General features: G+C 68.0%; 37 protein-coding genes and 6 pseudogenes. 21 read left to right on the top strand and 22 right to left on the bottom strand.

Translation table 11 applies throughout. From position 1 onward, the window contains the following. The 5 genes from G205_RS13860 to G205_RS13840 all read right to left on the bottom strand — a co-directional run. A partial coding sequence (locus G205_RS13860; protein ID WP_009358522.1) for a DUF4956 domain-containing protein occupies positions 1-639 on the bottom strand: 639 nt, incomplete at its 3' end. A 76-nt stretch (positions 640-715) separates the two neighbouring features. Then, positions 716-1,870, bottom strand: a complete 1,155-nt coding sequence (locus tag G205_RS13855) for a bifunctional glycosyltransferase family 2/GtrA family protein (RefSeq protein WP_009358521.1) — start codon at positions 1,868-1,870, stop codon at positions 716-718. A gap of 8 nt (positions 1,871-1,878) precedes the next feature. Then, entirely contained in the window at positions 1,879-2,853 is a 975-nt protein-coding gene (locus tag G205_RS13850) for a phosphodiester glycosidase family protein (protein ID WP_009358520.1), read from the bottom strand. A gap of 40 nt (positions 2,854-2,893) precedes the next feature. Then, on the bottom strand, positions 2,894-3,283 hold the full coding sequence (locus G205_RS13845) for a response regulator transcription factor (protein WP_009358519.1): 390 nt from the start codon (positions 3,281-3,283) through the stop codon (positions 2,894-2,896). Positions 3,284-3,347: 64 nt separating this feature from the next. Next, positions 3,348-4,091, bottom strand: coding sequence for a GAF and ANTAR domain-containing protein (locus tag G205_RS13840; protein WP_009358518.1), 744 nt, complete (start codon positions 4,089-4,091; stop codon positions 3,348-3,350). A gap of 290 nt (positions 4,092-4,381) precedes the next feature. Here G205_RS13840 and G205_RS13835 point away from each other — a divergent pair, with 290 nt between their 5' ends. The 3 genes from G205_RS13835 (at position 4,382) to G205_RS13825 (ending at position 7,902) form a co-directional block, all read left to right on the top strand. Beyond that, positions 4,382-4,969 (top strand): adenylate kinase, encoded by a 588-nt coding sequence (locus tag G205_RS13835; RefSeq protein ID WP_009358517.1) that lies wholly within the window; start codon positions 4,382-4,384, stop codon positions 4,967-4,969. A 34-nt stretch (positions 4,970-5,003) separates the two neighbouring features. Beyond that, positions 5,004-5,852: an NAD-dependent epimerase/dehydratase family protein gene (locus tag G205_RS13830; protein ID WP_009358516.1), complete on the top strand. Its 849-nt coding sequence runs from the start codon at positions 5,004-5,006 to the stop codon at positions 5,850-5,852. 238 nt (positions 5,853-6,090) lie between these two features. After that, positions 6,091-7,902: a S8 family serine peptidase gene (locus tag G205_RS13825; protein WP_009358515.1), complete on the top strand. Its 1,812-nt coding sequence runs from the start codon at positions 6,091-6,093 to the stop codon at positions 7,900-7,902. A gap of 22 nt (positions 7,903-7,924) precedes the next feature. Here the strand turns inward: G205_RS13825 and G205_RS22960 are convergent, their stop codons facing one another. Both G205_RS22960 and G205_RS23805 read right to left on the bottom strand, forming a co-directional pair. After that, positions 7,925-8,257 (bottom strand): hypothetical protein, encoded by a 333-nt coding sequence (locus tag G205_RS22960; RefSeq protein WP_235046921.1) that lies wholly within the window; start codon positions 8,255-8,257, stop codon positions 7,925-7,927. Positions 8,258-8,447: 190 nt separating this feature from the next. Continuing rightward, positions 8,448-8,693, bottom strand: a pseudogene (locus G205_RS23805) (DNA alkylation repair protein); the annotation flags it as partial. Between the two features lie 480 nt (positions 8,694-9,173). Here G205_RS23805 and G205_RS13815 point away from each other — a divergent pair. After that, entirely contained in the window at positions 9,174-9,977 is an 804-nt protein-coding gene (locus G205_RS13815) for a phosphatase PAP2 family protein (protein WP_009358513.1), read from the top strand. Positions 9,978-9,987: 10 nt separating this feature from the next. Here G205_RS13815 and G205_RS13810 read toward each other — a convergent pair whose 3' ends face one another. Further along, positions 9,988-10,305 carry a MerR family transcriptional regulator gene (locus G205_RS13810; protein WP_009358512.1) on the bottom strand — a complete coding sequence of 106 codons (318 nt, stop codon included), beginning with the start codon at positions 10,303-10,305 and terminating at the stop codon, positions 9,988-9,990. Positions 10,306-10,445: 140 nt separating this feature from the next. On the opposite strand from G205_RS13810, the gene G205_RS13805 reads away from it, so the two are divergent. The 4 genes from G205_RS13805 (at position 10,446) to G205_RS13790 (ending at position 13,384) form a co-directional block, all read left to right on the top strand. Continuing rightward, positions 10,446-10,871 carry an Hsp20/alpha crystallin family protein gene (locus G205_RS13805; protein ID WP_009358511.1) on the top strand — a complete coding sequence of 142 codons (426 nt, stop codon included), beginning with the start codon at positions 10,446-10,448 and terminating at the stop codon, positions 10,869-10,871. A gap of 8 nt (positions 10,872-10,879) precedes the next feature. After that, positions 10,880-11,302 carry a J domain-containing protein gene (locus G205_RS13800; RefSeq protein WP_009358510.1) on the top strand — a complete coding sequence of 141 codons (423 nt, stop codon included), beginning with the start codon at positions 10,880-10,882 and terminating at the stop codon, positions 11,300-11,302. 76 nt (positions 11,303-11,378) lie between these two features. Beyond that, positions 11,379-11,756, top strand: a complete 378-nt coding sequence (locus tag G205_RS13795; protein WP_009358509.1) for a hypothetical protein — start codon at positions 11,379-11,381, stop codon at positions 11,754-11,756. An 80-nt stretch (positions 11,757-11,836) separates the two neighbouring features. Next, positions 11,837-13,384 (top strand): glycoside hydrolase family 1 protein, encoded by a 1,548-nt coding sequence (locus tag G205_RS13790; protein WP_009358508.1) that lies wholly within the window; start codon positions 11,837-11,839, stop codon positions 13,382-13,384. Between the two features lie 13 nt (positions 13,385-13,397). Here the strand turns inward: G205_RS13790 and G205_RS24075 are convergent. Together G205_RS24075 and G205_RS13780 are read right to left on the bottom strand one after the other, a co-directional pair. Continuing rightward, positions 13,398-14,502: pseudogene (locus G205_RS24075) on the bottom strand (App1 family protein). An 80-nt stretch (positions 14,503-14,582) separates the two neighbouring features. Next, positions 14,583-15,314, bottom strand: coding sequence for a DUF72 domain-containing protein (locus G205_RS13780; protein ID WP_009358507.1), 732 nt, complete (start codon positions 15,312-15,314; stop codon positions 14,583-14,585). Between the two features lie 72 nt (positions 15,315-15,386). On the opposite strand from G205_RS13780, the gene G205_RS13775 reads away from it, so the two are divergent. From G205_RS13775 to G205_RS13765, 3 genes are all read left to right on the top strand, one after another. After that, the gene (locus tag G205_RS13775) at positions 15,387-17,240 is read left to right on the top strand and encodes a glycoside hydrolase family 15 protein (RefSeq protein WP_052014131.1); all 1,854 of its coding nucleotides are present in this window, start codon (positions 15,387-15,389) and stop codon (positions 17,238-17,240) included. Between the two features lie 72 nt (positions 17,241-17,312). Then, entirely contained in the window at positions 17,313-17,657 is a 345-nt protein-coding gene (locus G205_RS13770; protein WP_009358505.1) for a hypothetical protein, read from the top strand. Next, the gene (locus G205_RS13765) at positions 17,602-18,312 is read left to right on the top strand and encodes an HAD family hydrolase (protein WP_009358504.1); all 711 of its coding nucleotides are present in this window, start codon (positions 17,602-17,604) and stop codon (positions 18,310-18,312) included. Before G205_RS13770 ends, G205_RS13765 begins: the two co-directional genes overlap by 56 nt. 5 nt (positions 18,313-18,317) lie before the next feature. Here the strand turns inward: G205_RS13765 and G205_RS13760 are convergent, their stop codons facing one another. Next, positions 18,318-18,566 (bottom strand): hypothetical protein, encoded by a 249-nt coding sequence (locus G205_RS13760; protein WP_009358503.1) that lies wholly within the window; start codon positions 18,564-18,566, stop codon positions 18,318-18,320. 169 nt (positions 18,567-18,735) lie between these two features. On the opposite strand from G205_RS13760, the pseudogene G205_RS13755 reads away from it, so the two are divergent. Next, positions 18,736-19,916: pseudogene (locus G205_RS13755) on the top strand (zinc-dependent alcohol dehydrogenase). On the opposite strand, the gene G205_RS13750 reads toward G205_RS13755, so the two are convergent. The 6 genes from G205_RS13750 to G205_RS13730 are packed head-to-tail and all read right to left on the bottom strand — an operon-like array spanning position 19,913 to position 26,277. Then, a complete protein-coding gene (locus G205_RS13750; protein WP_235046920.1) occupies positions 19,913-20,740 on the bottom strand; it encodes a serine hydrolase domain-containing protein in 828 nt (275 codons plus the stop codon). The pseudogene G205_RS13755 and the gene G205_RS13750 sit on opposite strands and share 4 nt — an antisense overlap. Then, positions 20,659-21,060, bottom strand: coding sequence for a hypothetical protein (locus tag G205_RS22955; protein WP_235046919.1), 402 nt, complete (start codon positions 21,058-21,060; stop codon positions 20,659-20,661). The genes G205_RS13750 and G205_RS22955 overlap by 82 nt, the downstream gene beginning before the upstream one ends. A gap of 28 nt (positions 21,061-21,088) precedes the next feature. Then, positions 21,089-21,901 (bottom strand): bifunctional allantoicase/(S)-ureidoglycine aminohydrolase, encoded by an 813-nt coding sequence (locus tag G205_RS13745; RefSeq protein ID WP_009358502.1) that lies wholly within the window; start codon positions 21,899-21,901, stop codon positions 21,089-21,091. Positions 21,902-21,917: 16 nt separating this feature from the next. Continuing rightward, positions 21,918-23,195, bottom strand: a complete 1,278-nt coding sequence (locus G205_RS13740; protein WP_009358501.1) for a DUF6986 family protein — start codon at positions 23,193-23,195, stop codon at positions 21,918-21,920. 3 nt (positions 23,196-23,198) lie between these two features. Further along, the gene (gene aceB, locus G205_RS13735; protein WP_009358500.1) at positions 23,199-24,797 is read right to left on the bottom strand and encodes a malate synthase A; all 1,599 of its coding nucleotides are present in this window, start codon (positions 24,795-24,797) and stop codon (positions 23,199-23,201) included. Positions 24,798-24,831: 34 nt separating this feature from the next. Next, complete coding sequence (locus tag G205_RS13730) at positions 24,832-26,277, bottom strand: NAD-dependent malic enzyme (protein ID WP_009358499.1); 1,446 nt, start codon at positions 26,275-26,277, stop codon at positions 24,832-24,834. Positions 26,278-26,487: 210 nt separating this feature from the next. On the opposite strand from G205_RS13730, the gene G205_RS13725 reads away from it, so the two are divergent. Next, the gene (locus G205_RS13725; protein ID WP_009358498.1) at positions 26,488-27,243 is read left to right on the top strand and encodes an IclR family transcriptional regulator; all 756 of its coding nucleotides are present in this window, start codon (positions 26,488-26,490) and stop codon (positions 27,241-27,243) included. 130 nt (positions 27,244-27,373) lie between these two features. On the opposite strand, the gene G205_RS13720 is transcribed toward G205_RS13725, so the two are convergent. Next, positions 27,374-28,879, bottom strand: a complete 1,506-nt coding sequence (locus G205_RS13720) for a nucleobase:cation symporter-2 family protein (RefSeq protein WP_009358497.1) — start codon at positions 28,877-28,879, stop codon at positions 27,374-27,376. 152 nt (positions 28,880-29,031) lie between these two features. After that, positions 29,032-29,945, bottom strand: a pseudogene (gene pucL / locus G205_RS13715) (factor-independent urate hydroxylase). A gap of 343 nt (positions 29,946-30,288) precedes the next feature. On the opposite strand from pucL, the gene G205_RS13710 reads away from it, so the two are divergent. Then, positions 30,289-30,471 (top strand): hypothetical protein, encoded by a 183-nt coding sequence (locus tag G205_RS13710; protein WP_009358496.1) that lies wholly within the window; start codon positions 30,289-30,291, stop codon positions 30,469-30,471. 5 nt (positions 30,472-30,476) lie between these two features. On the opposite strand, the gene ligD is transcribed toward G205_RS13710, so the two are convergent. Both ligD and G205_RS13700 read right to left on the bottom strand, forming a co-directional pair. Beyond that, a complete protein-coding gene (gene ligD, locus G205_RS13705; protein ID WP_009358495.1) occupies positions 30,477-31,721 on the bottom strand; it encodes a non-homologous end-joining DNA ligase in 1,245 nt (414 codons plus the stop codon). Positions 31,722-31,837: 116 nt separating this feature from the next. Beyond that, positions 31,838-33,204 (bottom strand): annotated as a pseudogene (locus tag G205_RS13700) (8-oxoguanine deaminase). A 424-nt stretch (positions 33,205-33,628) separates the two neighbouring features. Between G205_RS13700 and G205_RS13695 the strand changes: the two are divergent. The 7 genes from G205_RS13695 (at position 33,629) to G205_RS13665 (ending at position 42,478) form a co-directional block, all read left to right on the top strand. Continuing rightward, the gene (locus tag G205_RS13695) at positions 33,629-34,123 is read left to right on the top strand and encodes a nucleoside deaminase (protein ID WP_009358494.1); all 495 of its coding nucleotides are present in this window, start codon (positions 33,629-33,631) and stop codon (positions 34,121-34,123) included. 15 nt (positions 34,124-34,138) lie between these two features. Beyond that, entirely contained in the window at positions 34,139-35,659 is a 1,521-nt protein-coding gene (locus G205_RS13690) for an NCS2 family permease (RefSeq protein ID WP_009358493.1), read from the top strand. Positions 35,660-35,809: 150 nt separating this feature from the next. Next, positions 35,810-37,018, top strand: a complete 1,209-nt coding sequence (locus G205_RS13685; protein WP_009358492.1) for an XdhC family protein — start codon at positions 35,810-35,812, stop codon at positions 37,016-37,018. After that, positions 37,009-37,941, top strand: a complete 933-nt coding sequence (locus G205_RS13680; protein ID WP_009358491.1) for an FAD binding domain-containing protein — start codon at positions 37,009-37,011, stop codon at positions 37,939-37,941. Before G205_RS13685 ends, G205_RS13680 begins: the two co-directional genes overlap by 10 nt. A gap of 2 nt (positions 37,942-37,943) precedes the next feature. After that, positions 37,944-40,766, top strand: coding sequence for a molybdopterin-dependent oxidoreductase (locus G205_RS13675; RefSeq protein ID WP_009358490.1), 2,823 nt, complete (start codon positions 37,944-37,946; stop codon positions 40,764-40,766). A gap of 79 nt (positions 40,767-40,845) precedes the next feature. Continuing rightward, a complete protein-coding gene (locus G205_RS13670) occupies positions 40,846-41,826 on the top strand; it encodes an aldo/keto reductase (RefSeq protein ID WP_009358489.1) in 981 nt (326 codons plus the stop codon). A gap of 10 nt (positions 41,827-41,836) precedes the next feature. Further along, positions 41,837-42,478, top strand: coding sequence for a uracil-DNA glycosylase (locus G205_RS13665; protein WP_009358488.1), 642 nt, complete (start codon positions 41,837-41,839; stop codon positions 42,476-42,478). Here G205_RS13665 and G205_RS13660 read toward each other — a convergent pair. Then, positions 42,467-42,688 (bottom strand): annotated as a pseudogene (locus G205_RS13660) (nucleotidyltransferase family protein); the annotation flags it as partial. The gene G205_RS13665 and the pseudogene G205_RS13660 overlap by 12 nt on opposite strands.

Below are 42,688 nucleotides of genomic sequence, written 5' to 3'. Positions count from 1 at the left end.
CGGTGCGTCGAATGACGGTGCGGGCGCCGCCGGGGCGGGCGCCGCCGTCGTGATGGCTGAAATGCTGGCCGGGACAGCCGGCGCCGGGAAGACGGCGGGGGAGTAGGCGTAGCGGACGTCCACGATGGTCTTGTCATTGACCAGGTCCAGTTCGGAGATGGTGGCCGAATGGACCTTGCCGTGCAGGACTTCCTCGAGCCGGGCGTACAATTCGCCGTCTTCGGCGATGGCGCGGTCCAGGACCACCGTCTGGTGGCGGTGGGCCGGCAGGACCCTGGGGTGGTCGCCGACGAACATCACCAGCAGGATCAGGGCCATCAGCGAGCCCGTCAGCCACAGCGGCTCGATGCCCAGCCCGGCGATCAGGCCGAGGGCCAGGGCCGAGAAGTAGTAGGCCACCTCATGCTGCGCCAGTTCGGTGGAGCGGAGCCGGATGATGGACAGGACCCCGAAGAGGCCGAGCCCCAGGCCGAGTCCTGCGGCGGAGCCGGACAGCGCCGTGGCAACGGCCAGGACGCCCACGTTCATGCCCAGGTAGGAGACCACAAGGTCGCGGCGGCGGTGCCGGCGCAGGTACAGGGCGAAGGTGAGGATGCTGATGGCGGCGAGGTCGGCAAGGATAAAAACAAGTGAATTCATGGGAGGTCTCCGGGGTGTTCTTGGTGGACTGGTAGTTACGATGCCCGCCCAAACTGTGCATGTGCTGTGACGGAACCTAGCCGGATATATGAGTGCCGGCCGGGGCTTCGCCCGAGGTCACGGGCACGGCCTTTGGGACTGGATTCCGGAGTGTTTTCCGGGAAAAGAGGTACCGCTGCTGGATGGTGAAACTGGCCGCCAAGAGCGCGATTTCCGCCAGGATCTTGGCGGGAAGGGCGGGCACGGCAACAGCCTCAAGCGCCCAGATAAGGCTGAAGCTGGCGGCCAGCAGCACTGCCGCCAGGCCGAAGTAGCGCAGCCCGGCGCTGGTGGCCGGCCTGTCCCGGCCGTGCTCAAATACCATGTTCCGGTTGACCAGGAAGTTCACCGCTGAGCTGACCGCCCGGGCGCCGAGCACGGCCAGCAGCAGGGAATCGACGATCACGGTCAGCAGCATGAACACCACCGTGTCCACCAGGAACGCAGTAAAGGACGAGGCCAGGAATTTGAGCAGCGGGGCGTAAATCCGGACGGAATCCACGACCGGCCGGAAATGCGAGCCGGAGTTGCGGTCCAGGTACACCGTGGTGATGTCCACGGATGAGATCGAATAGCCGGCCTGCGGTGCCTGCAGCAGCAGGTTGAGTTCGTACTCGTAGCGGTCGCCGCGGACCGAGCGCAGCCACGGCAGCATTGCCGCCGGGTAGCCGCGGAGCCCGGTCTGGGTGTCCGGGATGCGCTCGCCGGTGGCGAGGGTGAACAGCAGCCGGGTGGCGGTGTTGCCGATCCGGCTTCGTGGCGGGACATTCCCGGTGAATGCCCGGCTGCCCAGCACCATGGTGGCCGTGCCGCGGAAGTGCCGGCTGCCGTCCCCGCTGCCGTCCTCCGTGGGGTTCGCACGGGTGGTGTTCGCTTCGACGGCGGCGGCCACCTTAAGGATGTCCGACGGCGTGTGCTGCCCGTCGCTGTCAGCGCACACCACGTCCTGCCCGGGAACGTTGTCCTCGATGAAGCCGAACCCGGCCTTGAGCGCGAAGCCCTTGCCCCTGTTGCGGGCGTAACTGATGACGTGGCACCCCAGTGCGCGGACGCCGTCGAACACGTCCTTGTACGCCGGGCCGCTGCCGTCATCAACCACCACGACGGCGGCGCGCGGCTCGGCGGCGCGGAGGGCCCGGATGAGCTCCGGCAGCTGCTGGCCTGGCTGGTAGGCCGGGATCAGGATGATCATGGCCGGGCCTACCCTGCGATGTAGAGGATGTCGGAGGTGCCGCGCTCCTTGTTCTGGCCCAGCGGGTTGTTCACCAGCCCGCCGTTGAAGTACATGGTGGACGAGCCGCCGCCGTCGATGTTGTACGCGGTGGTGGCGCCCAGGTCCTGCATGATTTCCGCGAGTCCGGTCATGGTGACGCCGGCGCTGTAGCCCGGACTGCGGCCGTCCACCACCACGAACACCAGGTGGTTTTCGTCGATGACGCCCACCGCGGTGCGCGGCTGTTCGCCCTGGATGGAGTGGTTGCCGAAGTTGGTGTCCACCTCCACGTCCTCGATACCCTCGGCCACCTCGCCGTTGTCCAGCAGGGACGGGCCGAAGGAGAGGGTGTTCCAGACGCCGTCCGCCACCAGTTGCTCGGCGGTGGTGGTGGTTTCGTCGTAGACCTTGACCGTGCCGTCGCGGTAGAAGGCCAGTCCCTGGCGGGCGCCCTCATCGCGGAACACCACGCCGTTGCGGATCACGATGCCGGTATCGCGGAAACCGTAGTAGTCGCCGTTGATGGCGAAGATGGCGTTGTTTGCCTCGGCGATGGCGGAGGTGGTTTCGGTGATGTTTTCGCCGAAGCTGTCGTTGGCGAAGGCGGACTGGAGGGTGGTGGCGTCGCCCAGGACGACGTCGGCCACGTAGTAGGTGACGGTGCTGTCGCCGCTGCCGGTGGTCACCGTGGAGATGGTGATGTCCGAGGACTCGGAGGAGTAGGTGGTGTCCGTGGTGACGGCGGCGGAGGTGGAGGTTCCTGCCTGGACGGCGGACGTGGTGGTGCCGGACTGGCTTGCCTGGTACGCGGAGACGTCGGAGATTTCCACGTGCTGGATGACGAACCTGTCCAGTGCCCAGGCGGTGGCACCGCCGGCGGAGAGGGTGAGGGCCACCGCGCCTGCGATGACGGCGCGCCGGACGCGGCCGGGTTTACGGGAAGTTTTCTGCTGCTGGGTCATGCCCCATTTCTAGGCAGCCAAGTTAGCAGCAGGGTTTGCCCTATATGTGCGGGGCCTGTGAAACGGGGGCGGGGGACAGCTGCAGTGCCAGGTCCCGGAGCTCGGTGGGCCGGAAGGGTTTGGTGAGGTACGCCGCGGCACCGGAAGCCATCCCGGCCAGCAGGTCGTCGTTCTCGGACCGGGCCGTCAGGAACAGCAAAGGGGCCTTGCTGAGCTCGCGGATGGCGCGCGCCACCACGTGCCCGTCCATGTCCGGCAGGCCAACGTCCAGGGTGACCAGCGCAATGGCGGGATCCCCGGCCGCGGCGATTGCCTCTTCCCCGGTCGAGACCACCTGCACCTCGAATCCGGCGCGCGAGAGAATCACGGTGATCAGTCCACGGATGTCCTTGTCGTCTTCGACGACAAGGCAGACCCTTTTATTTTCCATCGCAGCCCCCCGGCAAAAGTTGGCCTAATTCTACCTGCGCCGGGGCGCTTTGCGGAGGCAATGACTAGCCGTCGTAATGTGTGCGCGCCGGGCCCTGGCCCAAAGCGTTGACGACGGCGGCCGCCACGTCGTGCAGCTTCGAGTTGCGGGTGCTGGACGCCGTCTTGAGGATCTCAAAGGCGTCATGCTGGCTGCAGCGGTTCTGCGCCATGATGATGCCCACGGCCATGTCGATCACGGTGCGGGATTCCAGCGTGGCGCGCAGGTTGGCTGCCGTTTCGCTGTAATGCGCGAAACGCACGGCCAGGCGCAGCGCGAGTGACGTCTGGCTAACGAAATCCTCGGCGAATTCGAGGACCCGGCCATCAAAGCGGTTGGGCCTGCGCGAATAGAGCAGCAGGGCAGCCTTGGTTTCGCCTTCCAGGTGGAACGGCAGCGCCACGACGGAACGGACCCCCTCCGCGGCCATGGCGGCGGAGTACTCGGGCCACCGCCCGTCCGCCCCGAGATCCGGAACGTGCACGGTCTCCCGGGTGGTGGAGGCAGTCAGGTTGGGAGCTTCTGCGAACTGGTGCTCAAGGAGGCCAAGGGCCTTTGCCTCCGGGCTGCTGCTGGCCACGGTGGCGGCCTTGCGCTGCCGGAGCAGGGTGATGGCGCACAGCATTTCGTCGCCTGGCTCGGAAAGATTGCGGGCAGACACCTGCGCCAGTTCGGTGAGGAAATCCTCGACGTCCGAGCTGTTCAGGACCAGCTCATGCAGGTGCTCTGTAATGGATGTATCGGTTTTTGCTGTTGACTCGCTGGCCACGGTTTTTCTGGTGCCATTCGCTCAGGTCAAACAACCCGGCAACACACACGGGCCGCTGGAGAGGCGGGGAACCGGTGGAGGTCGCTGGATAGATGAACTGTCCAACGGCCTGCTGCTAAACCGATATGTCCGAGTATATACATCCCGGCGTCAGGCCTGACGTCACATTCATCCGCGCCGGAACGCGCCACTCTGGCGCACTGCCGGTGTTCCCGGCAGAATGAAGCAGGTGCCGGCGCCCCGGCGGCAGGCCGGAGGCCCGCGCCAGCTTCCCTGGAAGGGACACGAACATGACCAGACTGCTCATCATCGGTCCGCCCGGCTCGGGCAAGGGAACCCAGGCCGAACACCTGGCCCGGCACTTCGGCGTCCCTGCGGTCTCCACCGGGGATATCTTCCGGAGCAACGTGAGCAGGGAGACGGACCTGGGCACCCAGGCGGCCAGATACCTCGACGGCGGCGACTTCGTCCCGGACCACCTCACCAACGCCCTGGTGAAGGACCGGCTGCTGGATAGCGACGTCCAGTCCGGCTTCCTGCTGGACGGCTACCCGCGCACCGCACCCCAGGTGGTGGAACTGGACAACCTGCTCGCCTCCCGGGGACTCGCCCTGGACGCCGTCATCGAGCTAAGGGCACCGGACGCCGAACTCGAGCAGCGGATGCGCCGGCGCGCTGAGGAACAGGGGCGCACGGATGACACCGTGGACGTGTTCCGCCGCCGGCTCGACCTCTACCACACCGAGACCCACGAGGTGGTCTCGGTCTATGCGGGCCGGGGGATCCTGGTGCCGGTGGACGGCAGCGGCGACCCGGCCGACATCACCGCGCTGGCGATCGCCGCCGTCGAAAAGTTCCTTGCCACACCCCGCGCCTGATTCCGGTGCGGACAACCAACCGAAGGACATCCTGATGAGAATTGCCGTTACCGGCGGAAGCGGAAAACTCGGCCGGCACGTGGTGCGCCGGCTCACCGATGACGGACACCAGGTCCTCAACCTGGACCGGGACGGGGCACGGAGCCCCGGGCTGCTGGTGGTGGACCTGCGCAACTACGGCCAGGTGGTGGATGCGCTGCTGGGCGTGGACGACAGGCACAGCGGCTTCGACGCCGTGGTCCACCTGGGTGCCATCCCGGCGCCGGGCATCCTTCCGGACGCGGCTACGTTCGAGAACAACATGCTCTCCACCTACAACGTCTTCCAGGCGGCCCGGCGCGCGGGCATCAAGAAAGTGGTGTACGCCTCCAGCGAGACGGTGCTGGGACTGCCATTCGACGTCGACCCGCCCTACATCCCGGTGGACGAGGAATACCCTGCCCGGCCGGAAAGCACCTACTCCCTGGTCAAGCACCTCGAGGAGCAGATGGCCGTGGAGCTGACGCGGTGGGATCCGGAACTGAGCATCGTGGGCCTGCGCTTCTCCAACGTCATGGACGTGGAGGACTATGCCCGGTTCCCGTCCTTCGACGCCGATGCAATGCTGCGGAAGTGGAACCTCTGGGGCTACATCGACGGCCGGGACGGGGCCCAGGCGGTGGCACGGGCCCTGGAGAACGGCAGGCCCGGGTTCGAGGCCTTCATCATCGCCAACGCGGACACGGTCATGGACCGGTCGAGTGCCAGCCTCGCCGCCGAGGTCTTCCCGGCGGTCAAGGTGACCAAGGAACTGGCCGAGCACGAAACCATGCTGTCCATCGACAAGGCCAGGCGGCTCCTGGGGTTCGAACCTGTTCACAGCTGGCGGGACCACCGGCCGTAGCCCGGCGGGCACGGTACCGGGAGGGGTCCAAGGCAGGGTCGAGGGCAGGGGCCGGCGGCGGAAAACCCGGCGCCCGCAGGAATGCGCGCGCAGGAATGTCCAAGGGTTCCCGCAGGATCCTGCAAAGACCCTCCGGCGGGCACATTTGCTCCTATTCTGGTGGTAACAGCGGTGGTTCCCCCGCCTCCGCACCCCCAACGCCACCACGAAGGACCCCAAAATTCGCACCCCATCTTTTGTGCTGCCCGCAGCCGCAGCACTGGTCTCAGCCGTCGCCCTGACCGCCACGTCCGTCCCTGCCGCAGCGGCACCGAAAGAGGACGCGGGCACTGCGGGCCGCTACATCGTCCAGTTCGCTGCGAATGCCGATGTGGAAGCCGAGGCGGCAAACCTGCGCGGGCAGGGGCTCGGCGTCGGCCGCACCTTCAAGAACGCGCTCCGCGGCGCAGTGATCACGGCCAACCCCGCCCAGGCCGAGGCGCTGGGCCGCTCCGGCCGCGTCCTGTCGGTGGAGGCGGACGCCCCCGTCAGCATCTCAGGCACCCAGCAGCCCTCGCCGTGGGGCCTTGACCGCGTGGACCAGCGCAGCCTGCCGCTGTCCGGCTCCTACTCGTGGACCGCTGCCGGGGCCGGTGTGACCGCCTACGTGGTGGACACCGGGGTCCTGGCCTCGCACGCCGACTTCGGCGGCCGGGTGGCGGCGGGCTGGACCGCGGTTGCTGACGGCCTGGGCTCCGGCGACTGCAACGGCCACGGCACACATGTGGCCGGGACCGTGGCCGGATCCACCTACGGCGTGGCCAAGGCGGCCACCGTGGTGCCCGTCCGGGTACTCGACTGCAAGGGTTCCGGCTACAACTCGGACGTGGTGGCCGGACTGGACTGGATCGCGGCCCACCATCCGGCAGGCGTGCCGGCGGTGGCCAACCTCAGCCTGGGCGGCGCTGCCAGCACGGCGGTGGACACGGCCATCCAGGCTGTGATGAACGACGGTGTCTCCGCAGTGGTTGCCGCCGGCAACTCCGCCGTGGACGCGTGCGGCAGTTCTCCCGCCCGGGTCCCCGCGGCCGTCACCGTGGCTGCCAGCGATTCGGCAGACCGGCAGGCGTCCTTCTCCAACTACGGCTCCTGCGTGGACCTGTACGCCCCCGGCGTGGGCATCACCTCCACGTACTACACCTCCGCCACGGCAACGGCCTCCATGTCCGGTACGTCCATGGCCGCGCCCCACGCCGCGGGCGCTGCCGCCGTGCTGCTCTCGCAGAACCCGGCCCTCACCCCGGCGCAGGTAGCCGGGTCACTCGTGTCCAACGCGACCGCCGGCGTCATCAGCGGTGCCACCAGCGGAACCCCCAACCGGCTGCTGTACGCCGGGGCCGTAGCTGCTGCACCCGCGCCCGCCCCGGCTCCTGCGCCCACCGTCACGGCCGTGGCTCCCGGCGCGAACGCCACCTCGGTGGGGACCGGCACCAACGTGACGGCCACCTTCAGCACTGCAGTGCAGGGCGTCTCCGCGGCCACCTTCGTGCTCAAGAACGCGGCCGGCAGCAGCGTTCCGGCCACCGTCACCTATAACGCGACCACCCGGACCGCCACCCTTGACCCCTCGGCCAGCCTCGCCGCCGATACCGTGTATACGGCGTCGCTGGTGGGCGGTTCGGCCGCCATCCGGGATGCAGCCGGAACCCCGCTGGCCTCCAGCAGCTGGACCTTCCTGACCGGGCCCGCCCCGGTGGTCACCGGCACCATCCCAACCAGCAACAAGCTGCTGGTGCGGCGCGGCAACAACATCAGCGTGAGCTTCAGTGAGGCGGTCCAGGGCGTCAACGGCACCACCTTCACGGTGAAGAACTCCGCCACCGGAGACGTGGTACCGGCCACCGTTTTCCGGAACGGCACCACCAACCAGTGGATCCTGGACCCGCAGCAGGCGCTGGCTGCCAAAACCAAGTACACCGTGACGGTCACCGGCGGCGGGACCGCGGTCCGCGACCTCGCCGGGAACCAGCTGGCCACCCGCACCTGGCAGTTCACCACCGGCTCCTTCTAAGCGGTTCGAGCCAGGGCAGCAGCTAAGGCAGCTCGACGAGGAACTCCGTCCTGCCCTGGGCCACGCCATTGACCTGCAGCTCCAGCGCATGGACACCCGGATAGTGCACCCTGGTGGTCATCTGCCGGAAGGCATGGCGCTTGGTCACGCTCCGGCTCTCCCCCGGGCCAAGGGTCACGGTGGAGATCTTGAAGACCTTGGCGGACTCGCGGCCGTTGGCTTTGCGGTAATGCACCCGGTAGTCCAGGGCGAGGCGCACGTCCCCGTTTCCGGTGTTGGTGACGGCGAACGTGAACGCCAGCTCGTCCGGCAGGGTGAGAACGTTCCGGTCCAGGCTCGGGCCGCTGACGTCCACCTGCGGGTGTGAAGCCGAGCAGTGCCAGCGCGTCAGGATGTCCCTTCTTGACCAGCGTCCGCAGGCCGTGCCGGACCAGCCGGGCCGTGTTGGCGTCCGGCGCGGTGAGCCAGCGCCGCGCCGTGTCCACTACCGGGTCCGGGGCATGCCGGGCGAGATCGTTCAGGTGGTTGGCCACCGAGCGGCGCACATACTCCGATGGGTCCCGGTAAAGGGCGTCGAGGATGGGGATGGTGGCCTGCGGCCGCTGGATAAGGGAGGGCACGCGGACAGCCCACGGCAGGTAGGGGCGGGTGCCCTCGCTCGCCAGGCGCCGGACGTGTTCATCCGCGCTGTCTGCCCACTCCCGGGCTGCTGCCAGGGCCCGTTCAGGGTCGCGTGCGAGGAGCCGGCGGACAGCGAACTCGCTGGTGAGCCTGGGCGTGAGTGCCGCCATGAGCGCCAGGCAGTCGTCGAAATCCCCCGCAGCTCCGGAGTCCAGGGCAAGAGTGACAGCCGCCTCGGACACCGGCCAGACGAACCAGCCGGTGAACTCCGGAACCTGCAGGGCCGCACGGAAGCTTCGCGCCGCCGTCGCATAGCCGGGGGAGGGGCTGCCGGCGATGTCAGCCACGAGGGCCCCGGCCAGCAGGTCGGTACGGGCGCGCAGGACCAGACGGTCCAGTCCCGACGCGGCAGCGGCTGTCCGGTCCCACCGGATCGCCGGGGCCGTTTGCCCCAGGATCCGGGTAAGGGTTCTTACGCTGCCGGCGTTGATCAGCTCGTTCATGGCACCCATGCAGTCAGGCTAGCGCGGGGGTACGACGATCCAGGACCCGCGCAACCCGGCCGGACGGAAGATTCCTCCGGAAGCGGCACCAATGTCCGGCAGGCGGGATAATCTTCACCCTAAGCAATTTCGCACCTAGGGACGGGTATGACAGTGGGGCAGCACGAATCATCGGGGTCGGGAACCGGGAAGCATGTGGGGAAGTGGCGGTACTTCCACGACAAGTTCGTGGTGGAGGAACGCTACCTCGACCCTGCCGACCGGCGGGGCCTCTACCGGGCGTCAGTCATCCTGGTGGTGGCCGGCGTGGCGCTCTTTGCGGCCACCCTCATCAGCGTGCTGCAGGCGGACGGGCTCTCCGCGGCGGACGGCCCCGTCCGTGACTGGCTGCTCGGCCTGAGGTCCAACACCCTCACCGCCATCATGATTTTCCTTGCCGTGGTTTTCGGCCCCATAGCGCTGCCCATCATCCTCCTGGTCGTGGTGGTGGCCTGGGGCTTCGCGGCCAAGCATGCCTGGCGGCCCATCCTGCTGGCCTCCGCGATGCTGACGGGCGTCATCATCTCGCAGATCATCCTCCAGATCGTGCGGCGCTCGCGGCCTCCCGTGGACCAGATGCTCTTCGGCATCGACCACACGTTCTCGTTCCCCTCCGGGCACGTCCTGGGGGCCTGCGACTTCCTGCTGGTGGGCGCCTTCCTGATCTTCTCCCGGCGGAAAAACACCCGCGCCGCGGTGTGGGGCTTTGTGGGGGCGGGCTTCGGCATTTTCCTTGCGGCGCTGAGCCGGCTGTACCTGGGCTACCACTGGCTCAGCGACGCGCTCGCCTCGGTCTCCCTCTCGCTCATCATCCTGGGCGGCGTGATTGCCGTGGACACCTGGCGGACCGCGCGGGTTCCGGGGGAGCGGATCACCGGGGAGCTGTCCAAGGCGGAGACGCCGCGGGACTAGCCTGCGTTTTTCACGCAGGCGGCCGGGACCTCGCCCGTTTCAGGGCGCGGTGCAGCTTCACGTTGGCCGCCTCCAGTTCCAGCACCTTGGCCACGCCTGCGAGGTTCAGCCCCTGTTCCAGGAGTTCGCCAATCCTTAGCAGCACGGCGATGTCGTCGTCGCTGTACTGGCGGGTGCCACCCGCCGTCCGGGACGGGGTCAGCAAGCCCTTGGTCTCATACAACCGGATGTTCTGCTGGCCCGTCCCCGCCAGCTTGGCTGCAACCGAAATGGCGTAGAGCGCGCGCCCGCTGGCTGGGCGCGGCGCCCGTCCTGCTCCGTCTGCCATCGTGCCTCCAAAAATCGTCGTCCGGCGGTATTGCCTCAGTTTCCCACGGGTGCTATAAAAAATCTATATCCACCACCATAGATCGGCGGATGGATACGGAACCGATCCAACACCTACAAGCTGAAGGAGTGGGAAAAATGATGTTGATGCGTACGGACCCGTTCCGCGAGCTGGACCGGCTCACGCAGCAGGTCTTTGGAACCGCCGCCCGCCCGGCTGCCATGCCCATGGACGCCTGGCAGGAAGCCGGTGAATTCGTGGTGGCATTTGACCTTCCGGGCGTCAATGTTGACTCGCTGGACCTCAATGTTGAACGCAACGTCCTCACCGTCCGGGCCGAGCGCAAGGACCCCACACAGCCGAACGTCGAACTGGTCGCTGCCGAGCGTCCGCGCGGTGTGTTCAGCCGCCAGCTGATCCTGGGCGACACGCTGAACACGGACAACATCAAGGCAAGCTACGACCAGGGTGTCCTGACCCTGCGGATACCCGTCGCCGAACAGGCAAAGCCGCGCAAGATCGAGATTGAGACGCAGCAGGGCCAGAAGCAGCAGATCTCAACCTAGCTCCCCGCATGGCAGGGCACGCGCACGGCGCCGCCCTGGCAGCGATGTTCCTGTCCGAACGGCGGCGCCGGCCTTCCGGCCCAGGCGCCGCCGGTGCGGAGGCCACGATGACTGACACCCCCGATTACTACGCCACCCTGCACGTCCGGCCGGAGGCCAGCCAGCAGGACATTTCCCGGGCCTACCGGGCCCTGATGCGCAGCCACCATCCCGACATGGAGGGCGCTACTGACCCGGAAGGTGAACTGCTGCGGATCATGCAGGCCTTCAGCGTCCTGCGCGATCCGCAGCGCCGCGCCGCCTACGACAAACAGCAGGCGGCCTCCCGTCCGAGGGTAATTCCCGTGCGGAAAGTGCCCGCCCGCGGCGGAGCCTCCGGACCGGCCATCAGGGTCACCCCCGTGCGCTGGGAAAGCGGGCCCTGGTCCTAGCAAACGGCGTGCAGCGAGTGTTTGGAGTATTCCCAATGAAAACAGCAAGGAAACCCGCAAGGAGGCGGAGATCTGCATGAGCGATTGGCGGCGCTACGATTCACACCTGATTCCGGCATTCCATGAACGCTTTGAGCAGCGGTGGGGTGTTGGGACGGCACCATTCCTCGACCCGGAAGCGCACGAGGAGCCCCTGCCCCGGGCGCAATGGATCAACCCGGCAACGGGTGCGGCACTTGCTGTGGTGCCGGTGTGGACGGGCGATGAAAAGCAGCAACGGTCCTTTGGCGTGTTCTACCTGCCGCCTTCCGGGGACATCTGGGTCCTGCGCCCGGGCTATACCGCCTACCTGGAACCCGCGGACGGTGAAACGGAGCACCTGGTGACCCTCCGCAACGACGCGTTCCGCAAGGCCGTGGCGCACGCCAAGGAGTTCCTGTTCGGCTCGCAGTGACCCACCATATCCCGGCTCGTCAGGGGACCTTGGCTGTGCCATCCTGAGACGTACTTATCCACTGTGACAAAGGCCCGCCCATGCATATCACCGCCAAGGAACTCGCAGCTCTCATCCCTCCCGGCTTCACCCTGGGTGTTGCCACCGCCGCCTTCCAGATCGAAGGGGCGCTGGACGAGGACGGCCGCGGGCCCGCCGGCTGGGATGTGTTTGCCGCGAAGCCGGGCGCCATCGTGGAGGGCCACAGCCCGGTCACGGCCTGCGACCACTACCACCGGATGCCCCAGGACGTGGCCCTGATGAAGCAGCTGGGCGTGGACTCCTACAGGTTCTCCTTCGCCTGGCCGCGGATCCAGCCCACCGGCAGCGGACCGGCCAACAAGGCGGGGCTGGCCTTCTACGACCGGCTTTTGGACGAGCTGCTGGCCAGCGGAATCTCGCCCATGGCCACCATCTACCACTGGGATACCCCGCTGGCATTGGACGAGGCGGGCGGATGGCTGAACCGGGACACCGCGTACCGGCTGGGGGAGTACGCCGGGATCCTGGCCGAGGCCTTCGGTGACCGGGTGGCCCGGTGGGTCACCATCAACGAGCCTGCCACCGTGAGCACCAACGGCTACTCCCTTGGCCTGCACTCGCCCGGCAAGGAGCTGCTCCTGGGGGCCTTCCCCACGGTCCACCACCAGCTGCTGGGGCACGGTCTGGCCGTGCAGGCACTGCGGGCCGCCAAGGTGCCGGGCGAAATCGGCATGACCAATGTCTACTCGCCCATGGTGCCGAACTCGATCAATCCGCTGGACCGCATCAGCGCCGGGCTGATGGACCTCGCCCAGAACCGGCTCTACGCGGACCCGGTGCTCACCGGCAAATACCCGGACCTGATCCGGGCGGCCAAGTTCTTCTCCTCCTTCGAGCACCCCGAGGAGGACATGGCGGTTATCTCCCAGCCGCTGGATTTCTACGGGCTCAACTACTACATGCCCACCAAGGTGGCGGTGGGCCCGGGTGGCGGCGCAGTGCCCGCGAGCATGGCCGAAGCCATGGGCAGTGACCTCAGCGCGGCCGGCAGCGGCGGTACCCCGTTCCACGTGGAGACCTGGCCGGAAGCGGACATCACGTCCTACGGCTGGCCGGTGAAGCCGGAGTACATGGCGGTGGCCCTGAAGGAGATGGCGGAGCGGTATCCCAACCTGCCGCCGGTGATCCTCACCGAGGGCGGTGCCAGCTTCGAGGACATCATTGTCCGGGACAAGTCCACCAATACCAGGTTCATCCCGGACGAGCGCCGGCTGAAGTATCTCTCGGACCACCTGGAGACGGCGCTGCGGGCAACCTCCCCGGGCGGCGAGGCGGAGTCGGTGGACCTGCGCGGATACTACGTCTGGTCGCTGCTGGACAACTTCGAGTGGTCCGCCGGGTACAACCAGCCGTTCGGGCTCCTGCACGTGGACTTCGAGACGCTGGAGCGGACGCCCAAGGCCTCGTACTTCTGGCTCCAGGAACTGATCGAGGAACGCGACTTGGCCGTGGCCGCAGGTGCCGCCATCGCGCAGGCTGTGGTGCCGGAGGAGTTTGAAACGGAAGCGCCCGACGACGGCGTGTCCCCGCTGGGTGCCAGCGCCTGAGCCTGCGCCGGGCTTAGAGCATTCCCAGCATGGTCAGCTGCTTGGCCATTCCGGCGCCGTCCGGGGAGTAGATCCAGGGGACCTTGGAGGCGGTGTGGTCGCCGTCCTCCGAGTGGCCGCCGGCAAACACGGACTCGCTGACGGAGAGCTGGCGGATGGCGATGGCCGCCACCTTGTCCGGGTTTTCGCTGGCGAAGCCCGAATAGATGGCTTCGTCATGCTGGCCGTTGTCGCCGATCAGGAGCCACCGCATGTCCGGGAACTCCTTGCTCAGCCGATCCAGGTTGCGGTGTTTGTGCTCCTGCCCGCTTCGGAACCAGCGGTCGTGGGTCAGCCCCCAGTCCGTCAGCAGCAGGGCACTTCGGGTACATGTTGCGGGTCAGGAACCGTGCCAGCGTGGGAGCGGCGTTCCACGGGCCGGTGGACAGGTAGATCACCGGGGCGTCGGGGTGTTCGATGGTCAGCCGGTCCAGGAGGACGGCCATGCCGGGGGTGGCCATGCGGGCGCGTTCGTTGAGCACGAAGGTATTCCACAGGGCCAGGAACGGACGTGGCAGGGCAGTGACCATGACGGTGTCGTCAATATCGGAAACGATGCCGAACTTCACGTCGGGGGCGATCACCTGGATGAGGGCCTCGGCGGGCTCGGTTCCTTCAGCGCGCAGCATGGCGGTGTGCCAGCCGGGGGTCAGCTGGACGCTGACCTCGGTGTCAATGAGCCCGCCCCGGTCCGCGCGGACGTGGGTGACAACATCGCCGATGGTGATTTCGACGTCGGTGAACTGCAGCGGCACCCCGGTGAACGCCCGCCAGCCGCGGATGTTCTGGTTGCCGTTCTTCGCCGCGGTTTCGGCCTTGCTGCCCGGCCGCGGCTTTTGCGTCATCAGGACCCGGCCCAGCACGCGGACCAGGGTGGTGGAGCCGTATCCCTGGTAGGCGATGGTCTGAGGCACGAAATCCCAGCGTTTGGCGAGCTTGATCCGGACGCCGTTGAAGGTGTCGGAGATCCTGTGGGCAAGGCGGAAAACCTGGTTGCCGGACAGCCCGGGCGCGGTGTCCACGGCCTGGCTGGAAGGGTTGGCGGGGTTCCGGTGCGAATCCTGCGGCGCGGTGTCCATGGCTCCACTCTGCCACAGGGCGCCGGCCGGCGAGGAGCCCGTGGTAACGTGACGCCGCTCCCTGGTGTTGCCCTCCCGCGTCAGCCCGTCCCAAGGATGCCGCGCAGGGTCTCCGCGTTCCGTACTGCGTTGCCGCCGCCGTCGTTATTGAAATAGGCGTAGACATCCAGGCCGTCAGCCGCCCAGCCTCGGATCCTGTCCGCCCACCAGTGCAGGTCGGCGTCCGAGTAGGAGCCTGCGTACAGGTGCTGGTGGTCCGGACCGTGCAGCCTGACGTAGGCGAACGGTGCCGTGGTGCGCAGGAGGCAGGGCAGATTGGCGCCGCTCATGATGCAGTAGGCGGCGTTGTGCCGTTCGAGCAGGCTGAACACCTCCGGGCTGTCCCACGTGGGGTGCCGGAATTCCACGGTGACCCGGATCCAGGGCGGAACTGCGGCCAGGAAGTAGTCCAGCCGGGCATCGTCGCGTTCCATTTGCGGCGGCAGCTGGACCAGCAGGACCGCACGCTTGTCTCCGAGTTCATGCCAGCAGCGTTCGATCCGCTCCAGCCACACCTCGGGGGAGTAGAGCTTCCTGGCATGGGTGAGGCCGCGGGGAGCCTTGACGGACATGCTGAACCCCGGGGGCAGGCGCCGGTTCCAGCCGGCGAAGGTGGTGTCCCTGGGCCAGCGGTAGAAGCTGGCATTGAGCTCAACGGTGTTGAAGCGCGCAACATAGTGCTGGAGCCGGTCCTTCACCGGCAGCCCGGGCGGGTAGAGGACGTTCTCCCAGTGGTCGTAGCTCCACCCTGACGTGCCGATATGGACTGCCACCCCTGCAGGCTACACCGAATTGTGCCTTCCGTCGGGCATCCCTCAGGGCACCTCTTATGGCAGTGTAAGGTCATGGCGCGAATAGAGGATTACGCGGTGGTGGGGGACCTGCAGACCGGTGCCCTGGTGAGCAACGAGGGCTCCATCGACTGGCTGTGCCTGCCCCGTTTCGATTCCCCCGCCTGCTTCAGCGCGCTGCTGGACACGCCCGACGCCGGCCGCTGGCTTCTGGCGCCGCGGGACGGCGGACCGTGCACGCGGCGGGGCTACCGCGACGGCACCCTGATCCTGGAGACGGAGTGGGAAACGCCCGAGGGAACGGTGCGGGTGATCGACTTCATGCCGCCCCGTGACGCGGTGGCGGACATCGTCCGCATTGTCGAAGGCGTCAGCGGCAGCGTGAAAATGCGCGGTGAACTGGTCATGCGCTTCGACTACGGGCACATCATTCCCTGGGTCCGCCGGGACAAGTACGGGCTGCACGCCATTGCAGGCCCGGATGCGGTCTATTTCGTCACGCCCGCGCCCCTCCAGAGCGAGAACATGCACACCATCAGCGAGTTCACCGTCAGTGCAGGCGAGCGGATACCGTTCGTGCTGACGTGGGCGCCCAGCCACGTGGGCCGGCCGCATACCGTGGACGCGGAGAAGGTCCTGGCCACCACGTATGCCTTCTGGCGCGGCTGGGCGTCGCAGTGCACCGTCAAAGGCGAATACCAGGAGGCCGTGCTGCGCTCCCTGGTCACGCTGAAGGCCCTGACCTACGCACCAACCGGGGGAATCGTGGCGGCCGTGACGACGTCCCTGCCGGAGCAGCTGGGCGGCCCGCGCAACTGGGACTACCGGTACTGCTGGCTGCGGGACGCCACCATGACGCTCCAGGCGCTCCTTGCCGCCGGATACAGCGCCGAAGCCGCCGCCTGGCGGGACTGGCTGCTGCGCGCCGTCGCCGGTGATCCCGCGGACCTGCAGATCATGTACGGGATCCACGGCGAACGGCGGCTGCCCGAGATGGAGCTGTCCTGGCTGAAGGGCTACGAGAACTCATCCCCGGTGCGGATCGGCAACGGTGCGGCGGAACAGCTGCAGCTGGACGTCTGGGGGGAGGTGCTGGACTGCCTGGCGCTGACCCGCAACTCGCTGCTCAAGCACACGGACGAGGCCTGGGACCTGCAGTGCGCCCTGATGGCGCACCTGGAGACCATCTGGGACCAGCCGGACAACGGACTGTGGGAGATGCGCGGCCCGCGCCGGCATTTCACCCACTCCAAGGTGATGGCATGGGTGGCCGCGGACCGGATGGTGAAGGGTGTCCGCGAGTCAGGGCTGCCGGGACCCGTGGAGCGCTGGGAGACACTCCGGGACACCATCCACCGCGACGTCATGGCCAACGGGTTCGACGCCGCCCGCAACACGTTCGTCCAGTCCTACGGGAGGCCTGAGCTGGACGCCAGCCTCCTGCTGATCCCGCGCGTCGGGTTCCTCCCGCCGGATGATCCGCGGGTCATCGGAACCATCGAGGCCATCCAGCGCGAGCTGACCGAGGACGGCTTCGTGCTGCGCTACCGCCCGGCCGAGAGCGACGACGGGCTGCCGGGTGACGAGGGCGTCTTCCTGGCCTGCTCCTACTGGCTGGTGGAAGCACTCCTGGGGGCGGGCAGGCACGAGGAGTCCAGGCAGCTTTTCGAACGCCTGCTGGAGCTGCGGAACGATGTGGGGCTGCTGAGCGAGGAGTGGGCGGTCAAGGCCGGCCGCCAGCTGGGGAATACTCCGCAGGCTTTCAGCCACTTCGCCCTTGTGACTAGCGCTTTGGAGCTGCATCAGGATACGGTTCGCCGGAGTGATACCCCCATTCCGCCGGAGTCGGCGGAACGGCGCAGAGGCGGCGCCGGCAGGGGTACGGCTTCTCCTTCGCAGAATAGATAAGTATACTTACTAACACCTCATGGAGTGCTCCCAAAAGCACAGTGCCGTGACTGACGGAGGAGTTGATTTTTTATGGCCGGGTATTTTGAGCTCGTGGACGCGCCCGACGGCGGTTACCGCGTCCGGATGCTGGACGGGGCCGGGAACCTGATGGCGATCTCGGTGACCTTTCCCACCAAGCGGGCTGCCGCGGCGGGTGTCGCGATGGCCCGCGAAATCGCCGGCACCGGCCTGATCAGGGACAAAAGCCACGATGGAGCCGGAACTGTGATCCGGGACCGGGTGCGGCCCGTCAGTACCCCCAAGGAATCCGCGGCCCGGCACAAGAAGGCGCCGGAGGCCAAGCGGGCAGCGGTGGCTGATGGTCCCGCCGCGCACCACACCCCCTGGCGGGCAGCGCCGGGGGGTTCTCTTTGACGTCGACGGGACGCTGATCGACTCGTCCTACATCCACACCATCTCCTGGTGGGGAGCCTTCCGCCAGCAGGGGTATGACATCCCCATGGCCTCCATCCACCACTTCGTGGGCATGGGCGGGGACCGCCTGGTGGACAACCTCCTGCCGCAGGACCGGGACCGGGAGGCGGACAGGGACGTGATGGCCAGCCACGGCGCGCTGTATGCCTCCCACTGGCCGGCGCTGCGGGCCTTCGACGGCGCCAGGGACCTGCTGGCCCGCTGCCATGAGGACGGGCTTGCTGTTGCGCTCGCCTCCTCGGCGCGGAAGAAGGACCTGCAGGTCATGAAGGGCATCCTGGCCGCCGACCCCTTCATTGACGGTGCCACCTGTGCCAACGACGCCGAAAACAGCAAGCCGTCCCCGGACATCCTGGTTGCGGCCCTCGAAACGATCGGCGTGGAGGCCCGGAACGCTGTCTTTGTGGGCGATGCCGTGTGGGACATGAAGGCCGCCGCGGCCCTCGGCATCCCTCCTGTGGGAGTCACCTGCGGCGGAATCAACGCCGCAGAACTGCGTGACGCCGGCGCTGTGGAGGTGTTCGAGGGCCCGCGGGACCTGCTGGAGAATCTTGGGTCAAGCGCTATCGGCCGCCTGCTGCGGCAGGACTCCTAGGGCGCTCAGACCGTCTGCCCGCCCGTGACCGTATCCTCGTCCCCGGCATCGGCCGGCTTTGCCCAGGACACGTTGACCTTTACTGAACCGTCGTCGTTGCGGTCAATGTCCGTAACGATATCGGCCGCGCTGGCGCCCATCTCCAGGATCCTGGTGCGGTAGCTGTCGACCAGCGCCCCGAGGCTCTCCTCCGTCCATTCGCCCGGCCGCATGCGGGTGGAGATCTCGACCGGTTCCGGCTGGTACAGCGACATAGTGTTCCTCTTTCACTCCACGGGCTTAGGGCTGGCCCTTCCTACGCTAGAAGCCCCCGGCCGGGACGACAAGTATTTGATCAGCCTGCTTACTTTTTTCGGTCCAAGCCGATAGCGTCGAAGGACGGGCGTTCCGCCCCTCGGGAACACCAGCAGCGAAAGGGAAACTGTGAAAGCACTGACCTGGCAAGGAAAACGCTCGGTAAGCGTCGAGGAAGTACCGGACCCGGTGATCCAGGAACCTACCGATGCGATCGTGCGCATCACCTCGACGGCGATCTGCGGCTCGGACCTGCACCTGTACGAGGTGCTGGGCCCCTACATGCACAAAGGCGATGTGATCGGCCACGAACCGATGGGCATCGTGGAAGAGGTGGGCAGCGCCGTCACCAATCTTCGCCCCGGGGACCGTGTGGTGGTGCCCTTCAATATCTCCTGCGGCCGCTGCTACATGTGCGAACAGGGCCTGCAGTCCCAGTGTGAAACCACCCAGGTGAAGGAGAAGGGCTCAGGAGCGGCCCTTTTCGGCTACTCGGAGCTGTACGGCTCGGTCCCCGGCGGGCAGGCCGAGTACCTGCGCGTCCCGCATGCGGACTACGGGCCGGTGAAGGTGGGAACAGAGCTTCCCGACGAGCGGTACCTGTTCCTTTCCGACATCCTTCCCACCGCCTGGCAGGCCGTGGAGTATGCGGACGTCCGGCCAGGCGGCACCCTCGCCGTCTTCGGCCTGGGGCCGGTGGGCCAGTTCGCCAGCCGGATCGGCGTGCACCACGGCTTCCGCGTGGTGGGTGTGGACCCCGTCCCGGAGCGCCGCGAGATGGCGGCGCGGCACGGGGTGGAGGTGTTCGACTACACGAAGACCATTTCGGACGAACTGCGGGAGATGACCTCCGGCCGCGGCCCTGACGCGGTGGTGGACGCCGTCGGCATGGAAGCCCATGGTTCGCCGGTGGCAGGCTTCGCCCACCAGGCGCTGGGTCTCCTGCCGGACAAGCTGGCCCAGAAGGCGATGGAGACCGCGGCGTGGACCGCCTGGCTGCCCTGCACACGTCCATCGACGCCGTGCGCCGCGGCGGGACCCTCTCCCTCAGTGGCGTGTACGGCGGGCAGGCGAGCCCCATGCCGATGCTGACCCTGTTCGACAAGCAGATCCAGGTCCGCATGGGCCAGTGCAACGTCCGGCGCTGGACCGACGACCTGCTGCCCCTCGTGGAGGACGACGCCGATCCGCTGGGCGTCATGGACCTGGTCACCCACCGCTCAGGCCTGGAAGGTGCCCCTGCCTTGTACGAAAAATTCCAGAAGAAGGAGGACGGCTGCATCAAGGTGGTCCTGAACCCGGGCGCCTAGCAGAGGCTGTTCATCGCCTCCTGCGCCACGTCCTGCATCTCGAACAGCACCGGGTTCACGCCGAGGGTAGGCGGCCCGGGCGGATAGGCCACGGTCATGGCCAGCTGCTTGCTGCCGTCCTCGCTGGTCATGGCGACCGTTCCGTAGCCGTCCACATCCCCGGGAAGCCCGTAGTAGAAGCGGTTGTTGCAGGTGTTGTTCCAGCGCCGCAGGGCAAAACCGTAGTACTGCGAGTAGCCGCCCTTCATGGCGGTGACGGTGTCAGGGTCCAGCAGCCTGCCCTGCAGCAGCGCGGCGTAGAACCTGTTCACTTCCTGCACGGTGGACACGGCTCCGTTGGAGGGAGCCTCGGCCAGCCAGGCGGGGGCGGCCGCGTCCTGGGGCGTGCCCTCGATAGTGACGTAACCGTGCACCATGCCGGCGGGCCGTGGGCCGCCAAGCGTGGTTGCCGTCAGTCCAAGGGGGCCGGCAATGTCGGCGGCCAGGACCCGCCCGATGTCCTGGCCGCGGAGCCGCTCGACAATCAGCGCAAGCGCCGCGTAGTTGGATCGGGAGTAGTCGAAGATCCGTGCCAGCCTGCCGTCCCACGGCCGGGTGGCAGCGAGGCCCAGCTGCTGTTCGAGGGACAGCGGCCGGCCCGCCAGCTCCTCCCAGCGTCCGGACGCCAGCAAGGGGAGGGAGAAGTCCGGAAGCCCGGATTCATGCGTCAGCAGCTGCCGGACACTGACCGGGCCGGGCGGCTTCAGGACGGCGCCGAACTCCGGCAGGTAGTCGCTGGCCTGGCCGTCCAGGTCAAGCCTGCCCTCCTCCACCAGCTTGAGCACGGAGACAGCACCATGGACTCGGTGATGGTGCCGACGTGGACGGGGTCGGCCACCGTTGCCGCCTCCCGCGCCGCCAGGTTCCGGACCCCGGCGGCGTGGGTCCAGGTGTCCCCGCCGCTGGTGACGGCGAAGAGGACTGCCGGGGCGCCGTCGTCGACCATCCTGGAACTGAAAGCCTCCAGCAGCGCGATGGCGGCGGGCTTGTCCGGGTCCGGCGGCTCCGGCGGGCCGATGCAGCCCGGGATGGTGGCCACGAGCACGGCGGCGCACAGTGCAGCGGCGGTGCGCTGCCACCCCCTGCCGCCCCGGCGCGTACCCATGCCACCAATTTTCCCCCAAAGCGGAGGACTAGGTGAGCTTTACCTGGCGGTTCATGTCCTTGTAGAGCAGGTACCGGAACTCGCCTGGGCCGCCGGCGTAGCAGGCCTGGGGGCAGAAGGCCCGGAGCCACATGAAGTCGCCTGCCTCCACCTCCACCCAGTCGTTGTTCAGCAGGTACATGGCCTTGCCCTCGAGGACGAACAGGCCGTGCTCCATGACGTGGGTTTCGGGGAACGGGATCACGCCGCCGGGCTGGAACGTCACGATGTTGACCTGCATGTCGTGCGCCAGGTCGTTGGAGTCGGTGAAGCGGGTGGTCTTCCAGACGTCGTTGGTGTCCGGCATCGACGTCGGCTCCACGTCCTTCTCGTTGGTGACGAAGGACTTGGCCTCATACCCTTCCAGGCGCTCGTAAGCCTTGCGGATCCAGTGGAAGGACACGACGTCGTCCGAGACATTCTCCAGTCCCCACTGCGCGCCCGCGGCCAGGTAGGCGTAGCCGCCCTCCTCAAGCTGGTGCAGCTCGCCGTCCAGCGTCAGGTTGAGCTTGCCCTTGGTGACAAAGACGACGCCCTCCACGCCTTCTTCGAACTCGGCCCGCGGTGCCCCGCCGCCCGGGCCGATCTCCACGATCAGCTGCGAGAAGGTGGTGGCGAACCCGGAGATGGGGCGGGCGATAATCCACGAACGGGTGTTGCTGAAGCCCGGCAGGTTGGAGGTGACGATGTCCGTCAGCACGCCCTTCGGGATCACCGTGTAGGCCTCCGTGACGATGGCGCGCTCGGTGGTGAGGTGGGTCTGCGGCGGCAGTCCGCCGGTGGGTGTGTAGTACTTGCCCATGGAGGGATTCCTTTGCTTAGGAGTTGGAGGTGGTGGCGAGCCTCGGGTGGGCCAGCGCGGTGAGCCGGGAAAGTCCGACGCCGGCCAGCGACTGGACCTCGTCGGCCCCCACGGCGCCGCACTGGACGCCGCGCAGGACGAAGGCGGCCAGTGCCCGGGCGGTGGCGGGTTCGTCCATGATCCCGCCCTCGGTCTGCTCCACATAGTTCCGCAGCCGGGCTGCCGCGGCGGGCAGGCCCTGCCGGTAGAAGGCGTACGTGGCGGCGAACCTGCTGGGCAGCTGGGCAGGGTGCAGGTCCCAGCCCTGGTAGTAGCCGCGTTCCAGGGACCGCCGGACCAGCCGGCCGTGCAGCTGCCAGGCGTTCTCCACGTTGTCGCCCACGGGGATGATGTTGGTGGAGCCGTCCGAAAGCCGGATGCCGGTGCCGGCCACCGCGAGCTGCATGACCTCCTTGGCGAAGTCCGCCACGGGATGCTCCATGGACTGGTACTCCGCGGAGATCTGCAGCGACGCCGAGTAGTCGTAGGTGCCGTAGTGCAGGCCGCTGATCCGGCCGGGCACGGCGTGCGGCAGCTGCGCCACCGGTGATGTGCCCTCGGGACCCAGGATGAGCTGGGGCGTTTCCACCTGGACCTCGAAGCGCAGCCGGCCGGCGGGCAGCGAGTGCACCTGCTCCAGCCGGGACACGGCATAGTCCATGGCCTGGACCTGCGCAACGGTGGTCACCTTGGGCAGGGTGAGGACCAGGCCCTCCGGCAGTTCGCCAGCGGCGGCCAGGTCGGAGACGAACAGGTCCAGGGTGCGCAGGCCGCGGCCCCGGGTGTGCGCTTCGAAGCACTTGAAGCGGATGCCGATGAACGGGGGCGCGGACCCGGCCGCGACTGCGGCGGCCACCGCGGAAGCCGCTGATACCGCGGCGGCGTCCTCGGCGTCGTCACCCCTGTCCCCGAACCCGTCCTCGAAGTCCAGCCGCAGGTCCTCGATGGGTTCGGACGCCAGCTTGGCCTCCACCCGTGCGGCGACGGCCTCTGCCAGGCCGGGCTCCTGGCCCAGCAGGGTCCCCAGCTTCCCGAAGCCGCCGTGGGCCTCAACGGCCGCCTTCGCTTCGGCCCCCCATTCGGCAGCGAGCGACGGCGTGAAGCGGTCCGCGGGCACGTACACCGTGTGCACGGGCTGCCGGGAGCCGTCGTCGCCGGGGTAGTTGTGCTCCAGTAGCCGGTCCGTGGCGGCCAGCTGGCCGTCGATGTGCGCCAGGTCCCCCGGCGTGAGCGAGGGCTTGGGTGTTGCGGGCATGCCTCAGCCCACCAGTTCGTAGGCGGGGGTGGTGAGGAAGTCGGTGTAGTCGTCCGAGAGGCAGATGTCCCCGATGAGTTCGCTGGCCGGCTGGTAGTAGCGCCGGAACGCCTCGTCGCCGAATTCGGTGCGGAGCCGTTCGGTCTCCTCGCCCAGGATCCGCTCCACGAGTTCCTTGGTCACGGTGTTGCCCGTGTCCGCCAGGACCGACTTGTTCCGGATCTGCTGCCACACCTGGGAGCGGGAGATTTCGGCGGTGGCGGCATCCTCCATCAGGTTGTGGATGGCCACGGCGCCGTTGCCGGAGAGCCAGACGGCGGTGTAGGCCACGGCCACGTAGAGGTTCAACCGCAGGCCGGCCTCGGTGACCTGGCCTTCGGCGGAGGAGACATCCAGCAGCTGGTCTGCAGTGACGTTGACCTCCGGGCGCTGCTTGTCCAGCTGGTTGGGCTTGCTTCCCAGCACCGAGTCGAAGACCTCGCGGCAGGTGGGAACCAGGTCCGGGTGGGCAACCCAGGAGCCGTCGAACCCGTCGTTCGCCTCGCGGGTCTTGTCTGCCCGGACCTTCGCGAAGGCGGCCTCGGTCACCTCCGGGTGGCGGCGGTTCGGAATGACGGCGGCCATGCCGCCCATGGCGAAGGCGCCGCGCTTGTGGCAGGTCTTGACCAGCAGTTCGGTGTAGGCGCGCATGAACGGCGCGGTCATGGCCACCGAGGCGCGGTCCGGCAGGACGAACTCTTCGCCGGCGTCGCGGAAGTACTTGATGAGGCTGAACAGATAGTCCCAGCGGCCTGCGTTCAGGCCGGAGGCGTGGTCCCGGAGCTCGTAGAGGATCTCGTCCATCTCGAAGGCGGCCGGAATGGTTTCGATCAGCACCGTGGCGCGGATGGTGCCCTGGTGCAGGCCCAGGAAGTCCTGCGCGAAGACGAACACGTCATTCCAGAGCCGGGCCTCGAGGTGGCTCTCCATCTTGGGCAGGTAGTAGTACGGCCCGTGCCCGTTGAGGACCAGCTGCTTGGCCACGTGGTAGAAGTGCAGGCCGAAGTCCACCAGCGCACCCACCGCGGGTTCGCCGTCGATCAGCAGGTGCTTTTCCTGCATGTGCCAGCCGCGGGGGCGGGCCACCACGACGGCGAGCGGCGCGTCGGTGCGGAGCCGGTACTCCTTGCCCTCATCGGAGGTGTAGCTCAGGGTGCCCTGCGCGGCGTCGCGGAGGTTGAGGATGGCGTCGATGACGTTGCCCCAGGTGGGGGTGCTGGCATCCTCAAGGTCCGCGAGCCACACCTTGGCGCCGGAGTTCAGGGCGTTGATGGCCATCTTCGCCGGCGACGCCGGTCCGGTCATTTCCACCCGGCGGTCCTGCAGGGCTGCCGGTGCCGGCGCGACCTTCCAGTCGCCGTCGCGCACGGCCTGGGTTTCCGGCAGGAAGTCCAGCTTTCCGGTCTCGGCGACGCGCTGCCGCTTGGCGGCGCGGGCCGCCAGCAGCTCGTTGCGGGTTCCGGCAAAGCGCTTGTGAAGCTCCTCCACGAAAGCCAGCGCCTTGGGGGTGAGGATCTCCTCGGCGCGGTTGATCGGCCGGGGATCTGTGACGGTGATGGCCATTTCTGGTCCTTTCCTATGGCTGGAAGTCGGGCGGTCAGGCGTTGGCGAGGGCGGCCACGGGAACCTCGGCGGCCTCCGTGCCCTTGGTTGCCACGTTGGCGGAACGGGCGGCCGCTGCCACTGCTGCAGCCACGTCGGCGGCCACGTGGGGATCGAAGACGCTGGGGATAATGTAGCTGGCATTGAGCTCGTCGTCAGCAACCCGGTTGGCGATTGCCTCGGCGGCGGCCACCAGCATCTCCGGCGTGATGTCGCTTGCCCCGGCGTCCAGCAGGCCGCGGAAGAAGCCCGGGAAGGCCAGCACGTTGTTGATCTGGTTCGGGAAGTCGCTGCGGCCGGTGGCCACCACGGCGGCGTGCTTCGACGCGATGACCGGGTCGATCTCCGGGGTGGGGTTGGCCATGGCGAAGACGATCGCGTCCTCGGCCATGGAGGCCACCTGCTCCTCGCCGATGACGTGCGGGGCGCTGACGCCGATGAACACGTCGGCGCCCTTGAGGGCGTCGTGGAGGCTGCCGGAGAAGCCGTCCTGGTTGGTGTTCGCGGCAATCCAGGTGCGGTGTTCGTCGTCGTACTTTTCGCCCGCGTGGATGGCGCCCGAGCGGCCGGCGGCGATGATGTGCTGCGCGCCCTGGGCCTTGAGGAGCTGGATGATGGCGGAGCCGGCGGCGCCGACGCCCGAGACGACGATCTTCACCGCGCTGAGCTTCTTGCCCACCACGCGCAGGGCGTTGACCAGTGCGGCCTGGGTGACGATCGCGGTGCCGTGCTGGTCGTCATGGAAGACCGGGATGTCCAGTTCCTCGCGGAGCCGGTTCTCGATCTCGAAGCAGCGGGGAGCGGCGATGTCCTCCAGGTTGATGCCGCCGTAGACCGGCGCCATGGCCTTGGCGATCCGGATGATTTCCTCGGTGTCCTGGGTGTCCAGGCAGACCGGCCAGGCGTCCACGTTGGCGAACTGCTTGAACAGCGCGGCCTTGCCCTCCATGACGGGAAGGGCGGCGGCGGGGCCGATGTTGCCCAGGCCCAGGACGGCCGAACCGTCCGTGAGGACTGCGATGGTGTTGCGCTTGACGGTCAGGTTGCGGGCCGCTGCCGGGTCCTCGGCGATGGCGAGGCAGACGCGTGCGACGCCGGGAGTGTAGGCGCGGGAAAGATCGTCGCGGTTGCGCAGGGCCACCTTGGGGACGACCTCCAGCTTGCCGCCCAGGTGCATCAGGAAGGTGCGGTCCGAGACGTGCTGGACCGTGACGCCGTCGAGCGCGTTCAGGGCGTCCTTGACCCGCGCGGCGTGCGCGTCGTCGGTGGTGTTGCAGGTGACATCCACAACCAGGGTCTCGTGGTGGGACTCGCTGACGTCCAGTGCCGTGATGGCGGCGCCGGCTGCGCCGACGGCTGCGGCCAGTTCGCTGGTGGCGCTGAAGCTTGACGGTGCTTCCACGCGCAGGGTGATCGAATTTCCGGGGCTGGGGTTCGCCATTGAATGTCCTCCTGTTGGGCCGTGTCCGGGCTGCTGATCAACTCGAATTTTTTCGTATTATGGATATTATTATCTACTTTGTGGAAAGACAAGCCCTGTTTGTGACTGATCGCATCCGCGCGGCCCGTGCTGTATCTTGAAACAACTAGGGCAACTCTTTTCACGATGCGGATAAGACTTGTCGGAATCCGAGCCACAGGAGACTTGGTTATGGCTGAGAAAGCCGCCGGAGGCGTGCAGTCCGTTGAGCGCGTCTTCGAACTTCTGGAATTGATCACCGACGCCGGCGGCGACGTCACGCTCAGTGAGCTGTCCTCGTCCACGGACCTGCCGCTGCCCACCATCCACCGGCTCCTGCGCACCCTCGTGTCCCTGGGCTACATCCGGCAGCTGCCCAACCGCCGCTATGCCCTGGGCCCGCGCCTGATCCGGCTGGGCGAGGGGGCCAACAAGCAGCTCGGCGCCCTGGCCCGACCGCAGCTCAAGACCCTGGTTGACCGGCTCGGCGAGACCTCCAACATGGCGGTGCTCGATTCGGACATGGTCATCTACGTGGCGCAGGTGCCGTCCCTGCATTCCATGCGCATGTTCACCGAGGTGGGGCGCCGGGCGCATACCCACGCCACCGGCGTCGGAAAGGCCATCCTTGCCCAGCTCGACGACGACGTGGTCCGCGGCATCGTTGCCCGTGCCGGCATGCCCACGCCCACGTCCAAGAGCATCGGCGATATCGACGACCTCCTCGCTGACCTGAAGCTCATCCGCGAGCGCGGCTACTCCATTGACGAGGAAGAGCAGGAGCTCGGCGTGCGCTGCTTTGCCATGGCCGTGCCCAATGCCCCCACGCCCACGGCCATTTCGGTCTCCGGCCCGGTGTCACGCGTGGACGAGCACTTCGCCGACAAGGCTGTTCCCGTCCTGCGCGAGGCGGCCGAAGCGATCTCCGCGGAGCTCAACCGCTCCTGACCATTTGATGGGCCCACGCCCGCAGGGTTCCCTGGCCGAGCTTGCGAGGTTAGGGGGCGGGTGGGGAGCGTTCGACGGCGGCCCGCACCTTTGGCGAAAAGGTGCGGGCCGCCGTCGCTTGCTTGTGGGGTCAGTGGTCGGAGGCCTTGGCGGAGGACTCGATCTTGACTTCCTTGCCGTCGCAGTCGATGAGCTTGCCGCCCTCGAAGCGGTCGCCGTCGGCCAGGCACTTCAGGTCCTCTTCCCGGACCACGCGCTCGGTGCCGGCCACGAACACGGACTGGTTCTCCGAGTTGCCCGCCTTCAGGTGGTTGAACAGCAGGTTCAGCAGGATGGCCATCACGGCGGCGGAGCTGATGCCGGAGTGGAAGATGGTGCCGAACCAGGACGGGAACTGGTCGTAGAAGGCGGGGGCGGCGATGGGGATCATGCCGAACCCGATGGAAGCCGCCACGATGATCAGGTTCATGTTGTTCTTGTACTCCACCTTGGCCAGGGTGCGGATGCCGCTGGCTGCCACGGTTCCGAAGAGTACGACGCCGGCGCCGCCCAGGACGGGGGTGGGAACCGCTGCGACCACCCGGCCGAGGACGGGCAGCAGGCCGAGGACCACCAGGATCAGGCCGCCGGCGCTGACCACGAAGCGGCTCTTCACGCCGGTGATGGCCACGAGTCCGACGTTCTGGGCGAAGGCGCTCTGGGTGAAGGAGTTGAACAGCGGGGAGATGGCGCTGGAGAGCATGTCCGCCCGGAGGCCGTCGCCGATCCGCTTGGAGTCCACCTTGGTGCCCACGATCTCGCCCACGGCGATGATGTCAGCGGACGTTTCGGTGAGGGTGACCAGGATGACGATCAGCATGGAGATGATGGCAGCGATCTCGAAGACCGGCGGGCCGAAGGCGAACGGGGTGGGGAAGGCGACGATTTCGCCCTGGCCCACCTTGGAGAAGTCGGCCATGCCAAAGACGAAGGCGATGAGGGTGCCCAGGACCATGGCGAGCAGGATGGACAGCCGGGAGATCGCGGCGCTGCCCACCTTGCTGAGTAGCAGGACGATGGCCATGGTGGCTGCTGCGAGGCCGATGTTGGCCATGCTGCCGTAGTTCGGGGCGGCCTTGTTGCCGCCCATGGCCCAGTTGGCCGCGACCGGCATCAGCGTGAGGCCGATGGTGGTGATGACCGTGCCCGTGACCACCGGCGGGAAGAACCGGATGATCTTCGAGAACAGCGGGGTGATCAGCAGGCCGATCAGCGATGCGGCGATGACGGATCCGAAGACCGCCTGGATTCCGCCGCCGCCGTGCACGATGGCCACCATGGTGGAGACCCCGGCGAAGGAGACGCCCTGGACCAGCGGCAGCTGCGAGCCGAAGAACGGAACACCGATGGTCTGGAGAATGGTGGCGAGGCCGCCGACGAACAGGCAGGCCGCAATGAGCAGGCCGATGTCCTGCGAACTCATGCCGGCCGCCGCGCCAATGATCAGGGGAGGGGCGATGATGCCGCCGTACATGGTGAGGACGTGCTGGAAGCCGTAGGCGAAGGTGCTTCCGATCGACAGGCGCTGGTCCTCGGGCCGGGCCTGCTGGGCCCCTTTACCGGCGGCCGCGGCGGCCAGTTTCTTCTTGGTGTTCATGGCAGACTTTCTGGTTCATGGCAGACGTCATCGTCTGGCTAACTGTGTCTGGCTAACGGGGGTAAGTCTCTGGGTTTCGACAGGCTCAACCACCGGTGGTTGAGCTTGTCGAAACCGGGTTTCGACCGGCTCAACCACCGGAAATGCAGGGTCTAGCAGAAGCCGGCGATGCCGGACCAGGCTGCGGGGGCCGGGGCGGCATCCTCGCGCTGGACGGTGGCCTCGATCAGGCCGTACGGGCGGTCCGCCGCGTAGAAGACCTCGTTCGGGTTGTCCAGGCCGAACGGGGTGAGGTCCACCAGGAAGTGGTGCTTGTTGGGCATGGAGAACTTGATCTCGTCGATCTCGCTGTGGGCCTCCAGGACCTTCTGGCCCATGTCGAACAGGGTCTGCTGCAGGGCATGGGAGTACTTCTCGGTGAAGCCTTCGAGCAGGAGCCCCTTGACGTCGTCGTAGCTCTTGTTGAAGTCAAGGGTGCTGAAATCGGTGCCGGTCTTGAAGCGCCAGCGGGCGGAGACGTCCGTGGCGAGGATGCGGTCCGTGGTTTCCGGCAGGGTGGTGTAGCGGTCCCGCGGGTAGCCGACGAAGCCGGACTGGGTGGACTTCAGGACGGTCAGGTCCTTGAGCCCGGAGACCAGGTGGGTGGTGGCGCCGTCGCGGACCAGGACTGCGGTCCGGACTTCCTGGCCGTTGCGGACGAACGAGTGGTCGTGTTCGCTGCCGTGTGCTGGATGCGGTTCCAGGCGTAGGACTCGGCCTCCCAGCGGCCGCCGGTGACCCAGTCGAAGCTGGACGTGAAGTGCTCGCCAAGGCGCAGCAGGAAGGCCTCGGGGGAGCCGACGCCGTCGCGGGCGAAGGCGTAGATGGTGTTCTTCTGGGTGTCCGTGGCCACCACGTGGGCGTTGTCGCCCTCCAGGTGGGCCGCGGTGAAGTCTCCCCGCAGCTGCGAGGTGACGTTCAGGTCCTCGATCTCGTGGCGGTTGGTGTCGCGGGTGATCTTGACGACGCGGACTTCGGCCTTGCCGTACTGGTTTTCGCCGAGGATGATCTTGCTGCTCATGGTCATTTCCCAATCTCCGGTAAGTGGAACCAAGGTTCCATCACTGAAATTAAGCGCGCGTTTCTGGCGCGTTTCCGGTGGAGCCGACCCAACAAAAAAGAGCCGGCATCCATTGATGCCAGCTCATTACGACCCTGCCTGCTGCTCCCAGGTTACGTGACGTGCGCCACGAGTTGCCTTCCAGCGTACCCCCGCAATCCGGTGGTGTACATCACAACGCCAAAATTCGTTTTGTGACCGGCGGGACTCCCGGCCCGTCGCCGGAGGCATTGACGCCCCGGCGGCAACGCCCGTACTCTTTTCACAGAGCAGAATTTGCTTTCCGCGATACGAAACAGAGGAGGACCAGATGTACCAGCAGGACAAGACCGCAACAGCACCGGCACCCGCGGCCCAACCTTCCGAGCAGGAGTTCTACCTCCCGCGCGGCGGCGGCATCGATCCGGATTTCTACGTGCCCGAGGACCGGGTCCACGAGCCCAGCCGTTTCTCGCGCTGGATCCACGCGCTGCCCGGCTTCAACCGCCGCTGACGCCGTCAGGATTCCGGACGCCCGGGCCATTCCTTCCCGGCCCAGGGGTCGTAATCGGCGATGAGCTTTTCCTGCGGCGGCCGCTCCGCCTCGGGAACGTGCTGCAGGTTCACCCGCACCCGGTACCAGAGCGAGCTTGAGCCGCGCATCCCGTCCACCAGCACGTCGGCCGGGGTGAGGGAAGGGACGACGGCGGCGTGCCGGGTTTTCCATTCGTCCAGCGCCGCCAGGGCCTCCGGCTTGGTCCGGGTCCGGGCCACTTCGATCAGCGGCATTGTTGACTGCCGGCGGCCGGAGCCGTTGGCTCCCCGCGGTGCCTTCTCGGCGGGACCCAGCTCCTTGGCGAGGGCCAGCAGCCCGTCAAGGGAACCAACGGCGTCGTCGATGCCCGCGTGCGGGTCGCCGATGGCCGCGAAGCGCTCCAGGATGGTGGGCACCGTGAACTGTTCCGGCCGTGCCGACCGGACCTCATCCCAGGACAGCGGGGTGGAGACCCGCGCATCCGGCAGTGCCCGGACCGAATAGGCGGAGGCCACCGTCCGGTCCTTGGCGTTCTGGTTGAAATCCACGAACACGCTTTCGCCGCGCTCTTCCTTCCACCACCGCGCCGTGGCCAGCCCCGGCGCGCGGTTCTCGACTTCGCGGGCCAGGGTCTCGGCGGCGAGCCGCACGTCCTTGTAGGACCACTGCGGGGCGATCCGCACCAGGATGTGCAGGCCCCGCGATCCGCTGGTCTTCGGCCATCCCGCCAGCCCGACGTCGTCGAGCACCTCCTGTGCCACATAGGCGACGTCCACGATCTGCGACCAGTCCACGCCCGGCATGGGGTCCAGGTCCACCCGCAGTTCGTCGGGGTGCTCCAGGTCCTCCGCCCGGACCGGATGCGGGTTGAGGTCCAGGCAGCCCAGGTTGATGACCCAGGCCAGGCCGGCCGCGTTCCGGATGACTGCTTCCTCCGCCGACGTCCCCGATGCGTAGTGCAGCGTTGTGGTGTCTATATAAGGAGGGTGGTTTTCCGGCACGCGCTTCTGGAAGAACGGTTCCTCACCGATGCCCTTGGGAAACCGCTTGAGCACCATCGGCCGGCCGCCCGCACCCCGCAGCGCGCCGTCGGCAACCGCCAGGTAGTACCGCACCAGGTCCAGCTTGGTCAGGCCGGGTTGCGGAAACACCACCTTGTCCGGGCTGGAGATGCGGACCTCTTCACCATCGATGTCCAGGATCTCGGCCGGCGTCTTTGACGGAGTCATGCGGCCACGCTAGCAACGATGTGATCCCGCGGGAAAGGCCCGTTTCGACGGTTCCCTTCGGAGACGACGTCGCCGATCATCGTGTGCGCAGGGAACCGTCGAAACGGCTGGTCGGGTCAGCCGTTGACGAGACGCCGGGCGGCAGCCGAGTGCTCCGCGATGAGCCCGGCGATGTCCAGTCCCGGAATCTGCCCGTCCACCACGCGCCACTGCCCGCCCACCATCACGCGGTCGGCCCGGTCCGCGGCGCACCGGAGCAGCGCGGCCACGGGATCGTGGCTGCCGGAGAACCGCAGGTCATCCAGGGTGAACAGGGCCAGGTCCGCCTGCATCCCCGGGGCCAGCTGGCCCAGCCCCGTCCGGCCCAGGACTGCGGCTGAACCGCGGGTCGCCCAGCTTAGGGCCCGCTCCACCGGGACGTCCGCGCCGTACCGGAGCCGCTGGAGGTACAGCGCCTGCCGGGCTTCCAGGATCATGTTCGAGGCATCGTTCGACGCCGAGCCGTCCACACCCAGCCCCACCGGGACACCCGCGTCCTCGAGTTCCAGGACGCGGGCCGTGCCCGAGGCCAGGCGCATGTTGGAGGTGGGGCAGTGCGCGACGGCGGTCCCGGCCGCCCCGAGCCTGCTGATCTCGGCGTCGCTGAAGTGGATGCCGTGGCCCAGCCAGGTGCGGTCCGTCAGCCAGCCGACGCTGTCCAGGTAGTCGACGGTCCGCAGCCCGAACATCTCCCGGCAGAAGTCCTCCTCGTCGAGGGTTTCGGCCAGGTGGGTGTGCAGCCGGACGTCCAGGCGCTCCGCGAGCGCCGCACTTTCGGCCATGATTTCCTTGGTCACCGAAAACGGCGAGCACGGGGCCAGTCCGATCTGGATCACCGCGTCCTCCCCGCGCTCGTGGTACCGGCCCACCAGGCGCTGGCTGTCCTCCAGCACCACCTCCGGGGCCTGCACCGTTGACTGCGGCGGCAGGCCGCCGTCGTCCGTCCCCAGGGTCATGGAGCCGCGCGTGAGCGTGGCCCGCATCCCCAGCCGGCGGACTGCCGCCACCTCGATATCGATGGCATCCTCCAGCCCCGCAGGAAGAGATAATGGTGGTCGGCGGCGGTGGTGCAGCCGGAGAGCAGCAGCTCCGCGAGGGCCACCGTGGCGGCGAGCTCAAGGTCCCTGGGAGTGAGCCGTGCCCAGACGGGGTACAGGTTCTGCAGCCAGGGGAAGAGCGGGGCGTTGGCCACCGGGCCCCAGGCGCGCGTGAGGGTTTGGTAGAAGTGGTGGTGCGTGTTGATGAGGCCGGGCAGCAGGACGTGCCGGCCGGCGTCGAAGATCTCCTGGACCGGCCCGGACGGCTGCTGGCCCGCGGCCAGCACTTCCTCGATCACGCCGCCGCTGACCACCAGTCCGCCCGACGCGTCCAGGCTGTTCGCGGTAAAGGCTGCCAGGGGATTCCGGATCCAGAGCCGGGAACTTTGGGCAGGGGAATGGTTCATGGGCTGTCCTTGTCTGAGCGCAGTTGCAGTAAATCCAGCTCAGTGAAGCCCTGTCTGCTGATCCAGGGGCCGCGCCGGGCTGCTCGAGGCGGACGGTGCGGGTGGGATCAGAGTAGGGTGCCGCCCCAAGCCCGTCAACGCCGCCGGATTGTGACTGCGCCAGCTTCTGCGCCAGGGTCCGCGGCAGTGAACCGCAGGAAACATGGATTTCACATTGCGGAATAAAGTTTTCAGAAAACTATGGCGCGGACCACAAACCGGTGCTAATCTCGATTCTGCCAAAGGCGGGCACCCGGTCTCCGGGAAGCTATCTACCAGGCGCAACTTAACCTTCACAGCACATGCTGAAGCCTGGTAACCGTCGCACCTGGTTCTACTGGTACTGCAAGCGGCACCGGGCTTCCCGGCAAAAGGAAGTCGCATCATGAGTACCACCGTCACGGCCGAGCAGTTTCTGGCCAGATCCATCCGGCTGGCAACGGCCAACGTCCTCAACAGCGGCGGGCCCTTCGGCGCCATGATCGTCACCGCGGACGGCAAAACGTTCGACGGCGTCAACCGCGTCACCGCGGACAACGATCCCACGGCCCACGCCGAAGTCACCGCAATCCGCACGGCCTGCCGCGAGCTCGGCACCTTCGACCTCAGCGGCGCCGTCCTCTACACCAGCTGCGAGCCGTGCCCCATGTGCCTGGCATCGGCGCTCTGGGCCCGCGTGGAGCGGGTGGTGTACGCCGCAGACCGGCACGACGCCGCATCCGTCGGCTTCGACGACGCCGTCTTCTACGAATACTTCAACAACCAGGACAGGGATTCCCTGATGCCGGTTTCCAAGCTCGAACTGGGCGATCCCCAGGCACCGGCACCGCTGGAACCGTTCAATACCTGGAATACGCTCGACTCCAGGATCGACTACTAGGCCCGGCGGCTCACCATGACCATCCTGGATTCCTCCCACGAGGAGCATTCGGCTCCAACACCCCACACCTCCCGGCCGGCACAGCGTTCCCCCAAGCCGCCGGCCTCCACCTCCCTCCTTGACCGCTTCTTCCACATCACGCAGCGCGGCTCAACGCTGGCGCGTGAATTCCGCGGCGGCCTGGTCACGTTCTTCACCATGGCGTACATCGTCATCCTGAACCCCCTCATCCTGGGCGGCTTCAGCGCGGACAACGCCCCCACCGACGTGGCCGGGGGCTGGCTCTCCGCAGCGCAGGTCGGGGCGGTCACCGGCCTCACCGCCGGCGTCATGACCATCCTGTTCGGCCTGGTGGCGAACCTTCCCTTCGGCCTCGCCGCAGGACTGGGCATCAACTCGTTCCTGGCCGTCTCCGTGATCCAGGAAGTCACCTGGGCCGAGGCAATGGGCCTGGTGGTGATCAACGGCATCCTGATCGTGCTGTTCGGCGTCACCGGCGCCCGTACCGCCATCTTCCGGGCCGTCCCCAAGGAACTGAAGGCCGCCATCACCGTGGGCATCGGCCTGTTCATCGCGTTCATCGGCTTCGTGGACTCCGGCTTTGTCCGGCCCACCGCCGGCGGGCCGCCCGTGCAGCTGGGCGACGGCGGCTCCATCACCTCCGTGCCCACGCTCGTGTTCGTCGTCGGCCTGCTCAGCATGGGCATCCTGGTGGCGCGCAAGGTCCAGGGCGGGCTCCTCATCGGCATCGTGGGCACCACCGTGCTCGCCGCCGTCGTCGAAGCCGTCTTCAAGATCGGCCCGGCCAGCGCCACCAACCCCGGCGGCTGGCACCTGAACACCCCGGTCCTCTCCGGGCAGCTGGTATCCGCCCCGGACCTGGGCCTGGTGGGCCAGTTCGACCTCTTCGGCTCGTTCGCCCGGATCGGCGGACTCGCGGCCACCATGCTGGTGTTCACCCTGGTCTTCACCAACTTCTTCGACGCCATGGGCACCATGACCGGCCTGGCCAAGAGCGCCGGCGTGGCCCACAAGGACGGCACGTTCCCGCGGCTCAAGTCGGCCTTCATCGTCGAAGGCTTCGGCGCGGTGGCCGGTGGTGCCACCTCCGGCTCGTCCAACACCGTCTACATCGACTCCGCGGCCGGCATCGGCGAGGGCGCCCGCACCGGCCTGGCATCGGTGGTCACGGGCGTGCTGTTCCTCGGCTCGATGTTCCTCACCCCGCTCACCAGCGTGGTTCCGCTCGAGGTGGCCGCCGCTGCCCTGGTGGTGGTGGGCGCCATGATGATGGCCCAGATCCGCGAGATCAAGTTCAGCAAGTTCAGCGTGGCGCTGCCGGCGTTCCTCACCATCGTGACCATGCCGCTGAGCTACTCCATCGCCAACGGCATCGGCGTCGGCTTCGTCAGCTGGGCCATCATCGGCGCGGCATCCGGCAAGGCCAAGAAGATCCACCCGCTGATGTGGGCGGTCAGCGCCGGGTTCCTGGTGTACTTCGCCCGCGGACCCATCAACGTCCTGCTCGGCGGCTGACCTGCCGCTTTCCCGGCCGTTTGGGACATCCGCACCCGCCACCCGGGTGCGGATGTCCCGGCCCTCAGCTTTTCCGAACCACTTGCTTTCAGAACCACCTGACAGGAACGACAATGGACACCACCGCCGCGCGGAAGAAGGAGTGCCGCCATGCTTGACCTGATCCCTTCCCTAAGCGCCTGGCTGCCCCAACTCGCGCAGCAGCCGTTCGCGGTGGCAACCATCGTCTCCGCCACCGGGTCGGTTCCGCGGCCCGTGGGCACCTCCATGATCGTCACGGAGTCCGGGAGCGTGCTGGGCAGCCTGTCCGGCGGCTGCGTGGAGGGCGCCGTGGTGGCGCTCGCCCAGGACGCAATGGACGACGGCGGGACCCGCCGCCAGGCGTTCGGCTTCAGTGCCGCCGACGCCTTCGCCGCCGGACTCACCTGCGGCGGGCGGCTGGACATCCACGTCGAACCGGTGCCCGCGGACGACGACGCGCCGCTGCGGACCGCCCTGCACCTGCTCGCAGGCTTCGGCGCGGACGAACCCGTGGCCCTGGTGCGCCGGCTGGGCAGCCGGGGAGGCGCCGCCGTCGTGGTGCCCGATCCGGCAGCGATTCACGGTTCCGCCCTGGATCCGGCGGGCGTGGACAGCGGGTCCCGCCTCCGCGTCGAGGCCCTCGTCCGCAGCGGCGGGACCGGCGTCGTCAAGGTGGACCCGCCCGGCGGTTGCCCGCCGGACTGGAACCCGGACCACGCCCCGGACGGCGACGCAGCCGCCATCCTGGTGGAATCCCGCCTCGCCCCGCCGCGGATGCTGGTGTTCGGCGCCAACGACTTCGGCGCCGCCCTGGTCCCGGCTGCCAGGCTTCTCGGCTACCACGTGACCCTCGTGGATGCCCGCCCCGCCTTCACCTCCCAGCCGCGGTTCGCGGCGGCCGATGACGTGGTGACGGACTGGCCGCACCGCTACCTGGCCGAGGAATCGTCGGCAGGACGGCTGGACAGCCGCACCGTGGTTGCCGTGCTGTCCCACGACCCCAAATTCGACCTTCCGCTGCTGGAAACGGCGCTGGCCCTGGACCTCGCCTACGTGGGTGCCATGGGCTCCCGCCGCAGCCACCTGCAGCGGGTGGACCACCTGCTTGCCGCCGGCGTCCGGCCCGAACGGATCGCCGAACTTCACTCGCCCATCGGACTGGACCTCGGCGCGGTCACCCCCGCGGAAGTGGCGGTGTCCATCACCGCCGAGCTTCTCGCATCCCGCAACCGCGCCGCCCGCTGCATCCCGCTGCGGGACAGTTCCGGTCCCATCCACCGGCAGCCCGCATCCGGGCAGCCCCGCACCGCCACCCCACAGGAGATCGCATGGACATGAACACCATTGAGGCGGTGGTTCCCACCACCGACCCCGCAGAATGGCGCGACGGCGACGCCTGGCTGGCCGGCGGAACCGTCCTGTTCTCCTACGGCAGCCTCGCCTTCGGCCCCCGGCCACTGCGCCGCCTCCTCGACCTCGGCACCGCCGGCTGGACGGCCGTCACTGTGTCCGGTGACGGCATCGACCTCGCCGCGACATGCACCGTTGCCGAGCTGTACAGGCTTCCGGAGTCAGCCGAAGCCGCGGGCCGCCCCTGGCCCGGGCTGGACCTGGTCCGGCCGTGCTGCGATTCGTTCGTGGCCTCCTTCAAGGTCTGGAACACGTCCACGGTGGGCGGCAACCTCTGCACCTCGTTGCCGGCCGGGCCCATGATCTCGCTCTGCGCCGGGCTGGACGGTGTGGCCACCATCCTGGGACCCGGCGGCGCCAGCCGCACTGTTCCCGTGGCGGATTTCGTCACCGGCGACATGAAGAACTGCCTGGCACCCGGCGAGCTGCTGCGCAGCATCCACCTCCCGGCGTCGGCCCTTGCCTCCCGGGTGGCGTTCCGCCGCCTCTCGCTGAGCAACCTCGGCAGGTCCGGGGTGCTCCTCATCGGACGGCTCGACGGCGGGACCTCCCTGGTCCTCACCGTCACGGCCGCCACCAAGCGGCCCGTGCAGCTGCGCTTCGACGGGCTCCCGGAACAGCACCAGTTGGCGGCGGCACTCGATGACGGGATACCGCAGGAGCTCTACCACGACGACATCCACGGACTGCCGGCCTGGCGCCGGGACATGACCTACCGGCTCGCCGAGGAAATCCGCGCCGAACTCGGCGCCCCGGAAGGGGCAACCGGGCTGCAGGCCTCCGGAGACTTCTGGCCGCCCCGGGCGCTTCCACCGCTGGCCGGCCGCGACGCACTTTCGAAAGGGGCCTGAACATGGCCATCGAGATCAACGGAACAACAGCGGACGCCGCACCCCGCCCGGGGCAGTGCCTCCGGACCTTCCTGCGCGAGCAGGGCGCCCTCGGCGTGAAGAAGGGCTGCGACGGCGGCGACTGCGGTGCATGCACCGTCCACGTGGACGGCACCCCGGTGCACAGCTGCATCTATCCCGCCGTGCGGGCAGAAGGACACGCCGTCACCACCATCGAGGGCCTGGCCGCCACGTCCGGCGGCGAGCTCCATCCCGTCCAGCAGCAGTTCCTTGAACGGCAGGGCTTCCAGTGCGGCTTCTGCACCGCCGGCATGGTGATGACCGCCGCCACGTTCGACGACGAACAACGGGACAACCTGCCCCGGAACCTCAAGGGCAACCTCTGCCGGTGCACCGGATACCGGGCCATCGGGGATGCAGTCTGCGGCCACGCCGGCCACCCCGATCCGCACGGACCGGGCTCCGGCATCGCCGGGGAAGGCCAGCCTGTTCCCGAACCCGGCCGGCTGGGCGACGACGTCCCGGCCCCCGCCAGCCGGGCCGTGGTCACCGGCGCCGCCCGCTACACCCTGGACATCCCGGCGGACCAGCAGCGGGCCCTGCTGCACATGAAGATCCTCCGCTCGCCGCACGCGCATGCGCGGGTCATCTCCATCAACAAGGACGCGGCCCTGCAGGTACCGGGCGTCGTGGCAGTCTTCACCTCCGAGGATTCCCCGGCCCAGGCGTTCTCCACCGCGCAGCACGAGCTGTTCACCGACGACCCGGACGATACCCGCGTGCTGGATGATGTGGTGCGGTTCATCGGGCAGCGGGTGGCCGCCGTCGTCGCCGAATCCGTTGCCGCCGCCGAAGCGGGCGTCCGCGCCCTGCAGGTGGAATACCGGGAACTGCCGGCGGTCTTTTCGCCGCAGGACGCCCTGGAACCCGGCGCGCCGCTGGTGCACGGCGACAAGGACGGCACCACTGCCCGGATCTCCCGGCCGGACCGCAACGTGGTGGCTGAACTCCACTCCGAACTGGGCAGCGTGGCAGAGGGTTTCGCTGCCGCCGACTTCGTCCACGAGCAGACCTACCGCACCCAGCGCGTCCAGCACGTCGCACTGGAAACGCATGCCGCCATCGCCTCGGTGGACGAAGACGGCCGGCTCCAGGTGCGCACGTCCAGCCAGGTCCCCTTCCTGGTCCGCCGCACGCTGTGCCGGGTGTTCGGGCTGGAGGAGGACAAGGTCCACGTGGTGGCCGGCCGCGTTGGCGGCGGGTTCGGCGGCAAGCAGGAGGTGCTGGTGGAAGACCTCGTGGCGCTGGCAGCCCTGAAGCTGCAGCGGCCGGTCCAGCTGGAACTGACCCGCACCGAGCAGTTCACCGCCACCACCACCCGCCACCCCTTCACCATCAAGCTCAAGGCCGGCGCCACAGCGGCGGGCGACCTGACCGCCCTGGAACTGGACGTCCTCACCAACACCGGCGCCTACGGCAACCACGGCCCGGGTGTCATGTTCCACGGGTGCGGCGAGTCCCTGGCCGTGTACAAGTGCGCCAACAAAAAAGTGGACGCGCACGCCATGTACACCAACACCGTGCCGGCCGGCGCGTTCCGCGGATACGGGCTGAGCCAGATGATCTTCGCCATCGAATCCGCCATGGATGAGCTGGCTGCGGGCATCGGGATGGACCCGCTGGAGTTCCGCCGCCGGAACATGGTCCGCGAGGGCGACCACATGCTGTCCACCCAGCCGGAACCGGAGGAGGACGTCCACTACGGCAGCTACGGCCTGGACCAGTGCCTCGACCTGGTCCGCGACGCCCTGGAACGCGGCCGGGAACGCTACCGGGCCGCCGGCCTGGACGAGCTGGGCCCGGATTGGCTGACCGGGGAAGGTGCGGCGCTGTCCATGATCGACACCGTCCCGCCGCGCGGCCACTTTGCCCACTCCAAGCTGCGGCTCCTGCCGGACGGAACGTACCAGGCCGACGTCGGGACCGCCGAATTCGGCAACGGCACCACCACCGTCCACGCCCAGCTCGCCGCCACCGCGCTGTCCACCGTCGCCTCCAGGGTGGCGGTACGGCAGTCGGACACGGACCTGATCGAGCACGATACCGGCGCGTTCGGTTCGGCCGGCACCGTGGTGGCAGGGAAAGCCACTCTTGCAGCGGCCGAGGAACTGGCCGTCCGCATCCGGGCCTTCGCAGCCGGCATCCGGCAGACCCAGGCCGCCGCGTGCGTCCTGGACGGGGACGCGGTGGTGATCGACGGGACGCCCCTGGCGCTGGCGGAACTGGCGCAGGCGGCCGCGGAAGCCGGCGTCGAACTTGCCGCCGAGGGCCGCTGGGGCGGGACCCCGCGTTCCGTGGCCTTCAACGTCCACGGCTTCCGGGTGGCCGTGAACCGCGGGACCGGCGAGCTGAAGATCCTGCAGAGCGTGCAGGCTGCTGACGCCGGCGTGGTGGTCAACCCGCGCCAGTGCCGGGGCCAGATCGAGGGCGGTGTTGCCCAGGCCATCGGTGCCGCGCTGTATGAGGAAGTGGTGGTGGACGACGCCGGCAAGGTCACCACGGACATCCTGCGGCAGTACCATATCCCCACCTTCGCGGACGTGCCGCGCAGCGAGGTGTACTTCGCCGAAACCAACGATTCCCTGGGCCCGCTCGGCGCGAAATCCATGAGCGAAAGCCCCTTCAACCCGGTGGCACCCGCCCTGGCCAACGCCATCCGCAACGCCACCGGCGTGCGGTTCGCGTCCCTGCCCATCGCCCGGGACCGGATCTACCTGGGGCTGAAGGAGGCGGGGCTGGTCCCCGCGGAGCGGGTGCTGTCCTGAGGCGTCGCGGGGACACAAAATGCCTGCCCGGGCGACGTCTTTGGGCCGGATGTGGCCCCGCGTTGCATATAGTCGAGGGATGGAACAGCGGATTTTAGGCAAGACCGGGCGGAATGTGTCCGTCGTGGGGCTGGGCACGTGGCAGCTTGGGGCTGACTGGGGCAACGTGGACCCGGCCCAGGCGCAGGCCATCCTGGCGGCTTCCGTGGAGGCGGGCGTCACCATCTTCGACACCGCGGACGTCTACGGGGACGGGCGCAGCGAGCAGGCCATCGGCAAGTTCCTGGCGGACAACCCCGGGCTGGACATCACCGTGGCCACCAAGATGGGCCGCCGGGTGGACCAGCGGCCGGAAAACTATACCCTCGCCAACTTCCGCCAGTGGGTGGACCGCTCCCGGACCAACCTCGGCACCGACACCCTGGACCTGGTCCAGCTGCACTGCCCGCCTACTCCCGTCTACAGCAACGCCGAAGTCTACGACGCACTGGACACCCTGAAGGCCGAGGGCGCCATCAGCGACTACGGCGTCAGCGTGGAACGGACGGACGAAGCCCTCGAAGCGATCCGGCACGACGGCACGGCCTCGGTCCAGATCATCCTGAACGCCTTCCGGCTCAAGCCGCTGGACGAAGTACTTCCGGCCGCGAAGGCCGCGAACGTTGGCATCATCGCCCGGGTGCCGCTGGCCTCCGGCCTGCTGTCCGGCAAGTACTCCAAGGAAACCTCGTTCGCCGCGGACGACCACCGGAACTACAACCGCAACGGCGAGTCCTTCGACGTCGGGGAAACCTTCTCCGGCGTGGACTACGAGCTGGGGCTGAAGGCCGTGGCGGAATTCGAGCAGCTGGTCCCCGCGGGCGCCACCACCGCGCAGGCGGCGATCGCCTGGATCGCCGCGCAGGACGGCGTCACCACGGTAATTCCCGGTGCCCGGAACGTGGAGCAGGCGGCGGCGAACGCCGCCGCCGCGTCAGTGGCCATCAGCGAGGAGTTCGACGGCGGCGTCCACTGGATCTACGACCACTACTTCCGCGAGGCCATCCACCCGCGCTGGTAGCCGATCACCAATGGGTTCCGCTGCAGACCTCGACGCCTTCATCGGCCGGCTGGCTGCGGTGGAACCCGGGCCGGCATGCACCAACTTCTTCGACTACTCAATGCCGGAGAACGCCGTCCGCCGGGCGAACCTGCGGCTGTACCTCTCGGAGATGCTTGACCGGTCGCCGGAGGTGCTGCTGGTAGGCGAGGCGCCCGGCTTCCGGGGCATGCGCATCACCGGGGTCCCGTTCACCAACCGGACCATGTTTGAGGGGCCTCCCAACAGCTTCGGCCTGTTCGGTGCGGGCAAGGGATACGTCCTGCCGTCGGACGCCGCGGGTGTCCCGGCCGAGCCGACGGCAACCGTGATGTGGCAGGTCCTGGCCGAACTCGAGTTCATTCCCCTGCTGTGGAGCGCCTTCCCCTGGCATCCGCACCTGCCCGGGCAGCCTGGGACCAACCGGACGCCACGACCGGCTGAAACAGCCTTGGGGACGACGTTCTGGCAGGCGCTGGTTGAGCTGTTCGCCATCCGCAGGCTCGTGGCGGTGGGCAACGTGGCGCACCGCAGCCTGCAGCGGGCGGGCCTGGACGTGCCCAAGGTCCGGCACCCGTCCCACGGCGGCCGGGCCGGCTTCCGGCAGGGCCTGCAGGAACTGCTAGCGAAGTAGGCCCAGCTGGTCCTGGGTGTCCACGTCCTCGCCGGTGGACTGGTCGCTGCAGTCCACCTCGTCCACCAGTTCAGGATGCGACCCCAGGAAGGCGCGCGCCCCGGCGTCGCCGGTCACTGTGGCGCTGACCGCCTTCCGCAGCGAGGCGTCGATGAGCAGGGGATGGCCGCGGCGCAGCGCGGGCGGCAGGCCGGCGTCGGGCGCCTGCCT

The sequence above is a fragment of the Arthrobacter nitrophenolicus genome, assembly GCF_000332815.1.
GTDB classification, from domain to species: domain Bacteria; phylum Actinomycetota; class Actinomycetes; order Actinomycetales; family Micrococcaceae; genus Arthrobacter; species Arthrobacter nitrophenolicus.
The sequence above is the reverse complement of the archived record's forward strand: the minus strand, read 5'-3'. Positions and strand labels throughout refer to the sequence as shown.

Bases quoted from the DNA above. Each gene is read 5' to 3' on its own strand.
- G205_RS13810 (WP_009358512.1), bottom strand. From the start codon at position 10,305: ATGGCAGACGGAGCAGGACGGGCGCCGCGCCCAGCCAGCGGGCGCGCG.
- G205_RS22955 (WP_235046919.1), bottom strand. From the start codon at position 21,060: ATGGGTACGCGCCGGGGCGGCAGGGGGTGGCAGCGCACCGCCGCTGCA.
- G205_RS13665 (WP_009358488.1), top strand. From the start codon at position 41,837: ATGGGTTCCGCTGCAGACCTCGACGCCTTCATCGGCCGGCTGGCTGCG.
- ligD (WP_009358495.1), bottom strand. From the start codon at position 31,721: ATGACTCCGTCAAAGACGCCGGCCGAGATCCTGGACATCGATGGTGAA.
- G205_RS13845 (WP_009358519.1), bottom strand. From the start codon at position 3,283: ATGGAAAATAAAAGGGTCTGCCTTGTCGTCGAAGACGACAAGGACATC.
- G205_RS13800 (WP_009358510.1), top strand. From the start codon at position 10,880: ATGGCAGGGCACGCGCACGGCGCCGCCCTGGCAGCGATGTTCCTGTCC.
- G205_RS13670 (WP_009358489.1), top strand. From the start codon at position 40,846: ATGGAACAGCGGATTTTAGGCAAGACCGGGCGGAATGTGTCCGTCGTG.
- G205_RS13740 (WP_009358501.1), bottom strand. From the start codon at position 23,195: ATGCCCGCAACACCCAAGCCCTCGCTCACGCCGGGGGACCTGGCGCAC.
- G205_RS13675 (WP_009358490.1), top strand. From the start codon at position 37,944: ATGGCCATCGAGATCAACGGAACAACAGCGGACGCCGCACCCCGCCCG.
- G205_RS13795 (WP_009358509.1), top strand. From the start codon at position 11,379: ATGAGCGATTGGCGGCGCTACGATTCACACCTGATTCCGGCATTCCAT.
- G205_RS13725 (WP_009358498.1), top strand. From the start codon at position 26,488: ATGGCTGAGAAAGCCGCCGGAGGCGTGCAGTCCGTTGAGCGCGTCTTC.
- G205_RS13760 (WP_009358503.1), bottom strand. From the start codon at position 18,566: ATGTCGCTGTACCAGCCGGAACCGGTCGAGATCTCCACCCGCATGCGG.
- G205_RS13695 (WP_009358494.1), top strand. From the start codon at position 33,629: ATGAGTACCACCGTCACGGCCGAGCAGTTTCTGGCCAGATCCATCCGG.
- G205_RS13730 (WP_009358499.1), bottom strand. From the start codon at position 26,277: ATGGCGAACCCCAGCCCCGGAAATTCGATCACCCTGCGCGTGGAAGCA.
- G205_RS13685 (WP_009358492.1), top strand. From the start codon at position 35,810: ATGCTTGACCTGATCCCTTCCCTAAGCGCCTGGCTGCCCCAACTCGCG.
- G205_RS13680 (WP_009358491.1), top strand. From the start codon at position 37,009: ATGGACATGAACACCATTGAGGCGGTGGTTCCCACCACCGACCCCGCA.
- G205_RS13855 (WP_009358521.1), bottom strand. From the start codon at position 1,870: ATGATCATCCTGATCCCGGCCTACCAGCCAGGCCAGCAGCTGCCGGAG.
- G205_RS13805 (WP_009358511.1), top strand. From the start codon at position 10,446: ATGTTGATGCGTACGGACCCGTTCCGCGAGCTGGACCGGCTCACGCAG.
- G205_RS13770 (WP_009358505.1), top strand. From the start codon at position 17,313: ATGGCCGGGTATTTTGAGCTCGTGGACGCGCCCGACGGCGGTTACCGC.
- aceB (WP_009358500.1), bottom strand. From the start codon at position 24,797: ATGGCCATCACCGTCACAGATCCCCGGCCGATCAACCGCGCCGAGGAG.
- G205_RS13835 (WP_009358517.1), top strand. From the start codon at position 4,382: ATGACCAGACTGCTCATCATCGGTCCGCCCGGCTCGGGCAAGGGAACC.
- G205_RS13850 (WP_009358520.1), bottom strand. From the start codon at position 2,853: ATGACCCAGCAGCAGAAAACTTCCCGTAAACCCGGCCGCGTCCGGCGC.
- G205_RS13830 (WP_009358516.1), top strand. From the start codon at position 5,004: ATGAGAATTGCCGTTACCGGCGGAAGCGGAAAACTCGGCCGGCACGTG.
- G205_RS13775 (WP_052014131.1), top strand. From the start codon at position 15,387: ATGGCGCGAATAGAGGATTACGCGGTGGTGGGGGACCTGCAGACCGGT.
- G205_RS13765 (WP_009358504.1), top strand. From the start codon at position 17,602: ATGGTCCCGCCGCGCACCACACCCCCTGGCGGGCAGCGCCGGGGGGTT.
- G205_RS13790 (WP_009358508.1), top strand. From the start codon at position 11,837: ATGCATATCACCGCCAAGGAACTCGCAGCTCTCATCCCTCCCGGCTTC.
- G205_RS13690 (WP_009358493.1), top strand. From the start codon at position 34,139: ATGACCATCCTGGATTCCTCCCACGAGGAGCATTCGGCTCCAACACCC.
- G205_RS13745 (WP_009358502.1), bottom strand. From the start codon at position 21,901: ATGGGCAAGTACTACACACCCACCGGCGGACTGCCGCCGCAGACCCAC.
- G205_RS13815 (WP_009358513.1), top strand. From the start codon at position 9,174: ATGACAGTGGGGCAGCACGAATCATCGGGGTCGGGAACCGGGAAGCAT.
- G205_RS13720 (WP_009358497.1), bottom strand. From the start codon at position 28,879: ATGAACACCAAGAAGAAACTGGCCGCCGCGGCCGCCGGTAAAGGGGCC.
- G205_RS13710 (WP_009358496.1), top strand. From the start codon at position 30,289: ATGTACCAGCAGGACAAGACCGCAACAGCACCGGCACCCGCGGCCCAA.